At 74.0% G+C, this 56113-nt stretch carries 54 protein-coding genes; 24 read left to right on the top strand and 30 right to left on the bottom strand.

Features of this window, described 5'->3' with window-relative positions; genetic code table 11:
- The first annotated feature begins 122 nt into the window (after positions 1 to 122).
- From E6R62_RS10065 to E6R62_RS10045, 5 genes are all read left to right on the top strand, one after another.
- Positions 123 to 425, top strand: a complete 303-nt coding sequence (locus tag E6R62_RS10065) for a hypothetical protein (protein WP_136213013.1) — start codon at positions 123 to 125, stop codon at positions 423 to 425.
- Positions 426 to 836: 411 nt separating this feature from the next.
- Positions 837 to 3227, top strand: a complete 2391-nt coding sequence (locus E6R62_RS10060) for an excinuclease ABC subunit UvrA (RefSeq protein WP_136213012.1) — start codon at positions 837 to 839, stop codon at positions 3225 to 3227.
- A gap of 126 nt (positions 3228 to 3353) precedes the next feature.
- Complete coding sequence (locus E6R62_RS10055) at positions 3354 to 4250, top strand: DUF72 domain-containing protein (protein ID WP_136213011.1); 897 nt, start codon at positions 3354 to 3356, stop codon at positions 4248 to 4250.
- Between the two features lie 215 nt (positions 4251 to 4465).
- Positions 4466 to 4987 carry a histidine phosphatase family protein gene (locus tag E6R62_RS10050; RefSeq protein WP_240801579.1) on the top strand — a complete coding sequence of 174 codons (522 nt, stop codon included), beginning with the start codon at positions 4466 to 4468 and terminating at the stop codon, positions 4985 to 4987.
- Between the two features lie 63 nt (positions 4988 to 5050).
- Positions 5051 to 5785: an SOS response-associated peptidase gene (locus E6R62_RS10045; protein ID WP_136213009.1), complete on the top strand. Its 735-nt coding sequence runs from the start codon at positions 5051 to 5053 to the stop codon at positions 5783 to 5785.
- On the opposite strand, the gene E6R62_RS10040 is transcribed toward E6R62_RS10045, so the two are convergent.
- From E6R62_RS10040 to E6R62_RS10005, 8 genes are all read right to left on the bottom strand, one after another.
- Positions 5730 to 6572, bottom strand: coding sequence for an alpha/beta fold hydrolase (locus tag E6R62_RS10040; RefSeq protein ID WP_136213008.1), 843 nt, complete (start codon positions 6570 to 6572; stop codon positions 5730 to 5732). The two genes, E6R62_RS10045 and E6R62_RS10040, sit on opposite strands and share 56 nt — an antisense overlap.
- Before the next feature lie 79 nt (positions 6573 to 6651).
- Positions 6652 to 6951, bottom strand: coding sequence for a DUF6479 family protein (locus tag E6R62_RS10035; protein ID WP_136213007.1), 300 nt, complete (start codon positions 6949 to 6951; stop codon positions 6652 to 6654).
- Positions 6952 to 7124: 173 nt separating this feature from the next.
- Entirely contained in the window at positions 7125 to 7865 is a 741-nt protein-coding gene (locus E6R62_RS10030) for a metallophosphoesterase (protein WP_136213006.1), read from the bottom strand.
- On the bottom strand, positions 7862 to 8134 hold the full coding sequence (locus E6R62_RS10025) for a hypothetical protein (protein WP_306432421.1): 273 nt from the start codon (positions 8132 to 8134) through the stop codon (positions 7862 to 7864). Before E6R62_RS10025 ends, E6R62_RS10030 begins: the two co-directional genes overlap by 4 nt.
- Before the next feature lie 13 nt (positions 8135 to 8147).
- Positions 8148 to 8909, bottom strand: a complete 762-nt coding sequence (locus tag E6R62_RS10020; protein ID WP_168714014.1) for a nucleotidyltransferase family protein — start codon at positions 8907 to 8909, stop codon at positions 8148 to 8150.
- 229 nt (positions 8910 to 9138) lie between these two features.
- Complete coding sequence (locus E6R62_RS10015) at positions 9139 to 10605, bottom strand: aminotransferase class I/II-fold pyridoxal phosphate-dependent enzyme (protein ID WP_136213004.1); 1467 nt, start codon at positions 10603 to 10605, stop codon at positions 9139 to 9141.
- Between the two features lie 102 nt (positions 10606 to 10707).
- Complete coding sequence (locus E6R62_RS10010) at positions 10708 to 12432, bottom strand: PP2C family protein-serine/threonine phosphatase (protein ID WP_136213003.1); 1725 nt, start codon at positions 12430 to 12432, stop codon at positions 10708 to 10710.
- Between the two features lie 191 nt (positions 12433 to 12623).
- Positions 12624 to 13610: an LLM class F420-dependent oxidoreductase gene (locus tag E6R62_RS10005; protein ID WP_136213002.1), complete on the bottom strand. Its 987-nt coding sequence runs from the start codon at positions 13608 to 13610 to the stop codon at positions 12624 to 12626.
- Positions 13611 to 13883: 273 nt separating this feature from the next.
- Here E6R62_RS10005 and E6R62_RS10000 point away from each other — a divergent pair, with 273 nt between their 5' ends.
- From E6R62_RS10000 to E6R62_RS09975, 6 genes are all read left to right on the top strand, one after another.
- Complete coding sequence (locus tag E6R62_RS10000) at positions 13884 to 14429, top strand: 2Fe-2S iron-sulfur cluster-binding protein (protein ID WP_240801597.1); 546 nt, start codon at positions 13884 to 13886, stop codon at positions 14427 to 14429.
- Positions 14426 to 15436, top strand: coding sequence for a xanthine dehydrogenase family protein subunit M (locus E6R62_RS09995; RefSeq protein ID WP_136213000.1), 1011 nt, complete (start codon positions 14426 to 14428; stop codon positions 15434 to 15436). The genes E6R62_RS10000 and E6R62_RS09995 overlap by 4 nt, the downstream gene beginning before the upstream one ends.
- A 30-nt stretch (positions 15437 to 15466) precedes the next feature.
- The gene (locus E6R62_RS09990; RefSeq protein WP_136212999.1) at positions 15467 to 17602 is read left to right on the top strand and encodes a xanthine dehydrogenase family protein molybdopterin-binding subunit; all 2136 of its coding nucleotides are present in this window, start codon (positions 15467 to 15469) and stop codon (positions 17600 to 17602) included.
- A gap of 132 nt (positions 17603 to 17734) precedes the next feature.
- The gene (locus E6R62_RS09985) at positions 17735 to 18550 is read left to right on the top strand and encodes an SDR family oxidoreductase (protein WP_136212998.1); all 816 of its coding nucleotides are present in this window, start codon (positions 17735 to 17737) and stop codon (positions 18548 to 18550) included.
- Positions 18551 to 18625: 75 nt separating this feature from the next.
- On the top strand, positions 18626 to 18859 hold the full coding sequence (locus E6R62_RS09980) for a DUF6480 family protein (RefSeq protein WP_136212997.1): 234 nt from the start codon (positions 18626 to 18628) through the stop codon (positions 18857 to 18859).
- 115 nt (positions 18860 to 18974) lie between these two features.
- Positions 18975 to 21491 (top strand): SpoIIE family protein phosphatase, encoded by a 2517-nt coding sequence (locus E6R62_RS09975; RefSeq protein WP_240801578.1) that lies wholly within the window; start codon positions 18975 to 18977, stop codon positions 21489 to 21491.
- A gap of 81 nt (positions 21492 to 21572) precedes the next feature.
- On the opposite strand, the gene E6R62_RS09970 is transcribed toward E6R62_RS09975, so the two are convergent.
- Positions 21573 to 23888 carry a catalase gene (locus E6R62_RS09970; protein ID WP_136212996.1) on the bottom strand — a complete coding sequence of 772 codons (2316 nt, stop codon included), beginning with the start codon at positions 23886 to 23888 and terminating at the stop codon, positions 21573 to 21575.
- Between the two features lie 92 nt (positions 23889 to 23980).
- Entirely contained in the window at positions 23981 to 24322 is a 342-nt protein-coding gene (locus E6R62_RS09965) for a hypothetical protein (protein WP_136212995.1), read from the bottom strand.
- Positions 24323 to 24532: 210 nt separating this feature from the next.
- On the opposite strand from E6R62_RS09965, the gene E6R62_RS40765 reads away from it, so the two are divergent.
- Both E6R62_RS40765 and E6R62_RS09955 read left to right on the top strand, forming a co-directional pair.
- The gene (locus tag E6R62_RS40765; RefSeq protein WP_240801577.1) at positions 24533 to 24988 is read left to right on the top strand and encodes a hypothetical protein; all 456 of its coding nucleotides are present in this window, start codon (positions 24533 to 24535) and stop codon (positions 24986 to 24988) included.
- Positions 24989 to 25122: 134 nt separating this feature from the next.
- A complete protein-coding gene (locus E6R62_RS09955) occupies positions 25123 to 25797 on the top strand; it encodes a DUF6766 family protein (RefSeq protein WP_136212994.1) in 675 nt (224 codons plus the stop codon).
- A 39-nt stretch (positions 25798 to 25836) separates the two neighbouring features.
- Here the strand turns inward: E6R62_RS09955 and E6R62_RS09950 are convergent, their stop codons facing one another.
- Positions 25837 to 26583, bottom strand: coding sequence for an SDR family oxidoreductase (locus E6R62_RS09950; protein ID WP_136212993.1), 747 nt, complete (start codon positions 26581 to 26583; stop codon positions 25837 to 25839).
- A gap of 574 nt (positions 26584 to 27157) precedes the next feature.
- On the opposite strand from E6R62_RS09950, the gene E6R62_RS09945 reads away from it, so the two are divergent.
- A complete protein-coding gene (locus E6R62_RS09945) occupies positions 27158 to 28456 on the top strand; it encodes an MFS transporter (RefSeq protein ID WP_240801596.1) in 1299 nt (432 codons plus the stop codon).
- 41 nt (positions 28457 to 28497) lie between these two features.
- Here the strand turns inward: E6R62_RS09945 and E6R62_RS09940 are convergent, their stop codons facing one another.
- From E6R62_RS09940 to E6R62_RS09895, 10 genes are all read right to left on the bottom strand, one after another.
- Positions 28498 to 29514, bottom strand: a complete 1017-nt coding sequence (locus tag E6R62_RS09940; RefSeq protein WP_136212992.1) for a glycosyltransferase family 9 protein — start codon at positions 29512 to 29514, stop codon at positions 28498 to 28500.
- 27 nt (positions 29515 to 29541) lie between these two features.
- On the bottom strand, positions 29542 to 30945 hold the full coding sequence (locus E6R62_RS09935) for a PfkB family carbohydrate kinase (RefSeq protein WP_136212991.1): 1404 nt from the start codon (positions 30943 to 30945) through the stop codon (positions 29542 to 29544).
- Positions 30942 to 31625 (bottom strand): SIS domain-containing protein, encoded by a 684-nt coding sequence (locus E6R62_RS09930; protein WP_136212990.1) that lies wholly within the window; start codon positions 31623 to 31625, stop codon positions 30942 to 30944. Before E6R62_RS09930 ends, E6R62_RS09935 begins: the two co-directional genes overlap by 4 nt.
- A 94-nt stretch (positions 31626 to 31719) precedes the next feature.
- Positions 31720 to 32979, bottom strand: a complete 1260-nt coding sequence (locus E6R62_RS09925; protein WP_136212989.1) for a glycosyltransferase — start codon at positions 32977 to 32979, stop codon at positions 31720 to 31722.
- Positions 32976 to 33941: a glycosyltransferase gene (locus E6R62_RS09920; protein WP_136212988.1), complete on the bottom strand. Its 966-nt coding sequence runs from the start codon at positions 33939 to 33941 to the stop codon at positions 32976 to 32978. Before E6R62_RS09920 ends, E6R62_RS09925 begins: the two co-directional genes overlap by 4 nt.
- Entirely contained in the window at positions 33938 to 35017 is a 1080-nt protein-coding gene (locus E6R62_RS09915) for a glycosyltransferase family 9 protein (protein WP_136212987.1), read from the bottom strand. The genes E6R62_RS09920 and E6R62_RS09915 overlap by 4 nt, the downstream gene beginning before the upstream one ends.
- Positions 35014 to 35649 (bottom strand): HAD-IIIA family hydrolase, encoded by a 636-nt coding sequence (locus E6R62_RS09910; protein WP_136212986.1) that lies wholly within the window; start codon positions 35647 to 35649, stop codon positions 35014 to 35016. Before E6R62_RS09910 ends, E6R62_RS09915 begins: the two co-directional genes overlap by 4 nt.
- Positions 35646 to 36722: a glycosyltransferase family 2 protein gene (locus tag E6R62_RS09905; RefSeq protein WP_136212985.1), complete on the bottom strand. Its 1077-nt coding sequence runs from the start codon at positions 36720 to 36722 to the stop codon at positions 35646 to 35648. Before E6R62_RS09905 ends, E6R62_RS09910 begins: the two co-directional genes overlap by 4 nt.
- Complete coding sequence (locus E6R62_RS09900) at positions 36719 to 38395, bottom strand: carbamoyltransferase C-terminal domain-containing protein (RefSeq protein ID WP_136212984.1); 1677 nt, start codon at positions 38393 to 38395, stop codon at positions 36719 to 36721. Before E6R62_RS09900 ends, E6R62_RS09905 begins: the two co-directional genes overlap by 4 nt.
- 62 nt (positions 38396 to 38457) lie before the next feature.
- Positions 38458 to 39420 (bottom strand): UDP-glucuronic acid decarboxylase family protein, encoded by a 963-nt coding sequence (locus tag E6R62_RS09895; RefSeq protein ID WP_136212983.1) that lies wholly within the window; start codon positions 39418 to 39420, stop codon positions 38458 to 38460.
- A gap of 268 nt (positions 39421 to 39688) precedes the next feature.
- Here E6R62_RS09895 and E6R62_RS09890 point away from each other — a divergent pair, with 268 nt between their 5' ends.
- The 5 genes from E6R62_RS09890 (at position 39689) to E6R62_RS09870 (ending at position 44569) form a co-directional block, all read left to right on the top strand.
- Positions 39689 to 40666, top strand: coding sequence for an SDR family NAD(P)-dependent oxidoreductase (locus E6R62_RS09890; RefSeq protein ID WP_136212982.1), 978 nt, complete (start codon positions 39689 to 39691; stop codon positions 40664 to 40666).
- A 149-nt stretch (positions 40667 to 40815) separates the two neighbouring features.
- A complete protein-coding gene (locus tag E6R62_RS09885) occupies positions 40816 to 41271 on the top strand; it encodes an SRPBCC family protein (RefSeq protein WP_136212981.1) in 456 nt (151 codons plus the stop codon).
- Complete coding sequence (locus E6R62_RS09880) at positions 41258 to 42850, top strand: NAD(P)/FAD-dependent oxidoreductase (protein WP_136212980.1); 1593 nt, start codon at positions 41258 to 41260, stop codon at positions 42848 to 42850. Before E6R62_RS09885 ends, E6R62_RS09880 begins: the two co-directional genes overlap by 14 nt.
- A gap of 133 nt (positions 42851 to 42983) precedes the next feature.
- On the top strand, positions 42984 to 44210 hold the full coding sequence (locus tag E6R62_RS09875) for a PP2C family protein-serine/threonine phosphatase (protein WP_136213132.1): 1227 nt from the start codon (positions 42984 to 42986) through the stop codon (positions 44208 to 44210).
- Entirely contained in the window at positions 44207 to 44569 is a 363-nt protein-coding gene (locus E6R62_RS09870) for an STAS domain-containing protein (RefSeq protein ID WP_168714013.1), read from the top strand. Before E6R62_RS09875 ends, E6R62_RS09870 begins: the two co-directional genes overlap by 4 nt.
- A gap of 18 nt (positions 44570 to 44587) precedes the next feature.
- Here E6R62_RS09870 and E6R62_RS09865 read toward each other — a convergent pair whose 3' ends face one another.
- The 3 genes from E6R62_RS09865 to E6R62_RS09855 are packed head-to-tail and all read right to left on the bottom strand — an operon-like array spanning position 44588 to position 47174.
- Positions 44588 to 45091 (bottom strand): metallophosphoesterase, encoded by a 504-nt coding sequence (locus E6R62_RS09865; protein ID WP_136212978.1) that lies wholly within the window; start codon positions 45089 to 45091, stop codon positions 44588 to 44590.
- Positions 45092 to 45106: 15 nt separating this feature from the next.
- Positions 45107 to 46309 (bottom strand): amidohydrolase, encoded by a 1203-nt coding sequence (locus tag E6R62_RS09860; protein ID WP_136212977.1) that lies wholly within the window; start codon positions 46307 to 46309, stop codon positions 45107 to 45109.
- A gap of 13 nt (positions 46310 to 46322) precedes the next feature.
- Entirely contained in the window at positions 46323 to 47174 is an 852-nt protein-coding gene (locus E6R62_RS09855) for an SDR family oxidoreductase (RefSeq protein ID WP_136213131.1), read from the bottom strand.
- A 327-nt stretch (positions 47175 to 47501) separates the two neighbouring features.
- On the opposite strand from E6R62_RS09855, the gene pgm reads away from it, so the two are divergent.
- From pgm to E6R62_RS09835, 4 genes are all read left to right on the top strand, one after another.
- On the top strand, positions 47502 to 49142 hold the full coding sequence (gene pgm, locus E6R62_RS09850) for a phosphoglucomutase (alpha-D-glucose-1,6-bisphosphate-dependent) (protein ID WP_136212976.1): 1641 nt from the start codon (positions 47502 to 47504) through the stop codon (positions 49140 to 49142).
- An 83-nt stretch (positions 49143 to 49225) separates the two neighbouring features.
- The gene (locus E6R62_RS09845) at positions 49226 to 50116 is read left to right on the top strand and encodes an oxygenase MpaB family protein (protein WP_136212975.1); all 891 of its coding nucleotides are present in this window, start codon (positions 49226 to 49228) and stop codon (positions 50114 to 50116) included.
- 110 nt (positions 50117 to 50226) lie between these two features.
- A complete protein-coding gene (locus E6R62_RS09840) occupies positions 50227 to 50493 on the top strand; it encodes a DUF4235 domain-containing protein (protein ID WP_136212974.1) in 267 nt (88 codons plus the stop codon).
- Between the two features lie 45 nt (positions 50494 to 50538).
- Positions 50539 to 50733, top strand: a complete 195-nt coding sequence (locus E6R62_RS09835) for a CsbD family protein (protein ID WP_136212973.1) — start codon at positions 50539 to 50541, stop codon at positions 50731 to 50733.
- Positions 50734 to 50875: 142 nt separating this feature from the next.
- On the opposite strand, the gene E6R62_RS40760 is transcribed toward E6R62_RS09835, so the two are convergent.
- The 3 genes from E6R62_RS40760 to E6R62_RS09820 all read right to left on the bottom strand — a co-directional run bounded on the left by E6R62_RS40760 (position 50876) and on the right by E6R62_RS09820 (position 52758).
- On the bottom strand, positions 50876 to 51439 hold the full coding sequence (locus E6R62_RS40760; RefSeq protein WP_240801576.1) for a DUF5133 domain-containing protein: 564 nt from the start codon (positions 51437 to 51439) through the stop codon (positions 50876 to 50878).
- Positions 51440 to 51555: 116 nt separating this feature from the next.
- Positions 51556 to 51960, bottom strand: coding sequence for an ATP-binding protein (locus tag E6R62_RS09825; RefSeq protein ID WP_136212972.1), 405 nt, complete (start codon positions 51958 to 51960; stop codon positions 51556 to 51558).
- 237 nt (positions 51961 to 52197) lie between these two features.
- A complete protein-coding gene (locus tag E6R62_RS09820; protein ID WP_136212971.1) occupies positions 52198 to 52758 on the bottom strand; it encodes a hemerythrin domain-containing protein in 561 nt (186 codons plus the stop codon).
- Positions 52759 to 52923: 165 nt separating this feature from the next.
- On the opposite strand from E6R62_RS09820, the gene E6R62_RS09815 reads away from it, so the two are divergent.
- Positions 52924 to 54159 carry an aromatic acid exporter family protein gene (locus tag E6R62_RS09815; protein WP_136212970.1) on the top strand — a complete coding sequence of 412 codons (1236 nt, stop codon included), beginning with the start codon at positions 52924 to 52926 and terminating at the stop codon, positions 54157 to 54159.
- 175 nt (positions 54160 to 54334) lie between these two features.
- On the opposite strand, the gene E6R62_RS09810 is transcribed toward E6R62_RS09815, so the two are convergent.
- The 3 genes from E6R62_RS09810 to E6R62_RS09800 all read right to left on the bottom strand — a co-directional run bounded on the left by E6R62_RS09810 (position 54335) and on the right by E6R62_RS09800 (position 55768).
- A complete protein-coding gene (locus E6R62_RS09810; protein ID WP_136212969.1) occupies positions 54335 to 54601 on the bottom strand; it encodes a GlsB/YeaQ/YmgE family stress response membrane protein in 267 nt (88 codons plus the stop codon).
- Positions 54602 to 54617: 16 nt separating this feature from the next.
- A complete protein-coding gene (locus tag E6R62_RS09805) occupies positions 54618 to 55151 on the bottom strand; it encodes a type 1 glutamine amidotransferase domain-containing protein (protein WP_136212968.1) in 534 nt (177 codons plus the stop codon).
- Positions 55152 to 55579: 428 nt separating this feature from the next.
- Positions 55580 to 55768, bottom strand: coding sequence for a hypothetical protein (locus E6R62_RS09800; RefSeq protein ID WP_136212967.1), 189 nt, complete (start codon positions 55766 to 55768; stop codon positions 55580 to 55582).
- Positions 55769 to 56113: the final 345 nt, after the last annotated feature.

The following is a 56113-nucleotide window of genomic DNA, read 5'->3' as shown; positions in this document are numbered from 1 at the left end:
GCCGTCGGGCGCGTCGGCGCTCGTGGGCGGGGTGGTCCTGCTCCTCGGCGGCTGCGTCGCCTACTTCGTGCTGGTGTGGGGGCACCGGCGGGTTCTTCGGGGCGCTGCTGCTGTCCCCGGGGATGCTGCTGGCCGTGGCCGCCGCCGACCAGGCGGCGGAGCGGCCGGCCGCCGCCACCTGCGCGGTGCGGGAGGTCCACACCAAGGTGCGGGGCTCCGCCGGTGACGGCGCCCCGCCCGAACGGACGGTGTACCGCTTCGTGCTGGGCTGCCCGGGCGGTTACCCGGCCGAGTTGAAGGAGGACCGGGCCGTGGCGGCGGTCGGCGCGCGCATCCGGGTCGCCTACGATCCCGCGCACCGGGTCTCCCCGAGCTGGAGGGCGAGACCGCCCCGTGGAAGGCCGCCGCGTGGGCCGCAGCCCTGATCGCGCTCAGCGCGACGATCGCCTGGGCGAAGCGGGGGCCGGCCCGGGACACCTGAACAAATCCGGGCAGGCGGTCGGTCGGGCCCCGGCGGGTCGGCGCGAGCGCCGTGATCCCTGCGGTATAGTCGACCTTGAGCTCAGGGCCGCGAAACGCGGCTCGGGGAACACGCGTTGGTGGTCCAAGGAAAGACACCCCACTTCCCGTGGGGGGATGCAGGTGCAAGGCCTGCCCAGCGCTCGATCAAGGCCCCGGCCTCCTCATGGAGACCGGGGCCTTTCGCTTTCCGTCGACCGGGGGTCACCGTACGGTCTCCCCGTGGGAACCGGTCAGGAACGGAGAAGCGCGACCCGCCGGCCGCCCGTAGCGTGACCCGCATGGACACCGGTCGTGAGGATGGAGAAACGAGAAGCATGGCCACGAAGACGGACCGGCCCGCGCCGCACGTCGCCGACAGCCACGATGTGATCCGCGTGCACGGCGCGCGCGAGAACAACCTCAAGGACGTCGGCATCGAGATCCCCAAGCGCCGGCTGACGGTCTTCACCGGCGTCTCCGGCTCGGGCAAGAGCTCCCTGGTGTTCGGCACGATCGCCGCCGAGTCGCAGCGGCTGATCAACGAGACGTACAGCGCGTTCGTGCAGGGCTTCATGCCGACCCTGGCGCGCCCCGAAGTCGACGTGCTCGACGGGCTGACGACCGTCATCACCGTCGACCAGCAGCGGATGGGCGGCGACCCCCGCTCCACCGTCGGCACCGCCACCGACGCCAACGCGATGCTGCGCATCCTCTTCAGCCGGCTCGGACTGCCGCATATCGGTCCGCCCGGCGCGTACGCCTTCAACGTCCCCTCCGCCAAGGCGAGCGGCGCCATCACCGTCGAGCGCGGCGCCAAGAAGGCGGTGAAAGCGACCTTCAGCCGCACCGGCGGCATGTGTCCGCGCTGCGAAGGCCGCGGCACGGTCTCCGACCTCGACCTCACCCGGCTTTACGACGACTCCAAGTCGCTCGCCGACGGCGCGGTCACCATCCCCGGCTACGGCACGGACGGTTGGAACATGAGGCTCTACAAGGAGTCGGGCCTCCTCGACCCGGACAAGCCGATCCGCGAGTACACCAAGAGGGAACTGCACGACTTCCTCCACCACGAGCCGACCCGGATGAAGGTCGCGGGCATCAACATGACCTACGAGGGGCTGATCCCCCGGGTCCAGAAGTCGATGCTCTCCAAGGACAGGGAGGCGATGCAGCCGCACATCCGGGAGTTCGTGGACCGTGCGGTCACCTTCACCACCTGCCCCGAGTGCGACGGCACCCGCCTGAGCGAGGGCGCCCGTTCCTCGAAGATCAAGGGGATCAGCATCGCCGACGCGTGCGCGATGCAGATCAGCGACCTCGCCGACTGGGTCCGCCGCCTCGACGAGCCCTCGGTGGCGCCGCTGCTCGCCGCGCTGCGCCGGACCCTCGACTCTTTCGGGGAGATCGGCCTCGGCTACCTCTCGCTCGACCGGCCGTCGGGCACGCTGTCGGGTGGCGAGGCACAGCGCGTCAAGATGATCCGCCACCTCGGCTCCTCGTTGACCGACGTCACCTACGTGTTCGACGAGCCCACCACCGGCCTGCACCCCCACGACATCCAGCGGATGAACGACCTGCTGCTGCGGCTGCGGGACAAGGGCAACACGGTGCTCGTGGTGGAGCACAAGCCGGAGACGATCGCGATCGCCGACCACGTCGTCGACCTCGGTCCGGGCGCCGGAACGGCGGGCGGCACCGTCTGCTTCGAGGGGACCGTCGAGCAGTTGCGTACCGGCGGCACCGTCACCGGCCGCCACTTCGACGACCGGGCCGCCCTCAAGGAGAAGACCCGGAAGCCCACCGGCAGGCTGGAGATCCGCGGCGCGACGACGCACAACCTGCGGGGCGTGGACGTCGACATCCCGCTCGGGGTACTGGCCGTCGTCACCGGCGTCGCCGGCTCCGGCAAGAGCTCCCTCGTTCACGGGTCGTTGGTCAAGGGGCGGGACGCGGCCGACACGGCTGTCGTGTCGGTCGACCAGAGCCCGATCCGCGGCTCGCGGCGGAGCAACCCGGCGACCTACACCGGCCTGCTCGACCCGATCCGCAAGGCGTTCGCGAAGGCCAACGGGGTGAAGCCGGCCCTGTTCAGTTCCAACTCCGAGGGCGCCTGCCCCACGTGCAACGGCGCCGGGGTCGTCTACACCGACCTGGCCATGATGGCGGGCGTCGCCACGACGTGCGAGGAGTGCGAAGGCAGGCGGTTCCAGGCCTCGGTACTGGAGTACCACCTCGGCGGTCGTGACATCAGCGAGGTCCTCGCGATGTCGGTGACCGAGGCCGAGGCGTTCTTCGGCGACGGCGAGGCACGCACCCCCGCCGCGCACCGCGTCCTGCGACGACTCGCCGACGTCGGGCTCGGATACCTGAACATCGGCCAGCCGCTCACCACCCTCTCCGGTGGCGAGCGGCAGCGGCTCAAGCTGGCCACGCACATGGCGGAGAAGGGCGGCGTCTACGTCCTGGACGAGCCGACCGCCGGACTGCACCTCGCGGACGTCGAGCAACTGCTGGGCCTGCTCGACCGACTCGTGGACTCGGGCAAGTCGGTCATCGTCGTCGAGCACCACCAGGCGGTCATGGCGCACGCCGACTGGATCATCGACCTCGGTCCCGGCGCCGGTCACGACGGCGGCCGGATCGTCTTCGAGGGCACACCGGCCGACCTCGTCGCCGCCCGCTCCACCCTCACCGGCGAACACCTCGCGGCGTACGTGGGCGCCTGACCGCCCCGCCCCGGCCGGGCGGCCCGACCCACCGTCAACACCCCCCGCACCGAGGTGTTCCCGGGGCGCCGCCGGGGGACGGACGGCGTTCCGGGGTAGACGGGCCGTGAGGAAAGGACGGCCGAGATGGGCGAGATGTTGATCGGGACGTGCTCCTGGACGGACAAGGCCCTTGTGGGCAGCGGGTGGTACCCACCCGGGCGGCGCGACCCGGAGGGGCGGTTGCGGCACTACGCCGAACGGTTTCCCGTCGTGGAGGTCGACGCCGGCTACTACGCCCTCCCCAGCGTGCGCAACAGCACCCTCTGGGCCGAACGCACCCCGCCGGACTTCCGCTTCGACGTCAAGGCGTTCTCCCTCCTCACCGGCCACCCGACCCGCAAGGCCGCCCTGCCCGCCGACCTCCGCGGCTACGAAGCCGGGGACCCGGAGCTCCTCGACGAGGTCTGGCACCGTTTCGGCGCGGCCCTGCGGCCGCTGGGGGAGGCCGGTCGACTGGGCGCCGTACTGTTCCAGTTCCCGCCCTGGTTCGCCCCCGGCGCGCGGGCGGAGACCGTGCTCCACCGCATCCGCAAGCGGGCGCCGCGGTGGCCGCTGGCCGTGGAGTTCCGCCACCCCGACTGGTGGGGGGACGACCGGCGGGAGCGCACCGCCGCCCTGTTGCGGGACGTGGACGCCACCGCGGTGGCCGTGGACACGGCGCAAGGACTGCCCGGCTCCATGCCCCCCGTCACCCCCGTCACGTCATCGAGGCTCGGAGTGGTCCGCTTCCACGGCCGCAGCGCCGCGTGGGGGACCGGCAGCAAGGAGGACCGCTTCCGGCACGCGTACACCCGGGAGGAGCTGCGCGCGTGGCTGCCGCGCCTGCGTTCCCTGGCGGACCGGGTCGAGCAACTGCACGTCCTGTTCAACAACTGCTGCGGCGACGCCGCCGTACGCGCCGCCGAGACCCTGAGCGACCTGCTGGACCCGGACGAAACGGCGCCGCGCGACACCCGCCCTCGGAGCGTCTCGCCGACGTGACCGGTGAGGGGCGGGGGCGGCCGCCACGTGCGGCCCCGCGAGGTCGGGCGGTGCGACCTATGCTGGAAACGGCGGCCGGAGCGCGAGCGGCCTCCCGACCGCCGGGCCCGGCCACGGGCGCGCACCCCTCTCCGAACCACCGCGCCCGCGAGCCGGCTCACCCCCCGGTTACGACGCGGCCGACCCCAGGTCGGCGCAGGCGGGAGGATCGGACCGTGCCGGAACAGGGTGAACGCCGGATCGTGCTGGTCCGGCATGCCAAGGCGGTCCCCAAACACGTCACCGAGGATTTCGAGCGCGCGCTCGCCGACCGGGGCACCCACGAGGCACCCCGGGCGGGCGACTGGCTGGAGCGGTCCGGCTACGCGGTCGACCTGGCCCTGTGCTCCTCGGCCCGGCGGGCCCGCCAGACCTGGCAACTGATGCTGCCCCGGCTGAGCGAACCACCCCCCACCCTGTACCAGGCCCGCCTCTACGAGGCCGAGGCGCACGATCTGCTGTCCGCCCTGACGGAGGCCTCCGCCGACGTGACCGGCCTGGTGCTGGTGGGCCACAACCCGGCTGTGCACGAGGTCGCCCTGGGCCTGTGCGGCGGCGGCCCGAAGAAGCCCGTACGGCGCCTGCGGACCGCCTTCCCCACCTCCGCCGTCGCCGTGCTGACCGTGCGGGGCGGCTGGGACGCGGTCGCGCCGGGTGCGGCGCGCCTGGCCGCCTTCTGGGCACCCGGCGACGACTGACCGGGCCGGCCCCGCCGCGCGGCAGGCGCCCGCGCCCGCGCCGCCGGTGGCACAGTGGAGGGCATGTGTGGTCGATACGCATCCACCCGCGCCCCCGCCGACCTGGCGGACCTCTTCGAAGCCCGCTGGGACCCGCGGGAGACGCTCGCCCCGAGCTGGAACGTCGCCCCCACCGATCCGGTGTGGGCCGTCGTCGAACGAAAGGAACGCGCCACCCACGCGGTGGAGCGCAGACTGCGGGCCGTGCGCTGGGGCCTGGTGCCTTCCTGGGCCAAGGACCCGGGTGTCGGGGCCCGGATGATCAACGCACGCGTGGAGACGGTGCACGAGAAGCCGGCCTTCCGCCGGGCACTCGCCAAACGGCGATGCCTGCTGCCCGCGGACGGCTTCTACGAGTGGCGGACCGAGCCGACCGGCAACGACGGCAAGACCTACAAGCAGCCCTACTTCATCAGTCCCGAGGACGCCTCCGTGATGGCCATGGCCGGCTTGTACGAGTTCTGGCGGGACCGCGGCGTCGCCGATGACGACGACCCGGCGGCCTGGCTCGCGACCGCGACGGTCATCACCACCGAGGCCGCCGACGCGGCCGGCCGCGTCCACCCCCGTATGCCCCTGGCACTGGACGCCGCGGACTACGAGGCCTGGCTGGACCCCGCCCACCAGGACGTCAACGCCCTCCGAGCCCTGCTGCACACCCCGGCCGACGGCCGGCTCGCGGTCCGGGCGGTGTCCACCGAGGTCAACAGTGTCCGCAACAACGGCCCCCAGCTGCTGGCGGACGTCCCCGCGCGGTGAGGAAGACGGCGGCGCGCTCCCCCCACGCGGCCACCTCGGCCCGGGTGCGGGAGACGTGCAGTTCCGCTTCGGGCAGCGACCGGGCCAGGGTGCGTGCGGTCGACAACGGATGCCCGGGGTCACCCTCCCAGGCGAGGACCAGGACCGGCAGGCGCAGCGTGGCGAGCGAGGCCGGGTCGGGCAGGTCCGAGAGGGCCAGTCCCCGCAGGACCGCGGGAAGGACTTCCGGCGGGGGCGTGGGCGGGAACTCGGGGACGTCCGCCACCACCTCCGGACGCGGCCCCGCGGCCCTCCCGGCGAGCCATGCGCCGACCCCACGACGTTCGATCGTCTCGGCGGCCGACCGGTTGGCCCGCGCGTACGCCGCGCGCGTCGTCCACGCGGTGGGCGGGATCAGCAGCACCAGCGCCGAGAACCGTCCCGGCTCGCGGAGCGCGGCGTGCAGCACGGTGGCGGAGCCCATCGAGGAGCCCAGGGCGGCGGCGGGCCCGGGGGCGCCCAGGTGGTCGAGCAGGGCGAGCAGGTCCTGCGCGAGGCTCTCGTAGGTGTAGTCGGCGTCCACGGCGCCGCCGGTGGACCGCCCGTGCCCCCGGGCGTCGTAGCGCACGAGGCGCCGCCCCGCACGCGGGAGCGGCGCCCAGTCGAACAGCCCCATCCGGTCCTCGACGGCCCGGCTGACGAACCCGCCGTGCGCGTACACGGCGAGCGGGCCCTCGCCGAGGTCGTCGTAGACCAGTTCGGCCCCGCGATGTCGCAAGCGGCCCTCGCGGCGGCCGGTTCCGCTCATCGTCGTCCCCTCGCCACGGGTCAGGACGTCGGGTGGGGACGTCGGGTTCGGACGCCGGTTCCTCGCGTCAGGCCCCGGGTCAGGACCGCTCGTCCTCGGGGGAGCCGAAGTTGCCGTAGCCCTTCAGCTCGTGCGCCGTACGCCGGCTGCCGTCGGAGGGGAACGTCTGCGCTTCGACCTCGCGGCTTTCCTCGGGGCGCCCGGCGTCCGCCGGCCGTCGGGGCTGCTGGGCCGGGGTGGGCGGCTTGGGCTCGACGGCGCGCCGTTTCATGCCCCACCACACCGCACCGATCAACACGACGACGACGATCACGCCGACCGCCAGGGCGAAGGCGGTTCCCGAAGCGCTCATCGCGAGCGCGGTGGCCGAGTTCATCATGGAGCCGTTTCCTTTCGTCGGGCGCCGCCGCGGGGCGTCTTCGACCCGGGCGGACGTCCTTCTTGTCCCAGGGGCGCGGCTGCCCGCCACACGGGGGGCGAAACGGCCGGGAGAGGCGGGAGACGCGGGATGCGCGAGGCGTGAAACGGCCCGGGACGGCTCGGCCGGGGTGCTCAGTGCCGCGAGTGGCCGTTCGGCGAGAGGTGGTAGACGGCGAAGGCCCGGTCGATGACCGGCATCGCGACGTTGCGCACCCGGACACCGCCCGCGGTCATCCCGTGCTCCCGGCCGGCGTGCGCGTGGCCGTGGACGGCGAGGTCGGCGCCCGCCTCGTCGACGGCCTCCGCCAGCAGGTAGCTGCCGAGGAAGGGGTAGATCTCCCTCGGTTCGCCCGCCAGGGTGTCCTCGACGGGCGAGAAGTGCGTCAGCGCGATCCTGAGGACGCAGTCGGCGGCGCGCAGCGCGTCGAGGGACTGCCGGAGGCTGTCGGCGCTGCGGCGGGTGTACCGGACGAAGGACTTCATCTCGGGTTCGCCGAACTCACTGGCGCAGCGCCCCGCGAAGCCGCCGCCGAAACCCTTGGTGCCCGCGACGCCGACCTTCGTTCCGGCGATGTCCAGCACCACGCTGTCGCCCTCCAGGACGTGCACCCCCACCCGGGCGAGTTCCTCGGTGACGGCGGCTTCCTGATCGCTCTGGTAGTCGTGGTTGCCCAGCACCGCGGCGACCGGGACGGGCAGCCCGGCCACTTCGTGGGCGACGACGCGGGCCTCCTCGGCGGTGCCGTGCCGGGTGAGGTCCCCGGCGAGCAGCAGCAGGTCGGCATGGTGGCCGAGCGTCTCGAAGGCCGGCCTCAGTGTCCCCTCGCTGCCCGGTCCGAGGTGGATGTCCCCGACGGCCGCGACGCGGATCACGACAACTCTTCGGAGTGGTCGGGGGGTGCGGCGCAGTTCACCGTCAGATCCTCGTGCCAGGCCACGCCCGCCAGTTCCTCACCGGCGATGCGCAGGACCTCGGCCCGGCAGTCGGTGCTGGTGACACAGCCCGAGATGTGCGCGGTGGCGCCGTGCATCTCGATCCGGACACCCAGCTCGGCGATGTCCTCGCGCGCCAGTCGGTCCCGCAGGTGCTGGATGCGGTACTCGATCGGCTCGGCGGTGTTCATGCCGTTCATGCCGTTCATGCGGGTCGTCCCCTCACTGCGCCCTCACCGCGCTCATGGCCCTGATGCCGTTCACGAGGTCGGTGTCGTCCGTTTCGGCTCCTGGTGCTCCTCGCGTCCCCCGAGCCGTTTCAGGGGCTCGGCGCGGCGGTATGACCCGCAGCCGTTCGAGCAGGTAGAAGAACGCGTCCGCCAGGGGCGCGTCCCGGTGGTCCCGGTACATCCGGTCCCAGTCGATCTGCTCGCGCAGCATCCGGGCCATCGGCAGCAGGTCGCCGAAGTCGCAGTAGTGCTCGCACAGCGCCGCGAGCCGGCTGTCCATGAGATCGGTGGGGGACAGCACCGGCATCCATACGGAGTCCACCGGCAGCACCACCGCGCGGTCGAGGAGCGCCTCGCTGACCGGGCGACGGGCGAGTTCGAAGATCAGGTCGATCTCCTCCCCGCCTGAGCGGCCCTTGACCAGCCAGTCCTCGGGCGCCTGACGCATGGAGATCCCACCCTCCTCCAGCGCCTTGATCACGGCGTCGGCGTCCTCGCGCATGACACAGAAGTCGGTGTCGTGCTGGAAGCGCGGCGGCAGGCCGTGGGCGAACGCGGCCACGCTGCCGGCCAACGCGAACCGTTGGCCCGACGTCTTCAGCAGCGCCGCGACCCGCTTGGTGGTCTCCAGGATGGCCTGCGTGTGGTCGTGCGGCAGGGGCCCGTCGGTCTGCGCGGGGCCACGCGGGCCGCCGGGCCGGACGACGTCGACGTCGCCGTGTCGGGCAGAACGGTTCTTCGCAGAGTGGCTCACTGCAATCACTCGTCCACTGGCTCGTTCCTGAGTGGCCGCGGGGGTGTCCGCGACCGCGGAGGCCGGCAGTCAGTCCTCATCGCGCACGATATTCCACCGGGGGCCACGGCGCGCGGGCTCGACGGCCACCTCCTCCGGTGCCTTGAGTGTTTCGTGAAGGGCGGTTACCCCCCTGGGAGGGCTCGTACGCACCGGGGTGCGTTCAGCGCCCGCCGCCGGGGCGGTCCGGTCAGTGCTCGGCCGTCACCCGGACGCTCTTGACCTCGCTGTCGGCGGCGTCCGGCACCACCATCCCCGCCTCGACGCCCGTGCGCAGGTAGCGCAGCACCTCTTCCGTCAGCCGGTCCCCGGGCACCACCACGGGGATGCCGGGCGGGTACGGGGTCAGCATCTCGGCCGAGACGCGGCCCACCGCCCGGTCCAGCGGAACCTGCTCGGCGGGGCCGAAGAAGGCGTCGCGCGGCAGCGCGACGGACTCCAGCTTGAGCCCTTCGGGGTCGGGGACCTCCACCCGGCGGGCCGGACGCAGGTCGTCGGCGTGCGCGACCAGGTCCCGCAACGCCGCCAGCAGCCGGTCGGCGGTGTCCGGTCCGTCCGCGTGCGTCAGCTGGGCGCTGATGCGGCGGTGGTCCGACAGGTGCAGGTTGATCCGGTGGTGCTCGCGCAGCCAGTCGGCGGCCCGGTAGCCCGTGGTGCCGAGCGCGGTGATGTCAATGATGATCTGGAGCGGGTCGAGGTCGTGCGCCAGGCCCGGACCGCAGAAGTCCTCGCGGCCGTGGACGTGCATCCCGTCGATCTCCGAGATCCGCTTGCGGACCGACTGCGCGAGCGACAGCGCGTCGTCGTAGAGGGCCCGGCCGTGCTCGACCATCTGTCGGCGCCAGCCGTCGAGGGCGGCGTAGATCAGGACCGAGGGGCTCGTGGTGCCCAACAGGTCCTCTCGGCTCTTGAGCACCTCCGGCCGTACGAGATCACCCTGGAGGTGGAACACCGACCCCTGCTCCAGCCCCGAGCCCATCTTGTGCACGGAGGTGACGCACACGTCGGCGCCGGCGTCCATCGCCCAGGTCGGCAGGTCGGGATGGAACGGCAGGTGCGCACCCCACGCCTCGTCCACGATCAGCGGTTTCCCGTGGCCGTGGCAGATCCGCGCGAGCGCGGCGAGGTCGGTGGACGTGCCGTACGGCGTCGGACTCGTGACCAGGGCGCCCTTGACGTCGGGGTGCGCGGCGAAGGCGTCGGCGAAGGCCTGCGCGGACGGCGGATGCGCGATGTGGCGCTCCGCGTCCCAGCTGGGCTCCACCCACACCGGCCGGATGCCGGAGAGGATGAGGCCCGAGACCACGGCCTTGTGGGCGTCGCGGCCCACCAGCAGCTCCTCGTGCGGCCCGGCCACCGACAGCATGGCCGACTTGACCGACAGCGAGCTGCCGCAGGTGGAGAAGAAGGCGTGGTCGGCGCCGACGGCGTCCGCCATGAGCTCCTGGGCGCGCTCCAGCACCCCGTGCGAGGACGTGCGGTCGTCGAGCCCGCTGGTCGCGAGGACGTCGGAGTGGAACACCGCGTCACCCAGTACCGCGCGGACCCTGGGGTCCGCGCCGCGCGCCTGCTTGTGCCCGGGCGGCGTGAAGGGGGTCTGGCCACTGGCGTGATAGGCGGCGAGTGCGTCGAGAACGGGGGCTTCTGACTGGTCCATGGCTCGCGCCTGCCCGGCCGCACCGGCACGAAACGACCACCTCGGTCCGGACCGCCCGCACGGGTGAAGGACGCCCGCACGCCGGCCGGGTCGTCGCGGCGGTCAGTCCAGCCGGATCGCGAGCAGGCAGGCGTCGTCCTCGTGCTCCTCGGTCGGATCGGCGGACATCACCCGATCGAGCGTCTCCCGCACCCCCGCACCCGCGCACGACTCCAGCACCTTGCGCAGGGACTCGATCCCGTAGGTGATGTCCTCGCCGCGCCGCTCCACCACGCCGTCGGTGTACAGCAGCAGGAGGTCCCCGGGGAGCAGCGGGACGGTCGCCGTCGCGTACTCGTGCCCCGGCAGCAGGCCGAACAGCGGCCCGCGGTGTTCCGTGTCGAGCGTCGTGGCCGTGTGCCCGCGCAGCAGGAGGGGAGCGGGGTGCCCGGCGCTCGCCCACCGCAGGTTCCGCGCGGCGTCGATGTGGCCGATGACCGCCGTGGCGGTCTCGGCGGCCGGGTCGGAGCAGAGCAGTTCGTTGAGCCAGGTGGTCAGTTGCCCGGCGTGGGTGCCGGGGGAGTGCGCCAGGCCCGCGAGCGCGTGCCGCTGCTGCGCCATGCGGGCCACCGCCTCCAACCCGTGACCGCACGCGTCCCCGATCGCCAGCAGGATGCGGCCGTCCGGCAGCAGGCGGCACTTGTACCAGTCCCCGCCGACCGAGGCGTCCTCCTCCGCCGGCAGGTACGCGGCCGCGACCGAGATGCCCAGCGCCTCCAGTTCGGCGGAGTGCGTGGGCAGCAGGGCCTCCCTGAGCGCCGATGCCACCCGGTGCTCGGCCGCCGCCTCCTCGCGCAGCCGTTCCGTCTGGCGCCGCGTCGCCGCCAGCCGTTGCCTGCTGCGCACCTGGGAGGTCAGGTCGCGGACGATGAGCCGCAGCAGCCAGGGCAGCCCGTCCGTGGCGATGACCGGATGCCCGACCAGCCGCAGGGTGCGGACCTCGCCGAGCACCGTGAACCGTACGTCGGCGCCGGGCGGCTCCTCCCCGTCGAGCATGGCCGTCATCACGTTCGCGAAGCGGGGGACGTCCTCCGCGAGCACCGCGTCGCACAGGTCGATCAACGACAGCGGCCTGGCCGGGTCCGTCCGGAAGATCGACGCCAGCCCCTCGGACCAGACGACGGTGCCGGACAGCAGGTCCCAGGTACCCCACCCCATCGAGGCGATGTACTGGGCGTCGAGCGACATCATCTCCGTGCGGTTCAGGGCCGGGCGCCAGGTCGCCAGCACCTTGTCCCCGCAGGAGGCGGCGTCGTACAGCAGCTTGGTGCGGTGCAGCCCGTCACGCTGCTGCTCGGTGTAGTCCACGGCGTAGGAGTGGACGGCCCGCCCCGTGTCCAGCACACCGCCGAGGGCGTCGACCAGACCGCCCGCCACGGCACCCGGCTGCACCTCCACAAGCCTTCGGCCGACTTGGGCGTCGGGGGCGTCGAGCCATTGCGCGGAACGGACGTGGTTGCCCGCGCGGACGGTGAAGTCCACGAGCCGGCCGTCCTCGTCCCGCACGGGGGCCAGCAGGGCCGCCGACACCGGGACGGCGGGCAGGGCCGCGCAGACGCACCCCCACGGATCGTGGTCGCACGGCCCGTCGGACTCCTCGGGGGAGCAGGAGTGCGAGGCCCCCTCGCCCCCGCCGCACGGGCAGCCGGTCGGGGACCCCTCGGCCCGCGGCGGGGCGTCGTCCTGTCGCACCCCGGCGTCGCGGCGGGCGGCGGCGCGCAGCGCCGCCACCTCCCGCGCGATGAGCAACTTGAGGGCGGTGGGGTCCTGCGGGACGACCGGGGTCATCCGGTCACACCGCCGGGCCGGGGCGCCACGGGACGTCGACGGCCGGTGGGGGAGCTGCGCACGACGCGCCTCCTTCGATCGGGATCAGGCTCGTGAGCGAGCGCCTGCCCGCCCTGTCCGCCGCCCACCCCTCTCCCGGACACAATGCGGCCGTCCGGCCCGAGGTCGGGGGACATCGGTCCCGTGTCGACTCATCCGGAGGAGCCGTCGGCCCCGAGGTCCCGCAGCGCGGGCAGCAGGGTCGACTGCGCCCATTCGAGGAACGGTTCCTGGTGTCGGCCGCCCACCTGGACGAGCGCCACCTCCGTGAAGCCGGCCTCCACGAAGGGACGTACGGCGTCCACGAAGTCGTCCACATTGTCTCCGCACGGCACCGATTCCGCGATGTCCTCGGGCCGGACGTGCCGGGCGGCCTGGTCGAAGGCGGCGGGTCCGGGCAGTTCCGCGTTGACCTTCCAGCCGCCGGCCGACCAGCGGAACTGCTCGTGGGCCCGCTTGACGGCCGCGTCGCGGTCCGGGTCGTAGCACACGGGCAGCTGACCGACCCGCGGCTTTCCGGCGCCCCCGGCCCGGTCGAAGGCCTCCAACAGGTCCCGTTCGGGCTCGATGGCGATCACCAGGTCGGCGAGCCGCCCCGCGAGATCGCAGGACTTGGCTCCGGAGACCGCGATGCCGATGGGCGGCGGATCGGCCGGCAGGTCCCACAGGCGGGCGTTCTCCACGTCGAAGTACTGCCCGTGATGGCTCACCGATCGGCCCTCGAAGAGGTCCCGGATGATCTCGACGGCCTCCTCCAGCATCTCCAACCGGACGTGCGCCGCGGGCCAGCCCGGGCCGACCACGTGCTCGTTCAGGTTCTCGCCCGAACCGAGGCCCAGCCGGAACCGCCCGCCCGACAACAACTGCATGGTCGCGGCCTTCTGGGCGACGACCGCCGGGTGGTAGCGCATGGTCGGACAGGTCACGTACGTCATCAGCGGAATCCGCGACGTGGCCTGCGCCGCCGCGCCCAGGACACTCCACGCGTACGGGGAGTGCCCCTGCTCCTCCAGCCAGGGGAAGTAGTGGTCGGAGGTGACGGAGAAGTCGAAACCCGCCCGCTCCGCGCCGACCACGTGCTCGACCAGCTCCCGGGGGCCGGCCTGCTCGGTCATCATCGTGTACCCGATTCGCACCATGGGCCGCGTCTTACCGGTCCGCCCTCGTACGAAACCTGACCGTCGGCCGGATGGGGGAGGCCGGGGAGGCGGGCGGGGGCGTGGAGCGCGCGCGGGCGTGAGAGGCGCCAGGCTGGGCAGTGGGACGGATATTCCCTCCCCAAACGGACGACAAGGGAGTTCGTCGTGGCCCACGCAACCGACCCGCCCGCATCCCGGCCGGAGCACGGCGGTGACCCCGGACCGGGGTCGCGCACGCCGGACGACGCGGTCGCCGGCGGCGCCCGCTCCCGCGTGACCCTGCGCGTCAACGGTGTCCACCACGACCTGGACCTGGACCACCGGGTCACGCTCCTCGACGCCCTGCGCGAGCACTTGGACCTGACCGGCGCCAAGAAGGGATGTGACCACGGGCAGTGCGGCGCCTGCACCGTCCTCGTGGACGGCCGGCGCGTCAACAGCTGCCTGCTGCTCGCCGTCGCCCTCGACGGCTGCGAGATCACCACCGTGGAAGGCCTCGCCGCCCCCGACGGCGTCCTCCACCCGCTCCAGCGCGCCTTCATCGAGCACGACGCCTTCCAGTGCGGCTACTGCACCCCCGGCCAGCTCTGCTCCGCCGTCGGCGTGCTCCGCGAAGCCGCCGCCGGACACCCCTCACACGTCACCGCCGCCGTCACCGCCGCGCAGGCCGGGCCGGCGACGTTGACCGCCGAGGAGATCAGGGAACGACTCAGCGGCAACCTGTGCCGCTGCGGTGCCTACCCCGGCATCGTCAGCGCCGTCGCCGACGCGGGCACGGACGCCGCGGCCACCAAGGCCGGCGCGGACGTGATCGCGTGAAGCCCTTCGCCTACGTACGCGCCACCAGCCTCCGAGAGGCCGCCGACGCCTACGCCGCCCACCCCGGTTCCCGTTACCTCGGCGGCGGCACCAACCTCGTGGACCTGATGAAACTGGGCGTCGAGACCCCCACCGCCCTCATCGACATCTCCCGGCTGCCTCTGGGGGAGATCACCGAACTGCCCGACGGCGGCCTGCGCGTCGGGGCCATGGTCCGGGGCACCGACCTGGCCGCCGACCCGCGCGTGCGCACCCGCTACCCGCTCCTGAGCCAGGCGCTGCTCGCCGGCGCCTCCGGACAACTGCGCAACGTCGCCACCACCGGCGGCAACCTGCTCCAGCGCACCCGCTGCGCCTACTTCCAGGACCTCTCCAAGCCGTGCAACAAGCGCGAACCCGGCAGCGGCTGCGGGGCCCGCGAGGGAATCCACCGCGACCACGCGGTACTCGGGCACTCCGAGCACTGCATCGCCACCCAGCCCTCGGACATGGCCGTGGCCCTGGCCGCGCTGGACGCCGAGGTCGAGTTGTACGGCGGCCCGGACACCACCCGCACCGTCGCGGCCGGCGAGTTCCACCGGCTGCCCGGCGACCGCCCCGAGCAGGACACCGTCATCCGCCCCGGAGAGATCATCACCGGGGTCGTCCTGCCGCCCGCGGCGCCCGGCGCCGTCTCGCTCTACCGCAAGGCCCGCGAACGTGCCTCGTACGCCTTCGCCCTCGCGTCGGTCGCCGCCGTCCTCGACCTCGACGACGGCCGGGTACGCCGGATCGCCCTCGCCTTCGGCGGTCTCGCCCACCGGCCCTGGCGGGCCACCACGGCCGAGGCGCGGCTGACCGGGGCCGAGCCGCACCCCGACACCGTCCGAGCGGCCGTCGACGCGGAACTCGCCCGGGCGGAGCCGCTGCGCGACAACGCGTACAAGGTCCCCCTCGCCCGCAACCTCGCCTGCGACGCCGTCGCCGCGCTGGCCGGTACGCACCCCGGTTCCCCCGCCACGCCGTAAGCCGCGCCACCGACCAGGAACAGGACCACGATGAGCCCCACCTCCGCCACCCTCGACACCACCGCCCAAGCCTCCCTCGGTGCCCCCGTCCCGCGGCGCGAAGGCCGGGAGAAGGTGACCGGCGCCGCCCGGTACGCCGCCGAACAGCACCTCCCCCGACGGGCCTACGCCTGGCCGGTGCCCGCGACGATCGCCCGCGGCCGGATCACCGCCGTCGACACCGCCGCCGCCCTGGCCCTCCCCGGCGTCCTGGGCGTCCTCACCCCGTACGACGCACCGCGCCTGGGCCCCTCCGACGACCCCACCCTCCAACTGCTCCAGGACCTGCGGGTGCCGCACCGCGGGTGGTACGTGGCGCTGGCCGTCGCCGACACCCTGGAAGTGGCCCGGGCCGCCGCCGACGCGGTGCGCGTCACCTACGAGGCGGAGCCGTACGACGTCACCCTGCGCGAGGGACACCCCGGCCTCTACACCCCCGGGGAAGTCAACGGCGGATACCCCGCGCACCGCGAACAGGGCGATCCGGACGCGGCGTTCGCGGCCGCGCCCGTACGGGTCGACGCCCGCTACTCGGTGCCGCCCCTGCACAACCACGCGATGGAGCCGCACGCCGCCACCGCGGACTGGGACGCCGGCCGCGGCCGGCTCACCGTGTACGACTCCTGCCAGGGCACCACGGTGGTGCGCACCGTCCTGGCCGGGCTGTTCGGGCTGCCGGAGGACAGCATCACCGTCCTGGCCGAGCACGTGGGCGGCGGATTCGGCTCCAAGGGCACACCGCGCCCCCACGTCGTCCTCGCCGTCATGGCCACCCGGCACTGCGGACGCCCCGTCACCCTGGCCCTGCCCCGTCAGTACATGGCCGCCACGGTCGGCCACCGCGCGCCGACCCTGCACCGCGTCCGGCTCGGCGCCCGCACCGACGGCACCCTCACCTCCCTCATCCACGAGGTGACCACGCACACCTCGCAGGTGCGCGAGTTCGTCGAGCAGGCCGGCGTACCCGCCCGGGTGATGTACGGGGCCCCCGACAACCGCACCACCCACCGGGTCACCGCGCTCGACGTGCCCACCCCCTCCTGGATGCGGGCCCCCGGAGAGACTCCCGGCATGTACGCGCTGGAGTCGGCCATGGACGAACTGGCCGACGCCCTCGACCTGGACCCCGTCGAGCTGCGCGTACGCAACGACCCGGACACCGAGCCCGACAGCGGCCGTCCCTTCAGCAGCCGCCACCTCGTGGAGTGCCTGCGCGAGGGCGCGCGCCGCTTCGGCTGGCCCGGCCGCCGGCCGCCCCCGCGGGAGGGGTCGTTGCTCATCGGCAGCGGCGTGGCCGCCGCCACCTACCCCGTGTACATCGCCCCGGCGGGTGCCCGGGCCCACGCCCGCCCCGACGGGAGCTACCTCGTCGAGGTCAACGCCACCGACATCGGGACCGGCGCCCGTACGGTCCTCTCCCAGATCGCCGCCGACGCGCTGCGCGTCCCGCTCGACGCGGTCTCGCTGTCCATCGCGAACAGCGCGCTGCCTCCGGGACCCGTCGCCGGCGGCTCCACCGGAACGGCCTCATGGGGTTGGGCGGTACACGACGCGTGCACCGCCCTGACCGATCGGCTCGCCCGGCACGAAGGGCCGCTGCCCGCCGCCGGCCTCTCCGCGTCCGCCGACACCACCCAGTCGGCCAAGCAGAAGTCACCGTACGCCCGCCACGCGTTCGGGGCGCACTTCGCCGAGGTACAGGCGGACACCGTCACCGGCGAGGTACGCGTGCGCCGGATGCTCGGCGTCTTCGCCGCCGGCCGTATCCTCAACCCCCGCACCGCCCGCTCCCAGCTCATCGGGGGGATGGTGATGGGGCTCGGCATGGCCCTGACCGAACACGGCGGCCTCGACCCGGCGTTCGGCGACTTCGCGGAGCGGGACCTGGCCGCCTACCACGTCCCGGCCAACGCCGACGTCCCGGCCGTCGAGGCCCACTGGATCGACGAGCACGACAAGCACCTCAACCCGATGGGCAGCAAGGGCATCGGGGAGATCGGCATCGTCGGCGCCGCGGCGGCCATCGGCAACGCCGTGAGCCATGCGACCGGCCGGCGCCTGCGCGAGCTGCCCCTGACCCCCGACCGCGTCCTGGCCGCCCTCGCTGGCGAGCCGGCCGGGACGTGACCACCGGACCCCGCGGATGACGGCCGGGCCATCGACGGACCTCGTCCTCCCGCACCGTACGAGGGATCTCCCGTGCCTCGTCGCCGGGGCGAGACGACGGGTCCCTGTCGCCGAACGAGAAAGGGCATGGACATGACCACTCCCCTCGGAACCGCGCGCCGGCCCACGGCGGCCGTGGTCACCGGAGCGGACTCCGGGATCGGCCGGGCGACCGCCGTCCGGCTCGCGGCCGCCGGTCTGGACGTCGGCATCACCTGGCACACCGACGAGGAAGGGGCGCGGGCCACGGCGGCCGAGGTGCGGGGCCACGGCCGCAAAGCGGCCGTCGCCAGGCTCGACCTGACGGAACTCCCCGGTGCGGCCGACGTGATCGACGCGCTCGCCGACGAACTCGGCCGGGTCGACGTGCTGGTCAACAACGCCGGCACCGGCACCGCCGAACCGTTCCTCGACATCGGCCTCGACCGGTTCCGCCATGTCCTCGACGTGGACCTCACCGGCCCTTTCCTGTGTTCCCAGCGCGCGGCGCGCCGCATGATCGACCAGGGCGACGGCGGTCGGATCGTCAACGTCACCTCGGTGCACGAGCACCAGCCGCGCGTGGGGGCGGCGCCCTACTGTGCCGCCAAGGGCGGTCTCGGCCTGCTCACCCAGGTGATGGCGCTGGAACTCGCGGAGCACGGGATCACCGTCAACTCCGTCGCGCCGGGGGAGATCGCCACGCCGATGACCGGCCAGGAGGACCGGGACGTGCGCGGCGAGCGCCGGCCGGGCGTACCGCTGGGGCGGCCCGGGGACGCCCGGGAGGTCGCCGCGGTCATCGCCTTCCTCGCGGGCGAGGAGGCGGCTTACGTCACCGGAGCCTCGTGGGCCGTGGATGGCGGCATGCTCCGCATGGGGCCCATGGCGGGCTCCCACCTGGAGAACGACCGCTGGCGTACTCCCTGACGGCGCCGGCCGCGCCGCCGCGCCGGAGCGGGGGCGCGGCGGGTTTCGCCGGCCCCCGATGGGCAGACGCCGGGCATGCGAGAACACAACCCCGACCCCGACCCGAAGAACACCCCCGGACTCGAACCCGGCGGCGGAGTGCCGCCCGGCGAGACCCCGCCCGCGGAGGCCAGCACCAGCTCCGGCGCCGGGCCCTACCGCCCGCTGAAGCCCGGCTGGGGCAACGGGCCCCTGGTGGCCATCTGCGTCGTCGCCATCCTCTGCGCGGCCTTCTTCCTCGCCTACGCGATCATCCTCTTGGCCCGGTGAGCGACCCGCCTCCACGGCCCGGGCCGCCGGGCCGCTTGGAGATTTGTACGAGGTCGCGCCCGTTGATCATCGGGGCGGTTCCTCTCCGGGCCGGTCCTCATGTCATGCTCGAAGGGTGCAGGCCGAATCCGCTGATCCCGAAGACGGCGCGGTACCCGACAGGGACGCGTCGCCGCTCGACGACGGCGCTGCGCCCGAGGTGCTGGCGTTGGCCAAGGTCGTCGCCAGACTCCGTTCGGAGATCGCGAGCCTGGAGGCACTGGCTTCCACGGCGGCCGTGCTGGAGCGGGCCAAGGGCGTCCTGATGGCCCGCACGGGCGCTTCGGCCGAAGAGGCGTACGAGGCGCTGGTGGCCGCCGCCGAGGAGCAGGGCCGCACGCTGATGGAGCAGTGCTGGATCACCCTGGGCCAGGGACGCTCACGACCGGCCCCCGAGCCGGCGGCGCCCCGCGTCGTCCTGCCCTCCGAGATCGCGGAGCCGCGGGGGTCCGTGTTCAGCTCCGCCCGTTACCTCCCCCGGGGCGGCCGTGCCGTCGGTGTCCCCGCCGTCGTGGGAGGAGGCCCCGACCCGCGCCGGCTGCTGGCGGGGCTGGCCGGCAGGCTGGCGGACGCCCGCACCGCCGACGACGTGGCGGACTTCCTGTGCGACGCCGTGTCCGGGGACCTGGGCATCGAAGGGCTGATGATCTACGCGCTGACCGAAGCGGGCCGGTTGGAGCTGGTCGGCCACACGGGGATCGACCGGGCCCTGGTGGGCCAGTGGCGAGACATCCCGCCGCTCGCGAACATCGCAGCGCTGGACGCGATCGCCGGTGCGCGCCCCGTCTGGCTGGAAGACGCCGCGGCGGACGCCGAGCGCTACCAGCTCATCGGGGACAACCCCGGGCGGTGGCCCTCGCGCGCCTGGATTCCGCTGTCGGGCGCCGACGGGACGGCCGATCTCGTCGTCGGCTTCTTCCGGGGCCGCCCGGGCCCCTTCGACGGGGACACCCGCACCGTGCTGTGCGAGGCCGCGGCGCTGTGCGCGGGGCCGCTACGGGCCGTCCGCAGGCCCCTCACCGTCCCCGTGGACGAAGAGGTGGCCGCCATCCAGGCCGTCTTCGAGGCCCTTCCCGGCACGGCCATCCTGCTTTCGCCGCTGCGCGCGCCGACCGGTGAGGTCGAGGACTACCTGATCGAGGCCGCCGCCCCCGGCTCCGTGGACGTGGCGGGCCGCCGGGGCAAGGAGCTCATCGGCCGGCGTGTCCTGGAGACCTACCCCACCGTGGCCGGCACCGCGCTGTGGCAGGGCTACCTCGACGCCCTGACCACCGGGACCACGTACGTCGGCGAGCCGTTCTCCTACCAGGAGGTGGTGGCGGGCGTCCCCGAGCAGTCCTCCTACTCGGTACGCGCCACGCGGTTGGGCGGGCGGCTCGTGGTCACCTGGATCCGCCACGACGTCGCACGGCGCGAGGCGCGCCGGCTGGCCGCCATGCAGCGCCTGGGCAACCTCGGCTGGGCCGACTGGAACCTGACCACGAACACCATCCAGTGGTCCGATCAGGTCTACGCCATCTTCCACCGCGACCCGGCGCGGGGTCCCATGACGCTGGAGGAGCTGCCCGAACACCTGCTGCCCGACGACTTGCCCGCGCTCGCCGCCGATGTCGAGCGGCTGTTGCGCGACGGCGCCCCGATCGACCGGAAGTTCCGCGTGGTCATCCCGGACGGCGTGCGGCACTTGCGCATCGTCGCCGAAGCCGAGACCGACGCCGACGGCACACCGGTGGAGGTGCACGGCTTCTTCCAGGACCTCACCGCGCAGCGCGACGCCGAACTGGCCCTGCGGGAGAGCGAACGGGCCGTACTCGTCCAGCGGGGCATGCTCCAGGCCGAACGCACCCTCGCCGCACGCCTCCAGCACGCCCTGCTGCCGACCCCCGAACGGTCGATGGAACTCGCCGGCCTGCGCGTCGACGTGGCCTACCTGCCCACCGACAGCGGGGTGAACGTGGGTGGGGACTGGTACAGCGCCATAGAACTCCCGGACCACAGTGCCCTGTTCGTCGTCGGTGACGTCGCCGGACACGGACTGGACGCGGTCGGCACCATGGCCCAACTCAGGTTCACGGCCAAGGGCATGATCGTCACCGGTTCGGCGCTCGCCGACGCCCTGACCCGACTCAACACGCTCCTGATCCACACGCCTCCGGACGGGTTCGGCACCTCGGCCACGGCCACCATGATCATGGCGCGCTACCGGCCAGAGGAGCACCGGCTGTCCTGGGTAAGGGCCGGTCACCTGCCGCCGCTGCTGGTGCGCGACGGCCGCGCGCGGTATCTGCCGTTGCCGGAGGGCGGCCTGCTCGGCGCCGCTTTCGCCTCCGTCTACGAGGAGGTCACCCTCCGCCTGGAGCCCGGCGACCACCTGCTGCTCTACACCGACGGGCTGATCGAGGTACCGGGGGAGAGCATCGACCGCGGGCTCGAACGGCTCGCGCGGGCCGCCGTCGAGACCGTGGGCGGCGACCGCCCCGAACCACTGGCCAGGCTCCTGGCGGAGCTGCGCCCGGGCCGGCGCGACGACGTCTGCGTCCTGGACATCCACTTGCCCGCGGACGCCGGCCCGCCCGCCGACCGCACCCCGTAAGGGGGCGGCCGACGGGCGGGTGGGGCCGCCGGCTGCTCGCCTCACGCCGAGGCGGTCGCCGTCACGCCGAGGCGGTCGCCGTCACGCCGAGGCGGGGAACCGGTCCCAGACGCGATGGGTGCCCAGCAGTCCGATGACCTCCGCGAGCGCCGCCGAACCGTTCTTCGCGGTGACCAGGCCGGGAGCGCCGGCCGGCAGACCGGCCTCCTGCCAGACCGACTCGGCGCCGTCCCAGCCGCCGATCGCCTTCGCGTGCCGGAAGGCCTCCGACACGAGCAGGAGCACCCTCGGGTCGGTGCCCACGGCGCTCCCCGGGACGGCCTTGCGCCCGGTCTTCTTGGCCCCGGCCTTGGCGTCGCGCGGACCCTTGGCGTCCGCGCCCGGCGCCGGGGCGCCCGCCACCAGCAGGGCGTCGAACTCGACGGAGCGGGCGTTCGCGAAGGTGCGCTGCACGGGCAGCGCGTTCTTGCCGGTGCCGAGGGCGCCGGCGGTCGGCGCGATGATCAGGGGGACCATGCCGGAGTCGAGCACGGACTGCCGCAGCGCGCGCAGCCCCTTCAGATCGCTGTCCGGTCCGGCGACGATGCCCACGACCCGCCCGTCCAGGGGCCAGGTCTGCCCGATCTGCGAGAGCGCCGGACTCGGCTCCGGCTCCGCGAGCGGCCGCGTGGCGGCCGGGGCGGGCAGTCCGAGGCCGGCGGCGACCTGCTCGCACAGCTCGGTGTCGATGTTGGCGAGCACCGCGAGCACGCGCTGCCTGATGGTGGGCTCGTAGCACTTGCTCAGCTCGAACGTGTAGGCCGAGATGATGTGTTCACGCTCGACCGGCGTCATGCTGAGCCAGAACAGCCGGGGCTGGCGGAAGTGGTCCTCGAACGACTCGGGCGCCTCCCGGACCTTGCGCGCGGCGGGCGTCTCGACCGGCACCTCGATGTAGGCGCCCGTGTCGGCTCCGGCGAGGAACGGGCAGCCGCCGTCCAGGGAGTTGGGCCGGTACGGCGCCGTCCCGGAGTGCACGGCCGTCTGGTGCATGCCGTCGCGCAGCATGTCGTTGACCGGGGCGTGCGGGCGGTTGATCGGGATCTGGGCGAAGTTGGGGCCGCCGAGCCGGCTGATCTGCGTGTCGAGGTAGGAGAAGAGCCGCCCCGACAGCAGCGGGTCGTCCGTGATGTCGATGCCCGGTACCAAGTGCCCCGGGTGGAAGGCGACTTGCTCGGTCTCGGCGAAGAAGTTCGACGGATTCCGGTTGAGCGTCATCACGCCGATCGGCTGGACCGGCGCGAGCTCCTCCGGCACGATCTTCGTCGGGTCGAGCAGGTCGATCCCCTCGAACATCTGGTCGGGGGTGTCGGGGAAGGTCTGGACGCCCAGTTCCCACTGCGGGTAGGCGCCCGACTCGATGGCGTCGGCGAGGTCGCGCCGGTGGAAGTCGGGGTCGATGCCGTTCGTCAGCTGGGCTTCCTCCCAGACCAGTGAGTGCACGCCGAGTTTGGGCTTCCAGTGGAACTTCACCAGGGTGGTGGCGCCCTTGGCATTGACCAGCCGGAAGGTGTGGACGCCGAACCCCTCCATCATCCGGTAGGAGCGCGGGATGCCGCGGTCCGACATGTTCCACAGGGTGTGGTGGGTGGCCTCGGTGTGCAGGGACACGAAGTCCCAGAAGGTGTCGTGTGCGCTCTGCGCCTGCGGGATCTCCCGGTCGGGATGCGGTTTCCCGGCGTGGATGATGTCCGGGAACTTCACGGCGTCCTGGATGAAGAAGACCGGGATGTTGTTGCCCACCAGGTCGAAGGTGCCCTCGGGGGTGTAGAACTTCGTCGCGAAGCCCCGGGTGTCGCGGACGGTGTCGGCGCTGCCGCGCGAGCCGAGCACCGTGGAGAACCGTACGAAGACCTCGGTCTCGGCCCCCTTCGCCAGGAAGGCCGCCTTGGTGATCCGCGCCGCGGTGCCGTAGGCCTGGAACACGCCGTGCGCGGCCGCGCCGCGGGCGTGGACCACGCGCTCGGGGATGCGCTCGTGGTCGAAGTGGGTGATCTTCTCGCGCAGGTGGTGGTCCTGGAGCAGGACCGGTCCGCGCGGTCCGGCCTTCAGGGAGTGGTCCGTGTCGTGGAGGCGGGCGCCCTGGGCGGTCGTCAGATAGGGGCCGGTCTGGGCCACCGCGTCCTGGGGGACGCCGGTCGGCTGCCCGGTCGGGCCGAGGGTGTCCGGGCCGCTCTGGTCCGCCTTGGGCGGCAGCGGGTCACGCGGCTCGGTCGGCTCGGCGAAGGCCGGGGGCTCGGGCGCCGGCCTGCCCGGGACGCCGTCCGCCGGGGCGGGGGTGCCGGCCGGTTCGACCGGAGAGGTCCTCGGAGCGCTCTTCTTCGCCGCGATCGCCTTCTTCGCCTTCTTCTGAACCATTACGGGTTTGCCTTCCGGTCAGGTGGGTCTTCCGATGAGGAGCGGGGGAGCGAGTCGGGGCGTGGGGCGTGGCGCGGGTGTGCGCCGACGGCTCACGCGATGCCGGCCCGGTGGCCCGGGGAGTCGTACCAGCCGCGTCTGCCGACGGGCCCGCCGGACGGGACGGAGGGGACGCTCGCACCGTCGCCGGCCCGGACGGCCCCGACGACACGGTCGTGCAGGAGGCGGCTCTGGTAGCCGGAGGGGCACGGGGCCGGGCTGCCGGCCACAGTGAACCACCGCGGCTCGCCGCTGCGCCGGACGGTGACGCGGGCGCGGCCGTCGTTCCAGCTCGTATGGACGTCCACGGTTCCCGTCAGCACCCCCGCCTCCCGCGTCGCGACACCGCCGGGTCCCGCGGCGACGGAGTTCGTCGTCCACGATGCCCATCCCATGGTTCTGCCCTTCCCGCGCACGTGGCCCCGCCGGCCCGGACGGGCCGGCGGCGAGGTGGCACGGACGCGAACCGCGCGGTTCGCGGCTCCGGGGCCCCGAGGGGCGCCACCGATCGGCGGTTACCCCCTGCCGCGAAAGGCATGCGCGTGGGCGTATTGGCGGATAACAGTCGAAAGGGTAAGCGGTCGGGAAGTGGGTAGCCGCTCGACGTGGCCGCTCCACGCACGGCGTACGGGAAGAAGGCGGCTCGGTCCTTCGGGGCCCGCGCCGCCGTGATGGCGGCCGCCGCCCTGTGTGCCACGGGCCTGCTGAGCGGTTGCGGCACGGCCGGGGCCCGCGAGGCGGACGCCCGGCAGGCCGCCGCCGGTTTCGAAAGGGCGCTGGGCACCGGGGACTTCGCCGGGGCGTGCGCCCGCCTCGCGCCCCAGACCCGCCAGGAGGTGGAGGACTCCGAGGGCAAGCGCTGCGCGGACGCCGTCCGGGGCCTCGCCCTGCCGGCCGCCGGTGACCTGGTACGCGTGCGGGTGTACGGCCGCCAGGCGCAGGCGAGCGGAGCCGGCGACACGCTGTTCCTGTCCCAGTTCGACCACGGCTGGAAGGTCGTCGCGGCGGGCTGCCGGCCCCGGCAGGGACAGCCGTACCAGTGCACGTTGAAGGGTGGATGAGGACGATGCGCACCCTGTTCGCGCTGTGCCTGATCGTCGTGGTGGGCGGAGTCGTGTACTTCAGCGCCCTGGGTCTGATGCACCGCTGACCTCGCTCGGTGGTGTTCCGTCGGCATGGAGGAGGAGTCGTGGGTATGCGCCGGTTCATCCGGGAGAATTCGCTCACTCTGGCGTTCGGACTCGCCTTCCTGCTCGCGCTCCTCGGACAGGCCCTGGCGGGCTGGGCCGACTTCAACGACCAGCTCGCCGTCGACGGCCTCCAACGCATCGGGTTCCCCGCCTATCTGGCGTCTTCCGACTTCGGGGTCGACGTGGCGGAGAACTGGCAGTCCGAGTACCTCCAGTTCTTCCTCTTCATATTCGCCACGGTGTGGCTGCTGCAGCGCGGCTCGCCGGAGTCCAAGGAACTGCACAAGGCGGGCACCGAGACGGACGCGGAGCAGAGGACCGGCCGGCACGCCGACGCGGACTCGCCGCGCTGGGCCGCCACCGCGGGATGGCGCGGCGGTGTGTACTCGCGGTCCCTGGGCATCGTCATGGCCCTGCTCTTCCTGCTCTCCTGGCTCGCCCAGTCCATCTCGGGCACCGCCGCCCACGACGAACAGCAGCTCCGCGACTTGCAGGACCCCATAGCCTGGCACCAGTACGTGACCTCGGCCGACTTCTGGTCGCGGACCCTGCAGAACTGGCAGTCGGAGTTCCTGGCCGTCGCGTCCATGGCCATCCTCTCCGTCTACCTGCGCCAGCGCGGGTCCCCCGAGTCCAAGCCCGTGGGCGCCCCGCACGACGCCACCGGCGTAGAGGGCTGAGCCCGCGCCCGTCGACCGGTCACGGCGCCCACCGGCCGGTCACGGCCACGACGGCTCCTTGCGCGGCACCACCACGACCTCGGACACCACGCTGCCGGTCGGCGCCGACAAGGCGTACAACACGGTGTCGGCGACCACGTCCGGGCTCTGCAGCATCGACACGTCCGCCTCGGGGAAGCGCTCCATGATGAACGGGGTCTCCATCCCGCCCGCGATGACCCCCGTGACGCCGATCCCCGTACAGTCCCGCTGCGCCTCCTTGAAGAGGGTGTGCGTGAACGCCCGCAGTCCCGACTTGCTCGCCGAGTACGGTCCCGCCTCGGTCCAGGTGCGGTTGGAGGCGGTGGAGAGGATGTTGACGATGTGGCCGCCGCCCCGGGCGACCATGCGCCGGTAGACCTCCAGGCACAGGTACACGGGCCCGAGCAGGTTCGTCGTGACGACCCGGGTCACCTCTTGCGCCGTCAGGTGCTCGATCGGTTTGGAGACGTCCACGGCGGCGTTGTTCACCAGGATGTCCAGCGGCTGCCCGTCCTCGTCGAGATCACGGAAGACCCTCGCCACGGCCGCCGGGTCACACACGTCCAGCTCGACGAACCGGGCCTCGCCCCCGGCCACCATCAGATCGGCGCACAGCTCCTGCGCCAGGTCCTTGCGTACGTCCGCCACCACGACGGAGGCCCCCGCCGCCGACAGACGGCGCGCGATCGAGGCGCCCAGCCCGCGGGCCCCGCCCGTCACGAGCGCCCGCTTGCCGTGTAGATCGACCTGTACCCGACTCTCCATCTCCTGCCCTTCCTCGCACCCGGCCGGGGGACCGGTCGCGCTAGGTGAGCGGCCGGTCGCCTCTCGTCTCCACTGTGGGTGCGACCCTCCCGACGGGCACGCCGGACTACGCCGCCTGCGGACGTCGCCCCGGTGAGCCACGCCACAGCCCGAGGCCGCCCTCGCGGCAGCGCCGGTTCCTGTGATGAAACCCACCAGAAGTCCAAGAGCCCCACGGGCCAAGGGATTCGGCCGGGGACCACGGGCATGGGAGACGGCTCACACCCCTGCGGGGGTTTTCGTCTGCCACGATATTTCGCCGGGACACCACCGCCGGCGCGCAGCACCGCCCGGTCCGGTACGTCGGCCGCGCGGCTCGCGCGGACCCCGCCCGACCCGCCGCCCCCGGCCACCGCCACACCGGCCAAGTCCTCCCGGCCACTCCACCCCAGCCTGCCGAGCCCCGGGCTGCTCCCCGAAGAAAACGACTGTGCCCTCCTCGACGCCCCTCATGGCCGGCCCCCGCCCCGCGCCGCCCGCCGTTGCCGTCCCCTCCGCCTCCCGCTCCCCGTGGCGTTCCCTGCGCCACCGCGGCATGCGCTGGTGGTCGGTCGCCAACTTCGTCTCCAACGCCGGGACGTGGATGCAGCTGACGGTCCAGAACCTGCTCGTGCTCCACATCACCGGCTCCGCGGCCGCCACGGGACTGTCCATGTCCGTCCAGGCGGCCCCCGGCCTGCTGATGGGGCTGGCCGGCGGCGCCGCCGTGGACCGCTGGCCCCGCAAGCTGACCGCCGCCGTCAGCCAGGCACTGCTGGGAGCCGTCGCCTTCCTCACCGCGTTCCTCGTCGCGTTCGACCAGCTCGACCTGGCCGTCCTCATGGTGCTCGCCGCCACCACCGGCATCATCGCCACCGTCGACGGCCCTGCCTGTGCCCTGCTCGGCAACGACCTGGTCCCCACCGAGGACGTGCCCTCCGCCATCGGTGTCGGTTCCCTCGTGCACAACGCCGGAAGGCTGGCGGGGGCCGCCCTCGCCGGTGTGATCGTCGCCTTCCTCGGCACCGGCGCCGCCTACGCCGCCAACGGTGTCTCCTTCCTCTTCGTCGCAGCCGTCATCCCCTTCCTCAAGGCCGCCCGGCAGACCGAACCCGCCGCGCCGAGCGCCGCCGAGCGGGCCGCCACACCGCGTGCGGGGACCGCGGAGCGCCCGAAAGCCGCGGAGCGTGAGGACGCCGCCGAGGGCATGAGCGCCCGCGACGGCCTGGTCTTCTTCCTGCGCCGCCCCCGGCTGGTCGCCCTCGCGGCCGTCAGCGGCCTCAGCGCCCTGCTGGGACGCAACTACGGTCTGACCCTCGTCGTGCTCGTCACCGGACCGCTCGCGGGCGACGCCGCGGCCTTCGGCACGGTCTCCACGGTCCTGGCCGTCGGCGGCATCCTCGGCGCCGTGCTCGGCGCCCGGTTGCGCAAGCCCACCGTGCGTTTCGTCGGCGTACTGGCCGCCGCCGGGGCGCTGCTCCAGGTCCTCGCCGGGCTGTCGCCCTCGCTCACCGTTCTGCTGGTCCTGGTCCTTCCGATGGCCGTGGCCGAGTCGGTCTCGGAGACGGCCGGCACCACCGTCCTGCAAACCGATCCGCCCGCCCACATGCGCGGGCGCGTGCTGGGCGTCTGGAGCACCGTGAAGACCCTCTGGGGCCTCGCGGCGCCCCCCACGCTCGGCCTGCTGATGGAGTGGGCCGGGGTGCGCGGCGCCCTGGTCGCGGGCGGACTGGTCGTGTTCGCCGTACTGACCTCGGGCCTGCTGCTGCGCGGCCGGCGCGACGCACCGGTGGTCGTCCCCGCGCCCGCCGCGGGGCTCACGCCCCTCCGGTCCGCTCTGCGGGCCGCTGCCTGACCGCGGGGCGGGCGGCCCGGCGCCGGCGCGCGACCGGCGGGTCAGCGGGCGGGCGCGGTCGTCGGCAGGCCCCGTACCGCCTCGACGACCTCCTCCACGGTGATCCGAAGCAGCCGGGGATCGGGCAGCGAGCCGTGCGCGTCGCCCGGCCGCAGCGCGTCCTCGCCCGGCCCGCGGTGCCACAGGACGCGGTGCCGGGTGCCGTGGGGCGGTCCCCACAGCCGGGGCGCCACGGGCCCGAACAGCACCACGGATGGAGTCCCGAGGGCCGTCGCGAGGTGCGCGAGTCCCGTGTCCCCCACCACCACGCAGCGCGCCGCCGACACGAGTGCGCACAACGTCGCGAACGGTACGTCGCCGCTGCCGCCGAACACCGCCCCGGGCGGCAGGCCCGCCTCCGCCGCCACCCGCCCGGCCAGCCGCGCCTCGCCCGCGCCCGCCGTCACCACGACCTCCTCGCCGCAGGCCCGCAGGGTGCGCGCCACGGACGCGAACCGCTCCAGGGGCCAGCGCCGGGCCCCGGCGTCCGCCCCGGGATGGACGACGACGGCGCCGGGGGCCGGTGACGGCTCGTCCGGGGCGGGGATGCGCAGGTCCTCGGGATCGGCCCGGACCCCGTACCAGCCCAGGAGCCGGCACCAGCGCTCCCGCTCGTGTTCGTCCGCCAACCACTCGGGGCCCTCGATGTCCGGGGTCTCGGGATGCCGGTAGGCGAACAGCCGCCGCGGCCCCAGACGCTGGAGCAGCAGGTGGCTCGGCGGCCCGTTGCCGTGCAGGTCCACGGCCAGTTCCGGCGGCGGACCCTCCCACGGCAGCGCGGCGGGCACCGCCCGGCCGGGCGCGGAGGCGGGCAGCAGCCGGTCCACCAGACCGGTGGCGGCGGCGGCCTGCGCCAACCGGGCGGGCGCGGCCAGCACGACGTCCCGGCCGGGCAGGGCCGCGCGCAGCGCGCGCAGCGAGGGCACGGCGGTCAGCAGGTCTCCGAGCCCCAGCGCCCGCAACACCAGCACCGAGGGGCGGGGCGGGTTCCCGGGGGCGTCGCGTCGGTGGTGGCTCATGGGACCTCCCGGAGTAGCGGGCGCACGTCAGGGCGTCGTCGGGGCCGCGGGCGCGGCGGCGCGGGCGGCGCGGTGGGCGAGGGTGGTGGTGGAACGACCGTCGAGGTACGGCAGGACCACCGCCTGGCCGCCCCACTGCCGCAGCACCTCCGCCTCCGGGAGCTCCCCGGCGGAGTAGTCGCCGCCCTTGACCCACACGTCGGGTCGCAGCCGGTTCAGCAGTCGGGCCGGGGTGTCCTCCCCGAACGGCGCGACGGCGTCGACGCTGCCGAGCGCCTCCAGCACCCGCACCCGGTCCGCGAGCGGGTTCAACGGCCGCCCGGGCCCCTTCAGCCGGCCCAGCGAGGCGTCGTTGTTGACGCACACGATCAGGCAGTCCCCGATCCGCCGGGCGCTTTCCAGCAGCCCCACGTGCCCGGCGTGCAGCAGGTCGAAGCAACCGCCCGTGGCCACCACCGTGCCGCCGCGCGCCCGGACGTCCCGAGCCAGCGCGAAGGGGTCCCGCTCCCGAGCCGGTCGCGGGGCCGCGGGGGAGCCGCCGCCGCGCCACAGCAGGCGGTTGCCCGCCCCGCCGGCCGCGACGAAGGCGGCCGCCTCGGCCACCCCCCGCTCCACCGCCTCCTCCGGCAGTGCCCCGTCGGCCAGCGCCGCCGCCGTCGCGGCGGCGAAGCAGTCGCCCGCCCCGCACGGGTCGCCCTCGGCGCGGTACGGCGCGGGGACCAGCATCGGCGTCTGCTCACCGGCCCGCGTCAGCAGCACGCCGCGCTCGCCCAGGGTCACCGCCACCGCGGCGGCCCGCCACCGGTCCGCCAGTTCGGCGCCCCGCTCCGCGTACGCCCGCAGGGAGACGCCCTCCACACCGCTGAGCGCCCGTGTCTCCGCCGCGTTGGGCGTCACCAGTCGGGCCCCGACCACCGGGTCGTCGCCCTTGGGGTGTGGGTCCCAAACCAGCGGCACCCTCGGGGCCACCGCCTCCAGAGCCCCCCGCACGGCGCGCGCCGTCAGCCGCCCGTAGTCGGCCACCAGTACCGTCCCGGCCTGCTCCAGGGCCTCCCGTACCGCGCGGGCCGGGGAACCGGGGGTGCCTCCGCCGCGGTCGATGCGGACCAGGGGCCGCCCGCCCGCCAGGACCCGGGTCTTGACCGGGAGGTCGCCTTCGAGCGGGATCTCCACCACCCGGACCCGCCCGCGCAGCGCGGCCCGTACGGTCTCACTGGCCTCGTCGTCACCCAACGCGGTGACCAGGACCACCTCCCGGCCTCCCCGGGCCGCCAGGACGGCCGCGAGCCCCGCGCCGCCGGGCCTGCGCCGCTCGCCCGTGACGTCGACGACCGGCGCGGGGGCGTCGGGGGACAGACGGGTGGAGACGCCCTCGATGTCCTCGTCCAGCAGGACGTCGCCCACCACCACGAGCGGTGCGTTTCCGGTCACGGCAGCCGCCGGAAGACGGGGACCGCCCCGGACCGCTTCGGCGCCGAGGCGCGGTCGCGCACCTCGCGCCCTCGGCTCACCGGACGGGCGGCGCCGGGGGTGGCGGCGGCGGAGTCGAAGGCCTCGCACAGCAGGTGCACGGCCACCAGGTGGGTCTCCTGCACGGTGGCGGTGGCGGGCGCGTCGACGTGCAGCGCCTCGTGGGCGGCCTCCGCCAGCGGGTTCGGCCCCGGGCCGGTCATCGCCCACACCTCCATCCCCGCGGTCCGACCCGCGATGGCGGCGGAGATCAGGTTGGGGCTGCGGCCCGAGGTGGACAGCAGCACCAGGACGTCACCCGGACGGCCGTGCGCCGCCACCTGGCGGGCGAACACCTGGTCGAACCCGTAGTCGTTGCCGATCGCGGTGAGGCTGGAGGTCTCGGCGTGCAGCGCGATGGCGGAGTAGGCCGGCCGTTCCTGCCGGTAGCGGCCCACCAGTTCGGCGGTCAGGTGCTGGGCCTGGGCGGCGCTGCCGCCGTTGCCGGCGGCCAGCAGCCGGCCACCGGCGGGCAGCACGGCCGCGAGCCGCGCGCCCCAGTCGCCGAGCCGGCCGAGGCCGTGGTCGCGCAGCCGGTCCAGGGCGTCCTGGAGCGACTGGCAGTGCCGGTGAGCGCCGTCGAGTGCGAAGTGATCGGTCATGGCGGCCGGGCGCCGGCCGGGCCATGGGGCCGCGGCCGTACCCGTCCCTCCTTCGGTAGTCGGTGGTGCCCGGTGGGGTCCGGAGGATGGGTTGTCAGCGGGCTCCCGCCACCGCCGTGCGCGCGCCGAGCACCGAGCGGTACGCCGTCTCGGTGGCCCCAGCGACGTTCGCCCAGCCGTACCGGCTCAGTACGCGGCGCCGGCCCGCGGCCCCGTACGCCTCCCGCAGGGCGGGATCGGCGAGCAGTTCGCCGACGGCGGCGCCGAGCGCATCGGCGTCGCCGGGCGGTACCAGCCGGCCGGTGACCCGGTCGGCGACGGTGTCGGCCTGCCCGCCGACCGCGCTGGCGACGACCGCCTTGCCGCAGGCCATCGCCTCCAGCGGAACGATCCCGAAGGGTTCGTAGTCCGCCGGGCAGAGCACCACGTCGGCGCTGCGCAGCAGGGCCGGTACATCGGCGCCGGCCACTGCGCCGGTGAAGCGGACCCGGTCGGCGACGCCGGCGGCCCGCGCCAGGTCCCGCAGTCGGCGTGTCTCCGGATACGCGTCGATCCGCTCCGGCGGGGGACCGCCCGCCACGACGAGTTCCGCGTCGGGCAGCGCGGCCAGGGCGGCGATCGCGACGGCGGCGCCCTTGCGGGGGACCAGCCGACCCAATTGGAGCAGCCGGTGGCGGTACGGACCGCGTTCGGCGATCGGCCCCTCGGGGGAGAACTCCTCGGTGTCCACCCCGCAGGGCACGACGTCGACCTTCTCGGTCGGCACCCCCATGCCGGCGAGCTCCATGACCTCGTCGCGGCAGGTGGCGACCACCCGGTCACAGCCGAGCCCCACCTGCACCTCGCACGGGATGCGGGCCGGCGGACTGGTGTCGGCGTGCCCCTGGTGGCGCCGCTTGACCGTGCCCAGCGCGTGGTAGGTGTGCAGCAGCGGCAGCCGCAACTCGCGCGCGACCTGGAGCGAGGCGAGCCCTGACATCCAGAAGTGGGAGTGCACCACGTCGGGCCCCCGCTCCTGCCATTGCAGGGCCAGGTAGCGGGCGAACTCCAGCATGTGCGGCAGCAGTTCGTCCTTGGGCAGTTGCTCCGCCGGCCCGGCCGGCACGTGGTGGACCAGTACGCCCGGGCGCAACGGCTTGGTGACCGGGAGGTCCCTGGAGTCCCAGCGGGTGTACACGGTCACGCGGTGGCCCCGGTCGGCGAGCGCCCCCGCCAGCCGGGCGACGTGTACGTTCTGACCCCCCGCGTCGACTCCGCCGAGGGCGGCCAGCGGACTGGCGTGCTCGGACACCAGGGCGATGGACAGGCTCCTGCCGGCGGGGCGGGTGACAAAGGGGCTCCGTCGCGCCGTCATGAGCAGACCTCCGTCATCACGCGCTCCCAGTCGGCGAGGAAGCGTTTGAGTCCGTACCGTTCCAAAACGGCTTGGCGGGCCCGCGCGCCGTCCTCGGCCGCGGCCTGCGGATCCTCCCGGTAGAGCCGGGCGGCGCGCGCCAGCACCTCGGGGCGGGTCGACAGCGTCCCGGTGCCGGCCGGGACCGCCTCCACCGCCTCGGTCGTGGCCAGGGCGACGACCGGCATGCCCAGGTGCATGGCCTCCAGGAGGGACAGCCCCAGCGAGGTCCAGCGCACCGGGTGGATGTACATCCGCCGCGCGGCCATCGCCTCGTGCAGGGCCCGTTGCGGCAGATCGGCGCTGCGGCAGCGGTCCGCCGGCACGCCCAGGTGTTCGGCCAGGCCCTCGGTCCGCATGCCGAACACGTCGAGCGGTACGGCTTCGCCGAGGGCGGCCAGCAGGTCCGTCCCGGTGTACCGGCCCCTGCGGACGGGGTCGTTGACGACGACGGCGGCCCGGGGGAGGTGGCCCGAGTACAGGTGTCCCGGGTCGACGACGCCGTGTTCGATCACCTCGGTCCGGGTGGAGCCGTTGTCCCAGAACAGCCGGTTGAAGTGCGTGACGTGGACGAGGACCAGGTCGTCGCGGTCGGCGAAGGGGTGCCGGGTGAGGGGGACGTCCCCGTCGGGCGCGTTGTGCTCCAGGTAGACGGCGGGCACGTCCCGGCCCGGACGGCGCCCGCCCGACCACCGCTCGGCCAGCTCCGCCTCGTGCGGGCGTTGGAGGACGACCAGGTCGATGGGCGTCTCGCGCAGCTCCCCGGGTGTCACCTCCCTGACCGAATCCGGCCACGAGAAGGTACGGGCGCGCCCCAGGCCGTCCGGATCGCGTTCCGGCGTGACGGGCACCAGATACGTGTGCGGCCCCTGGACGAAGGCAGTGGTCCAGGACCCGTGTACGTGCCACAGCAGGATGTTCATACCCTCGCTCCTCGCTCCGTCTCGGATGAGCCGCCCGGCCGGGCCGGTTCGGTACCCAGTGCGGTTCCGCCTCCCAGCGTCGCCACCGCCGCCAGCACCTCCACGTCGCCCACCCCGTCCAGGCACGGGTGGCCCTCCACCGGGCATCGGCGGGCCCTGGTCCGCGCGCAGCGGGCCTCCTGGTCGCCGAGCAGCACGTGCGGCACTCCGTACGGACGCCAGCGCTCGGCGGGGACCACCGGCGCGAACAGACAGGCGACGGGGGTGCCCGTCGCCGCGGCGAGGTGCGCGGGACCGGTGTTGCCGGTGAGTACGACCCGGGCGCCCGCGAGGACGCCCGCCAGCTCCGCCAGGTCGGCGGTGACCCCGCCGAGGTCCAGCGCGTGGTCGCCCGCCACCCGGGCGGTCAGGTCCTGCTCGGCGCGACTGCCGGTGACCACCAGCCGGTAGCCCGCCGCACTGAGCGCCTCGGCCGCGCGCGCCGCCCGCGGGGCGGTCCAGGCGCGCGCCGGGGCGGCCGCCCCCGGATGCAGCACCACGTACGGCTGCGACCCGGTCAGGTGCGTGGTGTCGGGCGGGGTGCGCACGCGCAGCGCCCCGTCGTCGCCGCGCGGCAGCGAGAACCCGCAGTCCCGGGCCAGGTCCAGCGCGGCCCACGCCTCGTGCCGGTGCGGCAGGCGCCGGTGACGCAGGTCGAGCAGGGACCCGGGATAGTCCTCGCAGTCGGCGGCGGCCCAGGGCACCCCCGCCAGTTTCAACAGCAGGGCCGCCGGCAGCGGGCTCTGGTGGTAGGACACGAGGATCAACGCCCGGTCGAACCGGGCCGCCCCGATCGCCTCCAGCAGCCCCGCGCACTCCGGGTAGGAGGCCGGGGCGGGCTCCAGCCCCACCCAGGGCGCGTCGTACACGAGCACGTCGTCCACCCCGGGCAGGAGTCGGGCGGCCGGCTCGCCGAGCGGCCCGCAGAGCATCGCGGTGTACGAGGAGCCCGCGGCGACCGCCCGGACCGCCGGGCCGGCCAGCAGCACGTCGCCCGCGCTGTCCAGCCGTACCACCAGCGTGCGGGGGCCGTTCACGGGGCGCTCCGCGGACTCGTGGCCGCCACCGCCGGGGTACGGTCCCCCAGCACCAGCCGGACCGCCGCGAGGAGGTCCGCCGCCGTCTCACCGGCCGCCAGGACCTCCTCCGGCAGGGTCCGCCCGGTCGGTACGAGCACGCCCCGGGCGCCGGCGGCGCGCGCGGCCTCCACATCGGCCCCGATGTCCCCGATGACCACGGTCCGCTCGGGGGGCACCCCGAGGTACCGGCAGGCGGCGAACACCAGGCCCGGAGCGGGCTTGCGGCAGCCGCAGGCGTCGCGCGGCCCGTGCGGGCACACCGCCCACACCGCGAACGGTCCGAACAGCCCGTCGACCCGTTCGCGCACGGCCAGCACCTGGGAGCGCGACAACAGGCCGCGGGCGACACCCGACTGGTTGCTCACGACCCCCACCGGGATGCCCAGGGCGCGTACGGCGGCCACGGCCTCGCGTGCCGAGGGCATCGGCGTCACCCGCCTCGGGTCACCGTTGTAGGGCACGTCGGCCACCAGGGTGCCGTCCCGGTCGAACAACACCGCCCGGGGCAGCTCCGGGTCGGCCCCGTGGTCCGACCGGATCCGGGGGGACGCTTCGAACAGCCAGGGACCGGGCGGGAGCGGCCGGGTCATCGCGTCACCGGTTCCCGGACCGGGGTGCGCGGCGTCCGCGCGGGCGCCGCCTCCGGCCGGGGGCGCCACGGCAGCGCCCGGCGGTGGCGGACCTGCCCGCGCAGCCAGTGCCAGGTGGCGACCGGCGGGATCAGCACGCTGGTCACCGCCATGGACAGCACCTCCTGCCGGGTGCGGGGCCCCGGTGCGATCCGCGCCCCCGCGAACTCGGCCGTACCCGCCAGCCACCCGGTCGCGCACGCGACGGCGGCGCCGCGTCTGCCGAGGACGGCGCAGGACACCGCCCCGGCCGCCGCGCCGGTCACCAGCAGGTGGCGCGGCAGCCGGCCCCGGGGCGCGCTCGCCCGGCTCCACCACCCGCCGCCGTGCAGTCGGTTCATCAGGACGTCGTCGGCGTTCCCGGCCTGCTGGCGTACGGAGACCCAGCGGTCGGTCGGGCGCACCGGATGGGTGGTGCGGCGCAGGCCCTCGTCCAGGCTCCAGCCGGCGTCCAGGACCCGCAGCGCCAGATCGGCGTCCTCGCGGAAGGCCCGTCGGAACCGTTCGTCGAACCCGCCGACCGCTTCCAGGACTTCCGGCCGGTAGGCCATGTCGGCGGTGATCCAGCGCGCGGTGGCCAGCCCGGCCGTGCCGCGCTCCCAGTCGGTGGGGCGGCGCTCGCCCGGCAGCGGCACCGCTATCCGGGCGGAGATCCCGCCGGTCCGCTCGGATGCCGCGGCGAGGTCGCCGGCCAACTCCTCGCCCCATTCGGGTCCGGGCAGCACGTCGTCGTCGAGGAAGACGATCCAGTGGGCGACGCCGCCCACCTCGCGGCGGCCGGTGTTGCGCGCGGCGGCGGGCCCGCGGCCCCCGCCGGGCACCGTCACCGTCACGCCGCGCAGTGCGTCGGGGACCTCGACGGGCAGGGGTGTCCCGCCGGCGCGTGGCTGGTCGTCCACGAGGACGACCCGGACCGGCTTGGGCCCGGTGGAGGCGGCCAGCGCGGCCAGGCACCGGCTCAGGCTCGGGCGGCCCAGGGTCGGTACCACCACGGCGTACGGCGGGGCCGTGCGGGGAGGGGCGTACGCGGTCATCGGGACCAACCTTCTTCGTCGGAGCGGTCGTCGGTGCGGAAGAACGAACCGCGCCGGATCGCGTACGGTCCGATCGCGAGGAGGTCGACGGGTGAGGAACCGAAGCACTCCAGCGCGTCGCGCGGATCGTCCACCATGGGCCGACCGGCCGTGTTCAGGCTGGTGTTGACCACCACCGGCACCCCGGTGAGCCGCTCGAAGTGGCCCAGCATCCGGGCCACCAGAGGCTCGGAGGCCGGGTCGACGGTCTGGATGCGGGCGGTGCCGTCGACGTGCACGACGGCGGGAATCCGCTCCCGCCACTCGGGCGCCACGTCGTGCACGAACAGCATGTACGGGCTGGGGACGGGCCCGGTGAAGATGGCGGCGGCGCGGTCGGCGAGCACCATCGGCGCCACCGGCCGGAACTGCTCGCGCCCCTTCACGTCGTTGAGCCGCTCCAGGTTGCCCGCGTGCCCCGGGTGGGCGAGCAGCGAGCGATGCCCCAGAGCCCGCGGTCCGTACTCCGAACGCCCCTGGAACCAGGCGACGATCGCGTTGTCGGCGAGGGCCCGGGCGACCGTCTCGGCGATGTCCGGGGGGCGTTCGAAGGGCACGGCGGCCGTCTTGAGCCAGGCGCCGAGCTCGGCGTCGGACCAGTCGCGTCCCAGGTCGGCGCCGGTCATCGGCTCCGGGTCGTCCCCGGCGCCCGCGGCCAGCAGCAGGGCGCCGCCGAGCGCGGTCCCCGCGTCACCGGCGGCCGGCTGCACCCACACCCGGGAGAAGGGCCCCTCACGGGCGATCCGGGAGTTGGCGACGCAGTTCAGCGCGACACCGCCGGCCAGGGTCAGGAGGCTGTCGTGGGTCCTGCCGTGCAGCCAGCGCGCCAGGTCGAGCAGCGTCTCCTCCAGTACGGCCTGCGCACTGGCGGCGACATCGGCGTGGTCGCGCGTCCACGCCTCCTCGGGCCCGCGGGGGGAGCACAGCTCGTGCCAGGGGACCCCGGCCGCGTGGAACCCGCCGTCGCCGGTCGGGTACACGTGACGGCGCAGCTCCGCCAGCATCCGCGGGGTGCCGTGCGAGGCGAGGGCCATGACCTTGAACTCGTCGGAGGAGCGAAGGAACCCCAGATGGGCGGTGAGTTCCTCGTACACCAGGCCCAGGGAGTGCGGGAGTTCCTGGGAGTGCAGGGGCTCCAGCCGGTCGTGGACGCGGCGGGCCGCGAGGTGCGAGGCCCGCTCGCCGCGCCCGTCCAGGACCAGTACCGAGGAGGTGTCGGCCCCGGCGGCGGCGAACGCGGCGGACGCGGCGTGCGCCATGTGGTGCGGCACGAAACGCACGAGGGCCGGGTCCAGCCCCGGCAGGGCGCCGCGCAGGAAGTTCGGCGCCTCGCGGGCGTAGGTCAGCCGCAGGTGGTCCCAGGGGTCGTCCAGGCCCATCTCCCCGGCGGGTCGGGCGAGGTCCGGGTCGAAGGAGTAGGCCACGGCGTCGAGGTCCTGGGGGCGCAGACCGGCCCGGTGTAGGCACCAGGAAGCGGCCTGTACGGGAAGTTCCCAGGCGGAGAAGGGCACCGGACGCTTGCCGTGCTTCCGTCGGGAGAAACGTTCCTCCTCGGCGGCGGCGACGATGTGGCCGTCGATGACGAGCGCGGCGGCGGGGTCGTGGAAGAGGGCGTTGATTCCGAGAATGCGCATGTCTGGCGGGCCTTTCGGCGGAGGGAACGGCGCGGGGACGGACGGGCCCTGGCGCTCGGGCGTCAGCCGTCCGGCTGGGCCCGGAACCAGGCGATGGTGCGCCGCAGCCCGTCCTCGGCGGCCACCCGCGGCTCCCACTGGAGCTTGTCGCGGGCCAGCGTGATGTCGGGGCAGCGCACGCTCGGGTCGTCCGTGGGCCGTTCGATGAAGCGGATCTCGGAATCGGAGCCGGTGAGTTCGATGATCACCCGGGCCAGTTCCAGCATCGTGATCTCGGTCGGATTGCCGATGTTGACGGGGCCCCGCATGCCGTGGGCCGCCATCGCGAGGATGCCCGCCACCGTGTCGTCCACGTAACACAGCGAGCGGGTCTGCAACCCGTCACCGGTGACCGTGAGCGGCTCGCCCGCCAGGGCCTGGCGGATGAAGGTGGGCACGGCCCGACCGTCGTAACCGCGCATCCGGGGCCCGTAGGTGTTGAACAGCCGCACGATCGCGGTGTCCGTCCCGTGGAAACCGGCCTCGGCGGTCGTGAGCGCCTCGCCGAAACGCTTCGCCTCGTCGTACACGCTCCGCGGCCCGACGGGGTTGACGTTGCCCCAGTAGCGCTCGTTCTGCGGGTGTTCCTGCGGATCGCCGTACACCTCGGAGGTGGACGCGAGCAGGAAGCGCGCCTCGGACCGGTGGGCGAGTTCGAGGGCGTTGCGGGTGCCGAGGCTGCCCGCCTCCATGGTGTGCAGCGGCAGCCGCAGGTAGTCCGCCGGCGAGGCGGGCGACGCCAGGTGCAGCACGAGGTCCGGCGGGCGGGGCACCGTGAACGGCTCGGAGACGTTGGCCCGGCACAGGGTGAAGCCCGGCCTGCCGGTCAGGGCGGCGATGTTCTCCGGCCGACCGGTGCTGAAGTCGTCCACGCACGTCACGTCCGTGCCCTCGTCCAGTAGCGCGGCGCACAGGTGTGAACCCACGAAACCGGCGCCGCCGGTGACGACGGCGTGCTCCCAGCGTTGTTTCGAGACGGCGCTCATCGAAGGTCTCCTCTGGCAGGTGGGTCCGGCTCTTCCACCCCGCCGTGCCGGCAGGTGGGCGACTCCCTCAGCGGTCCCGCACCGTGCGGCGGGCGGCTGGAGCCCCGGGAATGGCAACAGCCTCCACCGGCCGGGAGGACGGGGCATTCGGAAGCACTGCATTCCGGTGAACCACGGAGCGTGAGGACGAGGGCCGCCGGGCCCGGCCCGACGCCACGCGGGCCGCCTTCCGGGGCATGAATCCGCCGGTACCGGTGAGACGCCCGGTGTGAGGCTGGAGAACCGTGTCGTCGTCATCACGGGGGCGTCCAGCGGCATAGGCCGCGCCACGGCCCTGGCCTGTGCCCGGCATGGCGCGCAGGTGGTCCTCGCCGCCCGCAGCGCCGGGGAACTCGACCGTGTGGCGCGGCTGTGCGGGCGCCGCGGGGGACAGGCGCTGGCCGTCCCCACCGACGTCACCGACCCCGAGGCCGTGACCGCCCTGGCCGCGGCCGCCACCGCCCGCTTCGGCCGGATCGACGTCTGGGCCAACGTGGCCGGAGTGGGCATCCTCGGCCGGTTCGACCAGACTCCGCCGGCCGACCTGCGCCGTCTCCTCGACGTCAACGTCATCGGCGCCGTCAACGGGGCCAGGGCCGCGGTGCCCGTCATGCGCCGGCAGGGCGAAGGGGTCCTCATCGACGTCGCCTCCATGCTCGGAGCGGTGGTGCAGGCGCCGTACATGTCCGGGTACGCGATGTCCAAGGCGGCCCTCGTGACCTTCGACGAAGGGCTGCGCGCCGAACTGGCGCTGATGGGGGCGGACGGCATCCACGTGTGCACGGCGCTCCCCGCCGGCGTGGACACCCCCTTCTTCCGCCACGCGGCCAACCACACCGGCCGCGAACTGCGCTCCCTGCCGCCCGTGGCGACGCCCGAGCGGGTCGCCCGCGCCCTCACCTCCGCGATGCGCCACCCCAGGCCGCGCGTGCTGGTGGGGCCCTATGCCAGGTCCCTGGCGGCCGCCCACGCCCTCGCCCCGGGTCTGACCCGCGCGGCGCTCGCCCGGCGCACCGAGCACGCGTACCTCGGCCGGGCCGGGACCGCGCCGGACGGGACGGGCAACCTGCGCGAGCCGTCCGGGGGGAGCTCGGCGGTTCGGGGCGGACGGCGCAGCGGGACGCGTACGGCGGCCCGCAGGACGGCGGCCGCCGCCGCCGGCTGCGCCGCCCTGCTCGGGGCCCGCGCCGTCGTCGGACGCCGGTGAACCGCCCCGAGGGCCCGAGCGCGGCGGACCGCCCGGCGCCGTGCCACGCCGCACCGGCCCCACCGGCCCGCCCGTCCGCGCGCCGTATGAACCCGGTCGCCCGGGGTAGGCGCCGGACACCGACGCGCCACCGAGCACCTGGAGGAGCCATGGCAGTGCAGCACCGGCTCATACGTCGTCCGCCCGCCTGGGTGTGGGACGTCCTCAAGGACGGCAGCCGGTACGCCGACTGGGTGGTCGGCACCGAGGACTCGTGGGAGGACGAGGGGCACTGGCCCATGGAAGGCGCCACCCTCGGCTACCGCGTCAAGCTCGGCCCCGTCACCTACGAGGGGCGGACCGTCGTACGGGTCTGCGAGCCACCGGACCGGCTGGAACTGGAGGCGATGGCCGGCAAGGGCGGCAGCGCCCGCATCGCCATCGAGATCAAACCCTGGGGCAGGGACACCCTCGTCATCATCGACGAACACCCCCTGCGCGGCCGCAACGGGTCCTTCCACAACGCCGCCATCGACCTCCTCGTCCAGCTCCGCCACCGCACCATGCTCGGACGCCTCTCCCGAGCCGTGGAGTCCAAGGGAGCCCGACCCGATGGCGAATCCTGACGCGGTGGTCATCGGCGCCGGCCCGAACGGCCTGGTCGCGGCCAACGTCCTCGCCGACGCGGGCTGGCGGGTCGTGGTCCTGGAGGCGGCCCCCGAACCCGGCGGGGCGGTCCGCAGCGACCGGGGGCTCCACCCCGACTACGTCCACGACCTGTTCAGCGCCTTCTACCCGCTCGCGGCGGCCTCCCCCGTGATCCGGGACATGCGCCTGGAAGAACAGGGGCTGCGCTGGAGCCGTGCCCCGGCGGTGGTCGCCCACCCCCTCGAAGACGGCCGCTGCGCCGTCCTCGGCGGCGACGTCCACGACACGGCGGCCTCCGTGGAAGCCTTCGCGCCGGGCGACGGAGCCGCCTGGGAGCGGCTCTGCGCCCTCTGGCAGCGCACCGGCGACGACATCCTGGGCTGCCTGTTCACCCCCTTCCCGCCCGTCCGCGCCGGCGCGCGGCTCGCCGCACGGCTGCGCGCGGCGGAGGGCCTGCGGCTGGCCCGCAGGATGCTGCTGCCCGCCCGCAGGCTCGGCGAGGAGGAGTTCTCCGGCGAGGGCGGCCGGTTGCTGATCGCGGGCAACGCCCTGCACGCCGACCTCGGCCCGGAGTCGGCCCTCGGCGGCGGCTTCGGCTGGCTGATGTGCATGCTCGGCCAGGCGTACGGCTTCCCCGTGCCCGTCGGAGGGGCCCAGGCCCTCACCCGGGCCCTGGTGCGCCGCCTGGAGGCGCGCGGCGGCACCCTGTACTGCTCGCGCGCGGCCACCCGCGTCGTGGTCCGGGGCGGACGCGCCGTCGCCGTGCGCACCGAGGACGGCGTCGAGATCCCGGTCCGTCGGGCCGTGCTCGCCGACGTGCCCGCCCCGATCCTTTACGAGCGGCTGGTGGGCCGGGAGCACCTGCCCGAGCGGCTGCGCTCCGATCTGCGGCGCTTCCAGTGGGACTTCGCCACCGTCAAGGTGGACTGGGCCCTGTCCGAGCCGATCCCCTGGCGGTCCGAGGGCGCCCGGCGGGCCGGGACGGTCCATCTGGCCGAGGGCCTGGACGAGCTGACCATGTTCTCCGCCCAGATCGCGATGAGCCGGGTGCCGAGCGTCCCGTTCGTAATCCTCGGCCAGATGACCACGGCGGACGCCACCCGCTCACCCGCCGGCACCGAATCCGCGTGGGCGTACACCCACGTCCCCCAGAACATCGTCGGTGACGCCGCGGACGACGGCCCGGGCGCCATCACCGGCACGTGGGACGAACGCGACAAGGAGGCGATCGCCGCCCGCGTCGAGGCGCAGATCGAGCGCTACGCCCCCGGTTTCGGCGCCACCGTACGGGCCCGTCGCGTCCTCGCACCCCCTGACCTGGAACAACTCAACCCGGCCCTGATCGGCGGCGCCGTCAACCAGGGCACCACCAATCTGCACCAGCAACTGCTCTTCCGTCCCGTCCCCGGCACCGGCCGCCCCGGCACCCCCGTCCGCGGCCTCTACCTCGCCTCCTCGACGGCCCACCCCGGCGGCGGGGTACACGGGGCGCCCGGTGCCAACGCCGCCCGTACGGCCCTGAGGTCCCTCCGGCTCCGGGGCGGCGCGACCTCCTGAGGGGCGGCGCCGGCCCCGGTGTGCTGGACTGGGCCGTGACGCACCGGGGCTGTGACGTACCCCCGTCACGTACCGGGCCGTGAGCGGACGAGAGGACTCGGTGACGATCGAGCGCGAGCACGGCAGCCGACGCATGCTGATGGGCCTGCTGGCGGCCAGCCACCTCATGCCGATGGAACGCGTACCGGAGCAGGCCCGCGTCCACGGCGCGTACGCCGGCTTCACCGACGTGTGCGTCTACGTCGCCGACGTGCAGGGCAGCGTGCTGCGGCTGCTCACCGGCATGGGGCTGGACGTACCCGCCCCGGGGGACTGCGTCGCGGAGCCCGAGCTGCCGATCGAGGGCACGCTGGCCGGCCGTGCCTACCAGTACGGCGAGATCGTGCCCGTGACGGTACGGGACGACCTCCAGTGGTGGGTGCCCATGCTGGACGGCGCCGAGCGGCTGGGCCTGGTCAGGCTGACCACCCCCCACGACGACGACCAGGCCAGGCAGGACGCCGAGTCCCTCGCCTCCCTCCTGGCCCTGCTGGTCGTCACCAAGCGGGACCACAGCGATTCCTACGCCCGCCTCGTGCGGACCACTCCCATGAACGTCGCCGCGGAGATGCAGTGGCACCTGATGCCCCCGCGCACCTACGCGGACGGCCGGGTGGTGATCTCGGCCGTCATGGAGCCCGCCTACCGGATCAGCGGCGACGCCTTCGACTACGCCCTGGCCGGTCCGGTGGTGCACCTGTCGATCTTCGACGCGATGGGACACGACACCGCCGCCGGACTGGCGGCTAACCTGGCGGTCGGTGCCTGCCGCAACTCCCGCCGCCAGGGGTCGGACCTGGTCGACACGAGCGAGCGGGTGGAGGAGCTGCTGCTGGAGCAGTTCCGGCACGACTCCTACGTGACCGGCATCCTGGCCGACCTCGACACCTCGACCGGCGAGCTGACCTGGGTCAACCGCGGCCACCATCCGCCCCTCGTCATCCGGGGCGGCCGGTGGACCAGCCGGCTGACGTGTCCCCCGGCCCACCCCATGGGCACCGACCTCAAACTGCCGGTCACCGTCTGCCGGGAGCAGTTGGAACCCGGGGACCGGCTGGTGCTGTACACCGACGGCATCACCGAGGCGCGCCGTCCCGGCTCGAACGAGTTCGGCCTCGAACGGTTCAGCGACTTCCTCATCCGCCGGCACGCCGACGGGCTGCCGGTGCCGGAGACCCTGAGGCGCCTCATCCAGGCCGTCATGGAGCACCACGAGGGACACCTCGACGACGACGCCACCATCCTGCTGTGCGAATGGCTCGGACCCAGGCCCGAGCGCACGCGGGAGGCGGCGGCCCACACCGGCACGGCCGACCCGTGAACCACAGCGTCCTGCGTCTGAGCGTCCGGGAAGCGGACGGCCCCCGGTTGGTCGCCGCGCTCGCCGGCGCCATGGACTGGCACACCGCTCGTCAACTGCGCGAGGAGGCCACGAGTCTGGTCGAGGTCAACCCGCGGCTCGTCCTGGACGTCTCCGCGGTGACCTTCTGCGACTCCTCCGGCCTCAGCGCCCTCGTGCAACTGCGCCGCCGGGCCCTGGACGCGGGAGGATCGGTGGTCCTCACGGGAGTCCCCGGCCACCTGCGGAGACTGTTGGAGATCAGCGGCCTGGGCCCGGTCCTCCTCGGGGACGGAGGCGCCGAGGCCGAGCGACCCGGCGGCCCGCACGGCCCGCCGTGAAGGCGCGGGGCCCGGGCGTCAGCGCGCGGGTGGCAACCGGTGCAGCCGGACCCCGGTCAGCTCCCCGCCGACGGCCTCGGCCGTCATGTACGTGTGGAACGGTTGGCGGCGCCGGTCGGTCGGGGAACCGGGGTTCAGCAACCGCAGGCCACCGGGGGCGGTGGTGTCCCAGGGGATGTGGCTGTGACCGAACACCAGGACGTCCAGGTCCGGGAACCGCCTGGCACACCGCGCCTCCCGCCCGGCCGCGGCCCCCGTCTCATGCACCACCCCGACGCGCACGCCCTCCAGAACCACCCGCGCCACCTCCGGCAGCCGCTCGCAAAGCGCCGGGCTGTCGTTGTTCCCGTGCACCGCGACCAGCTCGCGGGCGTGCCCCGCGACCAGCGCGTAGGCGGCCTCGTCCACCCAGTCACCCGCGTGGACGACCACGTCCGCGCGCCCGAGCTCCGCCACCAAGGCGGCCGGGAGCGTCTTGGCGCGCGTGGGCAGATGCGTGTCGGAGATCAGCAACAGGCGCATGCCGCCACCGTACGGTCACGCCCCCGCCGCGGCCTGTTGCCGCAGCTGCTCCCAGGCCGTCTCCTTCAACCTGGCGTCCAGCAAGACGTCCGCCGCCGTGCAGGCCAAAGCCCGCGCCGAGGCCAGCATCGCCCGCCGCCCCGGCGGGGCCGCCGCGGCGAGAGCGAAACCGGGAGTGTGATCGGAGCCGGACTCGTCCATGATCGCGACGAACGGGTGGATGGCCGGGACCCGGTGGCTCACGTCTCCGATGTCCGAGGAGCCCAGGTACACCCCCGGCGCCGGATCACCGACCGCGATGCCGGCCCGCCCGATGTGTCGGGTGAACCGGTCCGACAGCGCCCGGTTGTTGCGGAAGTGCCGGTAGCCCGTACCGACCGGGGTGACCTCGGCCTTGGTGCCCGTGGCCTTGGCGACCCCCTGGGCGCAGGAGTCGAGTTCCGCCGCCAGTTCCTCCAACGCGCCCGTCGTCGCACCGCGCAGCCCGAACAGGCCTTCGGCGTAGGCGGGTACGACGTTGGTGGACTCGCCGCCGTCCGTCACGATGCCCTGGACGTGCGAGCCGGCGGGCAGCCGCCCGGCGAGTACGGCGGTGGTGTTGAACAGCTGGACCAGGGCGGCGAGCGCGTCGACGCCCTCCGTCGGGTTGCCGGTGGGGTGGGCGGCGCGGCCGTGGAACCCGACCCTGACCTGACGCTGGGCCGTCAGCGGCGCCCACGCCCAACTGTGGACCCCCGGGTGGAACATCAGCGCGGCGTCCACCCCGTCGAAGACGCCCGCCGACACCAACTCCACCTTGCCGCCGCCCCGCTCCTCGGCCGGGGTCCCCACGGCCAGCACCGTCCCCCCGGCGTCCCCGAGCGCCGCCCGCACCGCGGCCGCCGCTCCCAGCCCGGCGGCGGCGATCAGGTTGTGGCCGCAGGCGTGCCCCAGACCGGGCAGCGCGTCGTACTCCATCAGCAGGGCCACGCGCGGCCCGTCCCCGTCGCCGGAGCGGGCGACGAACGCGGTCGGCAGCCCGGCCGTGCCCCTCTCGACGGTGAAGCCCTCCCGCTCGAACTCGGCGCTCAGCAGGGCGGAGGAGCGGTGCTCCGCGTAGGCGGTCTCGGGGTCCCGGTGCAGGGCGCAACTGATGTCCCAGAGCCGGTCGGCGCGCAGGGCCACCTCCTCGTCGATCCGGGCGTACAGGGCCTCGTCGGCCTGGTGGTCGTGTGACACATGTCCTCCGATGTCAGGGGAGCGGCGTCCCGCCGGTGGCGTTGAGGATCTCCGCGGTGAGATAGCTCGCCTGGGTCGAGGCGAGGAAGACGTACGCGGGGGCCAGTTCGGCGGGCTGGGCCGGTCGGCCCAGCGGCGACTGGGCGCCGAAGTCGCCGGTCTCCGGCATCGTGGCCGGGATCAGTGGAGTCCACACGGGCCCGGGCGCGACGGCGTTGACCCGGATGCCGTCGGACGCCGTCATCTGGGCCAGGCCCTGCGTGAAGGTGACGATGGCGCCCTTGGTCATGGCGTAGTCCAGCAGCGGCGGGCTGGGCTTGTAGGCCTGGACGGAGGTGGTGTTGATGATGCTCCCGCCCGACGGGATGTGGGGCAGGGCCATCTTGGACAGCCAGAACATCCCGTACAGGTTGGTGCGCACGACCCGGTCGAACTGCTCGGTGGTGATCGCGGAGATCCCCTCGGGCTGTGCCATCTGGTAGGCGGCGTTGTTGACCAGTACGTCGATGCGACCGAACTCGGTGACCGCCCGCTCCACCAGCGCCCGGCACTGTTCCTCCTCGCGGATGTCACAGGCCACGGCCACCGCCTTGCGGCCCGCCTCCTCCACCAGCCGCTCGGTCTGCCGGGCGTCCTCCTCTTCCCCGGGCAGGTAGGTGAAGAGCACGTCGGCGCCCTCGCGCGCGTAGGCGATCGCGACCGCCCGGCCGATGCCGGAGTCACCGCCCGTGATCACGGTCTTGCGGTCCTCCAACAGACCGTGGCCCCGGTAGGACGTCTCACCGTGGTCGGGTACCGGGTCCATCGCCCCGGTCCGTCCCGGGTGCTCCTGCTCCTGTCGGGGGAATTCCGGCCGGGGGTACATGGTGGTGGGGTCAGGGGCCCCGCTGCTGCGTTCCACGTGGCACAACCTCCTCGAAAGCGCTTCGACGCCCCCGCTCGCGGGGGCCGTACCGAAGCACGCGGACGCTGCCGCGCGTGCCCCGGCACGCTGCGGCTAACCGCTCACCGCTGCCCCAAACCCGGACGAACGCAGCGAACGGGGCCGGTAGGAGTCGCCCTCGCTGGGTAGGCCGTGTGGGGGGCGGATCGGAGCGGCGGGGCCCGGGGCCCGGCCGCGTCCGCCTCCGGCACGACCATGGAGCGGCGCGGACCCCGTCGGGAGTCCCGACCAGTACGGAGGAGCGAACGGATGCCGAACGAGCGAGCTGGGCAGCAGGCGCGAGCGGAGGACCTCATCGACGTGTCCCGCCTGGTGACCGCGTACTACGCCCTGCACCCGGACCCCGCCGACCCGGCCCAGCGCGTCGGCTTCGGCACCTCGGGGCACCGCGGATCGTCCCTCGCCACCGCGTTCAACGAGGACCACATCGCCGCGACGAGCCAGGCCATCTGCGAGTACCGGGCCCGGCAGGGCGTGGACGGGCCTTTGTTCCTCGGCGCCGACACGCACGCGCTGTCCGAACCCGCCCGGGTCACGGCCGTCGAGGTGTTCGCCGCCAACGGCGTGAACGTCCTCGTCGACACCGCCGACGGCTACACCCCCACGCCCGCGGTCTCCCACGCCATCCTCACCCACAACCGGGGCCGCACCGACGCCCTGGCCGACGGGGTGGTCGTCACCCCCTCGCACAACCCGCCCGGCGACGGCGGGTTCAAGTACAACCCGCCCCACGGCGGCCCCGCCGGATCGGACGCGACGGGCTGGATCCAGGACCGGGCCAACGAGATCATCGCCGGTGGCTCGAAGGAGGTGCGGAGACTGCCGTACGCGCGGGCCCTCGCGGCCCCCACCACCGCCCGGTACGACTTCCTCGGGGCCTACGTCCGGGACCTTCCCTCCGTGCTCGACCTCGACGCCGTCCGCGCGGCGGGCGTACGCATCGGCGCCGACCCGCTCGGCGGCGCCTCGGTCGCCTACTGGGGACGCATCGCCGAGGAGCACCGCCTGGACCTGACCGTCGTCAATCCGGAGACCGACCCCACCTGGCGCTTCATGACCCTGGACTGGGACGGGAAGATCCGGATGGACTGCTCCTCCCCGCACGCCATGGCCTCGCTCATCGAGGGACGGGCCCGGTTCGACATCACGACCGGCAACGACGCCGACGCCGACCGGCACGGCATCGTCACCCCGGACGGCGGCCTGATGAACCCCAACCACTACCTCGCCACCGCCATCGACTACCTCTACCGCCACCGTGAGGGATGGCCGTCCTCCGCCGGCATCGGCAAGACCCTCGTGTCCTCCGGGATGATCGACCGGGTGGCCGCCGACCTCGGCAGGGAGCTGGTGGAAGTCCCGGTCGGCTTCAAGTGGTTCGTGGACGGCCTGGCCGGCGGCACCCTCGGGTTCGGCGGCGAGGAGTCCGCGGGCGCCTCCTTCCTGCGCCGCGACGGCTCCGTCTGGACCACCGACAAGGACGGCATCCTCCTGGCCCTGCTGGCCTCCGAGATCCTCGCGGTCACGGGACAGAGCCCCTCCGAGCGGTACGCCGGGCTCACGGCCCGGTTCGGGGAGCCGGCGTACGCCCGGATCGACGCCCCGGCCACCCGGGAGGAGAAGGCCGTCCTCGCCCGGCTGTCCCCGCGGCAGGTCACCGCGGACACCCTGGCCGGTGACGCGGTCACCGGCGTGCTCACCAGCGCCCCGGGCAACGGCGCGGCCTTCGGCGGGATCAAGGTGACCACCGACCACGCCTGGTTCGCGGCCCGCCCCTCGGGCACCGAGGACGTCTACAAGATCTACGCGGAGTCGTTCCGCGGCCCCGGGCACCTCGCCGAAGTGCAGGAAGCGGCACGCTCGGTGGTCTCCGCGGCCCTGTCCGCCTGACCCCGGCGAACCGGACCGGCGCGGGCCGGGCGTCCCGGGGGTTCCCGGGCCGCCCGGCCGCGCGGGAGGATGGGAGCGTGAGGATGTCCGAGGGACCGGACCGGGGCCAGGGCCTGCGGGAGCGGATCGGGACGAGCCTGTTCGCCCATGTGGCCGGGCCGACGGGGCGACAGAACCGCGCCCGCATCCACGGCACCCCCGGCCCCCGCTGGTTCGGCCCCGAACGGCCCATCCGCACCGTCCACGGGGACGCGTCCATGTTCATCGGCGGCCTCAGCGCGCTCCTGTTGCAGTCCCTGCACCCGCGTGCGATGGCCGCCGTCGCCGCGCACTCCGGTTTCAGGGGCGACCCCTGGGGGCGCCTCCAGCGCACCAGCACCTTCCTCGCGTTCACCACCTACGCCACCGTCGAGGACGCCCAGCACGCCGTCGACCGGGTGCGCGAGGTGCACGAACGCATCCGGGGCACCACGGCCTCCGGGGAGCCCTACCACGCGGCCGATCCGCACCTGCTGTGCTGGGTCCACGTGGCGGAGGTCGACAGCTTCCTGCGCGCCCACCAGCGGTTCGGCACCCACCCCCTGGACGGCGCCGGTTGCGACGCGTACGTCGCCGACACCGCCCGGGTCGCCCGCGCGCTCGGCATACCCGACCCACCGGACGACCGCGCCTCGCTCGCCGCGCGGCTCGCCGCCTACCGCCCGGAACTGCGGGCCACACCGGAGGCGCTGGACGCGGCGCGTTTCATCCTCCGCGAGCCGCCGCTGCCCTGGGCGGCCCGCGGCCCGTACACCGTCCTGGCGTCCAACGCCGTCCGCTTGCTGCCGCCGTGGGCCCGCACCATGCTGGGTCTGCGTACCGCGCCCTACCTGCCCGACGACCTCGTACGCCTGTCCGGGCGGGCGTTGACCGGGACCATCCGGTGGGCGATGGGCTCCCTGCCGCCCCGCGAGGAGCCGATCGGGCCGCACTGACGGCGCGAAAACCCGCCGGAGGCCGGGCTTATCCCGGCGGCGGTGGGGCAGACGCCGCTGCGGAGGTCGCTCCGGACATCATCGCGGGGCCGACGGAAGGAGCGCGGACGGTGAACAAGGCCAAGATCGCCTACAAGCCGGTGGGACTGGCGCTCGGCGCCGCCGCCGGCATGCTGGCGGGCGTGACGTTCAAACAGGTCTGGAAGCTGGCGGGCCACGAGGACGACGCGCCGGACGCCACGGACGAGGGCAGGGCATGGCGCGAGATCCTGCTCGCGGCTGCCCTGCAAGGGGCGATTTTCGCCGTGGTCAAGGCCGCTGTCGAACGCGGCGGGGCCACCGCCGTACGACGCGTCTCGGGCACCTGGCCCGCCTGACGGGCGGGCACACCCAGTCGAATTCGAGCCGAGGAGGAGGTCCTCATGGCCGGCAAGGGCGGTATGGACAAGGCCAAGGGCAAGATCAAGGAGACCGCGGGCAAGGCCACCGGCAACGACCGGATGGCCGCCGAGGGAAAGATGGACCAGGCCAAGGGCAAGGCGAAGGACGCGCTGAAAGACACCAAGACCAAGGCCAAGGGCGCGAAGGACACCAAGGGCACGAGGGGTTCGCTCTGACACCCGCCCGAACCTGACGGTCGAACGGCTCCGCCCGGTGTGTACCGGGCGGAGCCGTCGTCGTACCGGTCGGCGGCCGTCCCGATGTCGAGCCGGCCGGGGTCGGCGTCAGGCGCCCGGGCCGAGCCGGCGTCAGGGAGCCTCAGCTCTCCCGTGGGCCGCTGCGGCCCTCCGCACCCTCGCCGGGCCGTGGCCGCGCGCCCACCAGCGACTCGGCGGCCTTGAGAGCGTCGTGGGGCGTCCGGCGGCCCATCATCACGCACAACGTGTACGTGGCGTCGTCGAGCCGACTCTGGAGGGCCAGGTCCTCCGGAGCCCGCAGCAGCTCCCGGCGCAGTGCCCGGAAGCGGGCGATGTGCTCGCGCAACACCTCCGCCCGGGGCAGCAGTCGGGCCCCCGGCCCCTGCTCCGGCCCCGACCGGGCCAGGCGCATCGCGGTGCGCAGCGCCTGCCGGAGCGAAGTGGGTTCGTCCTGGCCGGTGAGCAGTGCCACGGCAGCCTTGCAGCTCTCCTCCACCGTGGTGCCCGCCTCCTCCGCGGCGGCAGCCAGCAGCCGCCGGGCCGTTTCGGCACTACAGGGGACCAGGGCCATGAGGACTCCCGTCGCCCGCGCCATGCGCGCGCGGGCCGCCGTCGCGGCGTCGAGCGAGGGGTCGCCGGCCGCCGCGGACGTTCGGCGACGACGGGGTGTGGGTGTCTCGGTCATCCGCTCGTCGCCTCCGCTTGTCATGCCGTTACACGCCAGACTGCCCGGTATCGGGCATCCCGTATCCCGGTACGCGGTCAAATCGCGGTCAGCGGCGGGTTCCGGCCGTCCGGAGGTCACTCCAGGGAAATCCGGGCGTGGATCGTCTTGCCCCCGTCGGGGGTGGGCCGGATGTCCACGTATTCGGTGAGGTGGTGCACGAGGTTCCAGCCCCAACCGCCGCTCCCCCGGTGGTCGGGTGCGCGGGGCGTGGGCCGCTGCGGGCTGGTGTCCGTGACGTCGACGTCGATGGCCCGGGGGTGGAGCGTCAGACGGAGGGTGCAGGGACCCTCGGTGTGCCGCAGGGCGTTGGTGACGAGTTCGGTGACCAGGAGCAGCAGCGTGTCCGGTGCCGGGTCCGGTACGGGACGGCCGTGGTCCCGGGCGTCGGCCAGAAAGCGGGTGGCGGTGTCGCGGGCGACGGCGTTGGCCCCCGGCTCCGGGCGGAGCGTGACAGTGTGCCGGGCGAGAGAGGTGTCCATGGGCGCGGTCTCCCTGAGGGCGCCTTGAGGTTCGTCTTCTCCGCCTGCCCGTGGCTCTGCCGGGCCATGTGTCGCGTGTGCGGCGGTTTTCCCGATACCTCCTGCGGTGACGCGCGGCGGCCGCCGCAGTCCCCACCCCGTCGCGGTGCCGGGCCGGACGGCCGCTCCGAGCCCGCGCGCGAGCGGCGGCCGCGGTGCCGGAGGGGCGGCCCGCGGCGCCACCGCCCTGCGGGCACGTCAGTCCTTGCCCCGTCCGCTCATCGCGTCGCGGAGGCGGTCGACCATGCCCACGCCGGGAGCGAGCAGCTTGTTCGCCGGCGGCTTGTCGGGCGCCGAGGGGTGCGGACGGGTCGGCGCCGTCTTCTTCGCCTGACGCACCTTGTCGCCGAGCTTGTTCAGCATGTCCGGCGTACAGGCCGCGCGCAGCTGCGGGAACAGGTTGTTCTCCTCGTCGGCCACGTGCGCCCGGATCTCCGCCATGAGCTTGGTCATCAGGGCGTCGAAACGAGGGTCGTCCGCGTCGCAGCCCTCCAGGTCCTTCATGGTGCGCTCGGCCATCGCGTGGTCCTCCAGCTCCTTGTCCGCGATGCTGTCGCCCTCGGGGAGGTGCTCGCGGACGGCCGGGTAGAGGTAGGACTCCTCGGCCACGGAGTGTCGGACCAGCTCCATGATGGCCTGATCCGCGTGGTGCTTCCTGCGCGCGTCGCCCGGCGGCAGTGCCTGGATCTTGGTGAAGAGCTCCTCCACCTCCTCGTGGTCCGTGGTCAGTTCCGCGATGACGTCGCCGCCGTGTCCCATGCGTCTCTCCTCGCTCGTCCAGTCGGTCCGGTCCGGCCCCCCAGTCAAGCGCCGCGAGGTGGGCGCCCACCGGATTGGTCCTCACGTAGCGTGTCGTGACATATCCGGTGTGTACCGCGTGCGCCGGGCGGCGTTGATCTTCATACGAAGGGGAAGGGGCGGGTCATGTCATTCTCTGCTCCACTGCGTCAGCTGGTGCGCCGACACCGGGAGCCCGCTGTCGTCCAGACCGTCCGTTCCACCGCGGCCGCCGTGATCGCCTATGTCGTCGCCCTGCGGCTCAGCGGTGAACCCGCCCCGCTGACCGCCCCGCTCACCGCGCTGCTCGTCGTACAGGTCACCCTCTACTCGACCCTCACCACCGGCATCCGTCGGGTCAACTCCGTGGTGGCGGGGGTGCTGCTCGCGATCGGGTTCAGCGCACTGGTGGGGTTGACCTGGTGGAGCCTCGGTCTGATCATCCTGGTCTCCCTCACCATCGGCCCGCTGGTGAAGGCCGGCGAGTTCGTGCCGGAGGTCGCGATCAGCGCCATGCTGGTCCTCGGCGTCACCCGGGTGGCGGACACCGCCTGGGACCGGGTGTTGGAAACCCTGATCGGCGCTGCCGTCGGCCTGCTGTTCAACGTGCTGTTCGTACCGCCCGTGTGGGTCGGGCCGGCCAGCGAGGCGATCACCGACCTCGCCCGGCGGATGCGGGCCCTGATGGTGCACATCACCGACGAACTCGACCAACACACCACGGTGGAGAAGGCCGCCGCCCGTCTGCACGAGGCGCGCCGGCTCGACAACGACATCGCCCAGGTCGACGCCGCGCTCCGGCAGGCCGAGGACAGCCTGCGACTGAACCCGCGCGTGCGCGAAGGCCTCCTGTCCCGTCTGGTGCTGCGCACCGGGCTGGACACCCTGGAGATCTGCGCGGTGGTGCTGCGCGTCTCCTGCCGGACCCTGACCGACCTGGCCCACGCGCGGCCCGCCGAACCCCTCTTCCCGACCCACATCGCGCAGGCGCTGCGCGAGTTGTACGCGCACACGGCCGTCGCCGTCGAGAGTTTCGCCCAGCTGATCACCGCCCAGGTCAGCGCCAACGCCGAGGAAGCCGAGAGCCGGCTGACCGAGGAGCTCAAGACGGCCCGTCTGAGCCGGGACCACCTCGCGGGCCTGCTTCTGGAGCAGGTCCGCACCCACCCCGCCGAGTGGCAGCTCTCGGGCGCGCTGCTCGCCGAAGCGGACCGGGTCCTGGACGAACTCGGCGTGGAGAAACGTTCCGAGCGGCTCATCGAGGAACTCGACCGGCACTCGCGGATGCGGCGCGAGCGCTTCCCGCGGCTGCACCGCCTGGCCGGTCAGCTGCGCGGCCGTCCCGGAGCGGAGGAGAGCCGCAGCCGTCGGCTTCGCTGGTAGTGACGGAGCCCGCCCGGCGCTACGGCGCCACGGGCGGGCGGGCGGGCGGGCGTCGGTCGCGGTGGCGGGTGATGGTGTGCGGCCCGTGACCGGCCATGGCGGCCGCGCCCGGATTCGGACCGACGAAAGCCGGCCCTCGCGACGGAGCGGGGGCCGGCTTCGAACGCGGACGCCGTCAGGCGTTCCTGCGTCCGGCGATCAGCCGGTAGACCAGCAGCACGATGACGGAACCGACGACGGCCGCGATCCACGTCGAGAGGTGGAAGAAGCCGTTGATCGAGTCCACCCCGAAGATGACCTTGCCGAGCCAGCCGCCGAGGAGGCCGCCGACGATACCGATCAGCATGGTGATCAGGCAGCCGCCGGGGTCTTTCCCGGGGGTGATGGCCTTGGCGATGAGCCCGGCCAGGAGGCCGATCAGAATCCAGGCGATGATGCCCATGGGCGAGCGTGTCCCTTCAGCGGTTGAACTCGGTGAGGAAGGTCTTGCAGAAGACCGGCAGGTCGTCGGGCTTGCGGCTCGTTACGAGCGTGTTGGGGCCGGCCGTGCACACCTTCACGGCTTCGTCGACCCAGGACGCGCCGGCGTTCTCCAGGTCCGTGCGCAGGCTCGGCCACGAGGTCAGGGTGCGGCCCCGGACGCGGTCCGCCTCGATCAGGGTCCACGGCGCGTGGCAGATCGCCGCGACTGGCTTGCCGGCGTCGAAGAAGCTCCGCACGAACTCCACCGCTCCGGTGTCCGTCCGCAGCGCGTCCGGGTTGGCCACGCCACCCGGAAGGACCAGTCCGTCGAAGTCGGCCGCCGAGGCCCGGGAGACGACGAGGTCGACCGGGAAGGTGTCCGCTTTGTCGAGGTGGTTGAACGCCTGGACGTGACCCGACTCGGTGGAGACGAGCTGCGGGTGCCCGCCGGCGTCGATCACCGCTTGCCACGGCTCTGTGAGCTCGACCTGCTCGACGCCCTCCGTAGCCGTCAAAAACGCCACACGCATGGGACGGTCCTTCCTGTGTGAAATCGGGACGAGGTTCCTATTTCGCCTGTCGTCTATCGCCCCTTGCCGGGCGACAGTCATCTCAAACCAGTTGCTTTCGCGTGGGGAAGCGGGTGACCCTGCCGGCGGCCGCGTGCCGACCGTGTGCGCCGGGCGGCCGGTGGGCCCGCGGGGGAGGGGGAGGCGGCAGCGAGGGTCGGCGGGGTGAGGTCGCGGCGACGGGGGGCGAGACGGACGGTGCGCCCAGGAGGCGTTCTTCGTACCGCCCGAGGGCCAGTACGGCTGCCAGCAGGGCGGGGGGAGTGAGCAGCGCGACGGCGAGCATGGAGGTCCTTTTCGTCGGACGAGCGTGTCCCTGACACGCGTGCCCCGTCGCGCCACCCGGAACCGGGCGCGCGGGCGCCTACGGCGCCCCTCCCGCCCGCCCCCTACGCGCCCACCGGCCCGGTGCCGGCGCCCTCCATCCCGCGAAGGGCGGTTCCTTCGCGCGCCATGACCGGTGCGGCGGGGGTCGGGGAAGGTGTCGGGCCCGCCGGCTCCTCGGCCTGCGGGGCGAGCCGGAACCCGCCGTCGACCCCGGCGGGACGCACGCCGAGCGCGAGACGGCTTCCGGGCATGCGTCAGCGTCGACCCACGGCCCGGGAGCCGCCGGTGAAGGGCGGCGTCACCCCGCGCGCCCCGGGCGGGCCGGGGTGGCCCCACGGGTCTCGCCGCCGGCCCGGGCAGGGGCCAGGTGCTGTCGTCAAAGTGGCGCGGTCGGGGCCCGGGGCGTCCGGTCCGTGCCTCGCAAGGCGGAGGGGCGCCGGGGTACTGGACGTACTCCGGCGCCCCGACCACGGGGCGAGCTGCGGTACCGGGAGGCCCGGGCCTGCGGGCACCTCCCAGCGGTGGCCGGGGGAGGGACCCCGGCGACAGGGCCTACGCGCGGCAGCGGTGGTGGTGTACCAGGATGGCGGCGGCCG

This window comes from Streptomyces sp. A1136 (assembly GCF_004795055.1).
Classification (GTDB): domain Bacteria; phylum Actinomycetota; class Actinomycetes; order Streptomycetales; family Streptomycetaceae; genus Streptomyces.
Note: the sequence above shows the minus strand (reverse complement) of the source record. Positions and strands in the feature narration are given on the sequence as shown.

Coding starts and splice junctions, on each gene's coding strand:
- E6R62_RS10065 (WP_136213013.1), top strand. CDS start 123: ATGCTGCTGGCCGTGGCCGCCGCCGACCAGGCGGCGGAGCGGCCGGCC.
- E6R62_RS10060 (WP_136213012.1), top strand. CDS start 837: ATGGCCACGAAGACGGACCGGCCCGCGCCGCACGTCGCCGACAGCCAC.
- E6R62_RS10055 (WP_136213011.1), top strand. CDS start 3,354: ATGGGCGAGATGTTGATCGGGACGTGCTCCTGGACGGACAAGGCCCTT.
- E6R62_RS10045 (WP_136213009.1), top strand. CDS start 5,051: ATGTGTGGTCGATACGCATCCACCCGCGCCCCCGCCGACCTGGCGGAC.
- E6R62_RS10040 (WP_136213008.1), bottom strand. CDS start 6,572: ATGAGCGGAACCGGCCGCCGCGAGGGCCGCTTGCGACATCGCGGGGCC.
- E6R62_RS10035 (WP_136213007.1), bottom strand. CDS start 6,951: ATGATGAACTCGGCCACCGCGCTCGCGATGAGCGCTTCGGGAACCGCC.
- E6R62_RS10025 (WP_306432421.1), bottom strand. CDS start 8,134: ATGAACGGCATGAACGGCATGAACACCGCCGAGCCGATCGAGTACCGC.
- E6R62_RS10015 (WP_136213004.1), bottom strand. CDS start 10,605: ATGGACCAGTCAGAAGCCCCCGTTCTCGACGCACTCGCCGCCTATCAC.
- E6R62_RS10010 (WP_136213003.1), bottom strand. CDS start 12,432: ATGACCCCGGTCGTCCCGCAGGACCCCACCGCCCTCAAGTTGCTCATC.
- E6R62_RS10005 (WP_136213002.1), bottom strand. CDS start 13,610: ATGGTGCGAATCGGGTACACGATGATGACCGAGCAGGCCGGCCCCCGG.
- E6R62_RS09990 (WP_136212999.1), top strand. CDS start 15,467: ATGAGCCCCACCTCCGCCACCCTCGACACCACCGCCCAAGCCTCCCTC.
- E6R62_RS09985 (WP_136212998.1), top strand. CDS start 17,735: ATGACCACTCCCCTCGGAACCGCGCGCCGGCCCACGGCGGCCGTGGTC.
- E6R62_RS09980 (WP_136212997.1), top strand. CDS start 18,626: ATGCGAGAACACAACCCCGACCCCGACCCGAAGAACACCCCCGGACTC.
- E6R62_RS09970 (WP_136212996.1), bottom strand. CDS start 23,888: ATGGTTCAGAAGAAGGCGAAGAAGGCGATCGCGGCGAAGAAGAGCGCT.
- E6R62_RS09965 (WP_136212995.1), bottom strand. CDS start 24,322: ATGGGATGGGCATCGTGGACGACGAACTCCGTCGCCGCGGGACCCGGC.
- E6R62_RS09955 (WP_136212994.1), top strand. CDS start 25,123: ATGCGCCGGTTCATCCGGGAGAATTCGCTCACTCTGGCGTTCGGACTC.
- E6R62_RS09950 (WP_136212993.1), bottom strand. CDS start 26,583: ATGGAGAGTCGGGTACAGGTCGATCTACACGGCAAGCGGGCGCTCGTG.
- E6R62_RS09945 (WP_240801596.1), top strand. CDS start 27,158: ATGCGCTGGTGGTCGGTCGCCAACTTCGTCTCCAACGCCGGGACGTGG.
- E6R62_RS09940 (WP_136212992.1), bottom strand. CDS start 29,514: ATGAGCCACCACCGACGCGACGCCCCCGGGAACCCGCCCCGCCCCTCG.
- E6R62_RS09930 (WP_136212990.1), bottom strand. CDS start 31,625: ATGACCGATCACTTCGCACTCGACGGCGCTCACCGGCACTGCCAGTCG.
- E6R62_RS09925 (WP_136212989.1), bottom strand. CDS start 32,979: ATGACGGCGCGACGGAGCCCCTTTGTCACCCGCCCCGCCGGCAGGAGC.
- E6R62_RS09920 (WP_136212988.1), bottom strand. CDS start 33,941: ATGAACATCCTGCTGTGGCACGTACACGGGTCCTGGACCACTGCCTTC.
- E6R62_RS09910 (WP_136212986.1), bottom strand. CDS start 35,649: ATGACCCGGCCGCTCCCGCCCGGTCCCTGGCTGTTCGAAGCGTCCCCC.
- E6R62_RS09905 (WP_136212985.1), bottom strand. CDS start 36,722: ATGACCGCGTACGCCCCTCCCCGCACGGCCCCGCCGTACGCCGTGGTG.
- E6R62_RS09900 (WP_136212984.1), bottom strand. CDS start 38,395: ATGCGCATTCTCGGAATCAACGCCCTCTTCCACGACCCCGCCGCCGCG.
- E6R62_RS09895 (WP_136212983.1), bottom strand. CDS start 39,420: ATGAGCGCCGTCTCGAAACAACGCTGGGAGCACGCCGTCGTCACCGGC.
- E6R62_RS09885 (WP_136212981.1), top strand. CDS start 40,816: ATGGCAGTGCAGCACCGGCTCATACGTCGTCCGCCCGCCTGGGTGTGG.
- E6R62_RS09880 (WP_136212980.1), top strand. CDS start 41,258: ATGGCGAATCCTGACGCGGTGGTCATCGGCGCCGGCCCGAACGGCCTG.
- E6R62_RS09875 (WP_136213132.1), top strand. CDS start 42,984: ATGCTGATGGGCCTGCTGGCGGCCAGCCACCTCATGCCGATGGAACGC.
- E6R62_RS09865 (WP_136212978.1), bottom strand. CDS start 45,091: ATGCGCCTGTTGCTGATCTCCGACACGCATCTGCCCACGCGCGCCAAG.
- E6R62_RS09855 (WP_136213131.1), bottom strand. CDS start 47,174: ATGTACCCCCGGCCGGAATTCCCCCGACAGGAGCAGGAGCACCCGGGA.
- pgm (WP_136212976.1), top strand. CDS start 47,502: ATGCCGAACGAGCGAGCTGGGCAGCAGGCGCGAGCGGAGGACCTCATC.
- E6R62_RS09845 (WP_136212975.1), top strand. CDS start 49,226: ATGTCCGAGGGACCGGACCGGGGCCAGGGCCTGCGGGAGCGGATCGGG.
- E6R62_RS09835 (WP_136212973.1), top strand. CDS start 50,539: ATGGCCGGCAAGGGCGGTATGGACAAGGCCAAGGGCAAGATCAAGGAG.
- E6R62_RS40760 (WP_240801576.1), bottom strand. CDS start 51,439: ATGACCGAGACACCCACACCCCGTCGTCGCCGAACGTCCGCGGCGGCC.
- E6R62_RS09825 (WP_136212972.1), bottom strand. CDS start 51,960: ATGGACACCTCTCTCGCCCGGCACACTGTCACGCTCCGCCCGGAGCCG.
- E6R62_RS09820 (WP_136212971.1), bottom strand. CDS start 52,758: ATGGGACACGGCGGCGACGTCATCGCGGAACTGACCACGGACCACGAG.
- E6R62_RS09815 (WP_136212970.1), top strand. CDS start 52,924: ATGTCATTCTCTGCTCCACTGCGTCAGCTGGTGCGCCGACACCGGGAG.
- E6R62_RS09810 (WP_136212969.1), bottom strand. CDS start 54,601: ATGGGCATCATCGCCTGGATTCTGATCGGCCTCCTGGCCGGGCTCATC.
- E6R62_RS09805 (WP_136212968.1), bottom strand. CDS start 55,151: ATGCGTGTGGCGTTTTTGACGGCTACGGAGGGCGTCGAGCAGGTCGAG.
- E6R62_RS09800 (WP_136212967.1), bottom strand. CDS start 55,768: ATGCCCGGAAGCCGTCTCGCGCTCGGCGTGCGTCCCGCCGGGGTCGAC.